This window comes from Streptomyces sp. CB02980 (assembly GCF_014451325.2).
In the GTDB taxonomy this organism is placed as follows: Bacteria; Actinomycetota; Actinomycetes; order Streptomycetales; family Streptomycetaceae; genus Streptomyces.
Genome location: NZ_JACSCH020000002.1, coordinates 230,686 through 286,718, shown reverse-complemented (window position 1 = coordinate 286,718; position 56,033 = coordinate 230,686). Strand labels below are relative to the sequence as shown.

At 73.4% G+C, this 56,033-nt stretch carries 55 protein-coding genes (2 of these 55 only partly in view); 37 read left to right on the top strand and 18 right to left on the bottom strand.

The window, feature by feature from the left end; genetic code table 11:
- Positions 1-1,175 carry the 5' portion of an FAD-dependent monooxygenase gene (locus E0F75_RS04905; RefSeq protein WP_229312505.1) on the bottom strand. 529 nt of this gene lie to the left of the window's left edge, so the window shows 1,175 of its 1,704 coding nt (coding positions 1-1,175); its start codon is at positions 1,173-1,175; its stop codon lies off the left edge, out of view.
- 271 nt (positions 1,176-1,446) lie between these two features.
- On the opposite strand from E0F75_RS04905, the gene E0F75_RS04900 reads away from it, so the two are divergent.
- Positions 1,447-1,929, top strand: a complete 483-nt coding sequence (locus E0F75_RS04900; RefSeq protein ID WP_187621222.1) for an SAM-dependent methyltransferase — start codon at positions 1,447-1,449, stop codon at positions 1,927-1,929.
- A 176-nt stretch (positions 1,930-2,105) separates the two neighbouring features.
- On the opposite strand, the gene E0F75_RS04895 is transcribed toward E0F75_RS04900, so the two are convergent.
- Both E0F75_RS04895 and E0F75_RS04890 read right to left on the bottom strand, forming a co-directional pair.
- Positions 2,106-3,446 (bottom strand): carboxyl transferase domain-containing protein, encoded by a 1,341-nt coding sequence (locus tag E0F75_RS04895; RefSeq protein WP_187621221.1) that lies wholly within the window; start codon positions 3,444-3,446, stop codon positions 2,106-2,108.
- Between the two features lie 192 nt (positions 3,447-3,638).
- On the bottom strand, positions 3,639-4,097 hold the full coding sequence (locus tag E0F75_RS04890) for a Crp/Fnr family transcriptional regulator (protein ID WP_187621220.1): 459 nt from the start codon (positions 4,095-4,097) through the stop codon (positions 3,639-3,641).
- Between the two features lie 272 nt (positions 4,098-4,369).
- Between E0F75_RS04890 and E0F75_RS04885 the strand changes: the two genes are divergently transcribed.
- The 5 genes from E0F75_RS04885 to E0F75_RS04865 all read left to right on the top strand — a co-directional run bounded on the left by E0F75_RS04885 (position 4,370) and on the right by E0F75_RS04865 (position 8,540).
- Positions 4,370-5,065 (top strand): alpha/beta hydrolase, encoded by a 696-nt coding sequence (locus E0F75_RS04885; protein ID WP_187621219.1) that lies wholly within the window; start codon positions 4,370-4,372, stop codon positions 5,063-5,065.
- 183 nt (positions 5,066-5,248) lie between these two features.
- Entirely contained in the window at positions 5,249-6,019 is a 771-nt protein-coding gene (locus E0F75_RS04880) for an amino acid ABC transporter ATP-binding protein (RefSeq protein ID WP_187621218.1), read from the top strand.
- Between the two features lie 64 nt (positions 6,020-6,083).
- Positions 6,084-6,953, top strand: a complete 870-nt coding sequence (locus tag E0F75_RS04875) for a glutamate ABC transporter substrate-binding protein (protein ID WP_187621217.1) — start codon at positions 6,084-6,086, stop codon at positions 6,951-6,953.
- Between the two features lie 10 nt (positions 6,954-6,963).
- Entirely contained in the window at positions 6,964-7,629 is a 666-nt protein-coding gene (locus tag E0F75_RS04870; RefSeq protein ID WP_187621216.1) for an amino acid ABC transporter permease, read from the top strand.
- Positions 7,626-8,540, top strand: a complete 915-nt coding sequence (locus E0F75_RS04865) for an amino acid ABC transporter permease (RefSeq protein ID WP_187621215.1) — start codon at positions 7,626-7,628, stop codon at positions 8,538-8,540. Before E0F75_RS04870 ends, E0F75_RS04865 begins: the two co-directional genes overlap by 4 nt.
- Before the next feature lie 89 nt (positions 8,541-8,629).
- On the opposite strand, the gene E0F75_RS04860 is transcribed toward E0F75_RS04865, so the two are convergent.
- Together E0F75_RS04860 and E0F75_RS04855 are read right to left on the bottom strand one after the other, a co-directional pair.
- The gene (locus E0F75_RS04860) at positions 8,630-9,376 is read right to left on the bottom strand and encodes an anti-sigma factor domain-containing protein (protein ID WP_187621214.1); all 747 of its coding nucleotides are present in this window, start codon (positions 9,374-9,376) and stop codon (positions 8,630-8,632) included.
- Positions 9,373-9,957 (bottom strand): sigma-70 family RNA polymerase sigma factor, encoded by a 585-nt coding sequence (locus tag E0F75_RS04855; protein WP_308189546.1) that lies wholly within the window; start codon positions 9,955-9,957, stop codon positions 9,373-9,375. Before E0F75_RS04855 ends, E0F75_RS04860 begins: the two co-directional genes overlap by 4 nt.
- Before the next feature lie 222 nt (positions 9,958-10,179).
- On the opposite strand from E0F75_RS04855, the gene E0F75_RS04850 reads away from it, so the two are divergent.
- Complete coding sequence (locus E0F75_RS04850) at positions 10,180-10,803, top strand: fasciclin domain-containing protein (protein WP_187621212.1); 624 nt, start codon at positions 10,180-10,182, stop codon at positions 10,801-10,803.
- Here the strand turns inward: E0F75_RS04850 and E0F75_RS04845 are convergent.
- Together E0F75_RS04845 and E0F75_RS04840 are read right to left on the bottom strand one after the other, a co-directional pair.
- The gene (locus E0F75_RS04845) at positions 10,796-12,925 is read right to left on the bottom strand and encodes an MMPL family transporter (RefSeq protein ID WP_187621211.1); all 2,130 of its coding nucleotides are present in this window, start codon (positions 12,923-12,925) and stop codon (positions 10,796-10,798) included. The two genes, E0F75_RS04850 and E0F75_RS04845, sit on opposite strands and share 8 nt — an antisense overlap.
- Positions 12,926-13,173: 248 nt before the next feature.
- The gene (locus tag E0F75_RS04840; protein ID WP_187621210.1) at positions 13,174-13,668 is read right to left on the bottom strand and encodes a MarR family winged helix-turn-helix transcriptional regulator; all 495 of its coding nucleotides are present in this window, start codon (positions 13,666-13,668) and stop codon (positions 13,174-13,176) included.
- Between the two features lie 132 nt (positions 13,669-13,800).
- Between E0F75_RS04840 and E0F75_RS04835 the strand changes: the two genes are divergently transcribed.
- Positions 13,801-15,465 carry an SDR family oxidoreductase gene (locus E0F75_RS04835; RefSeq protein WP_229312504.1) on the top strand — a complete coding sequence of 555 codons (1,665 nt, stop codon included), beginning with the start codon at positions 13,801-13,803 and terminating at the stop codon, positions 15,463-15,465.
- A 79-nt stretch (positions 15,466-15,544) separates the two neighbouring features.
- Positions 15,545-16,918 carry a deoxyribodipyrimidine photo-lyase gene (locus E0F75_RS04830; protein ID WP_187621209.1) on the top strand — a complete coding sequence of 458 codons (1,374 nt, stop codon included), beginning with the start codon at positions 15,545-15,547 and terminating at the stop codon, positions 16,916-16,918.
- Between the two features lie 115 nt (positions 16,919-17,033).
- On the opposite strand, the gene E0F75_RS04825 is transcribed toward E0F75_RS04830, so the two are convergent.
- On the bottom strand, positions 17,034-18,029 hold the full coding sequence (locus E0F75_RS04825; RefSeq protein ID WP_187621208.1) for a MerR family transcriptional regulator: 996 nt from the start codon (positions 18,027-18,029) through the stop codon (positions 17,034-17,036).
- Positions 18,030-18,162: 133 nt separating this feature from the next.
- Here E0F75_RS04825 and E0F75_RS04820 point away from each other — a divergent pair, with 133 nt between their 5' ends.
- The 13 genes from E0F75_RS04820 (at position 18,163) to E0F75_RS04760 (ending at position 32,916) form a co-directional block, all read left to right on the top strand.
- On the top strand, positions 18,163-18,816 hold the full coding sequence (locus tag E0F75_RS04820; protein ID WP_187621207.1) for a sigma-70 family RNA polymerase sigma factor: 654 nt from the start codon (positions 18,163-18,165) through the stop codon (positions 18,814-18,816).
- Positions 18,817-18,821: 5 nt separating this feature from the next.
- Complete coding sequence (locus tag E0F75_RS04815; RefSeq protein ID WP_187621206.1) at positions 18,822-20,402, top strand: molybdopterin-dependent oxidoreductase; 1,581 nt, start codon at positions 18,822-18,824, stop codon at positions 20,400-20,402.
- Between the two features lie 152 nt (positions 20,403-20,554).
- Positions 20,555-22,642 carry a regulator gene (locus E0F75_RS04810; RefSeq protein ID WP_187621205.1) on the top strand — a complete coding sequence of 696 codons (2,088 nt, stop codon included), beginning with the start codon at positions 20,555-20,557 and terminating at the stop codon, positions 22,640-22,642.
- A gap of 91 nt (positions 22,643-22,733) precedes the next feature.
- Positions 22,734-23,882 (top strand): sulfite oxidase, encoded by a 1,149-nt coding sequence (locus E0F75_RS04805; protein ID WP_187621204.1) that lies wholly within the window; start codon positions 22,734-22,736, stop codon positions 23,880-23,882.
- 301 nt (positions 23,883-24,183) lie between these two features.
- A complete protein-coding gene (nadE, locus tag E0F75_RS04800) occupies positions 24,184-25,014 on the top strand; it encodes an ammonia-dependent NAD(+) synthetase (RefSeq protein ID WP_187621203.1) in 831 nt (276 codons plus the stop codon).
- A 104-nt stretch (positions 25,015-25,118) separates the two neighbouring features.
- Complete coding sequence (locus tag E0F75_RS04795; protein ID WP_187621202.1) at positions 25,119-25,508, top strand: VOC family protein; 390 nt, start codon at positions 25,119-25,121, stop codon at positions 25,506-25,508.
- A 125-nt stretch (positions 25,509-25,633) separates the two neighbouring features.
- Positions 25,634-26,314: an ABC transporter permease gene (locus E0F75_RS04790; RefSeq protein WP_187621201.1), complete on the top strand. Its 681-nt coding sequence runs from the start codon at positions 25,634-25,636 to the stop codon at positions 26,312-26,314.
- Positions 26,315-26,407: 93 nt separating this feature from the next.
- On the top strand, positions 26,408-27,079 hold the full coding sequence (locus tag E0F75_RS04785; RefSeq protein WP_187621200.1) for an ABC transporter permease: 672 nt from the start codon (positions 26,408-26,410) through the stop codon (positions 27,077-27,079).
- Entirely contained in the window at positions 27,076-28,044 is a 969-nt protein-coding gene (locus E0F75_RS04780) for an ABC transporter substrate-binding protein (protein WP_187621199.1), read from the top strand. Before E0F75_RS04785 ends, E0F75_RS04780 begins: the two co-directional genes overlap by 4 nt.
- A gap of 177 nt (positions 28,045-28,221) precedes the next feature.
- The gene (locus E0F75_RS04775) at positions 28,222-29,706 is read left to right on the top strand and encodes a cellulase family glycosylhydrolase (RefSeq protein WP_187621198.1); all 1,485 of its coding nucleotides are present in this window, start codon (positions 28,222-28,224) and stop codon (positions 29,704-29,706) included.
- 76 nt (positions 29,707-29,782) lie between these two features.
- Positions 29,783-31,090, top strand: a complete 1,308-nt coding sequence (locus E0F75_RS04770; protein ID WP_187621197.1) for an alpha/beta fold hydrolase — start codon at positions 29,783-29,785, stop codon at positions 31,088-31,090.
- Between the two features lie 144 nt (positions 31,091-31,234).
- Positions 31,235-32,167, top strand: a complete 933-nt coding sequence (locus E0F75_RS04765; protein ID WP_187621196.1) for an SIS domain-containing protein — start codon at positions 31,235-31,237, stop codon at positions 32,165-32,167.
- Positions 32,164-32,916 (top strand): PIG-L deacetylase family protein, encoded by a 753-nt coding sequence (locus E0F75_RS04760; RefSeq protein ID WP_187621195.1) that lies wholly within the window; start codon positions 32,164-32,166, stop codon positions 32,914-32,916. The genes E0F75_RS04765 and E0F75_RS04760 overlap by 4 nt, the downstream gene beginning before the upstream one ends.
- Positions 32,917-32,954: 38 nt before the next feature.
- On the opposite strand, the gene E0F75_RS04755 is transcribed toward E0F75_RS04760, so the two are convergent.
- From E0F75_RS04755 to E0F75_RS04745, 3 genes are all read right to left on the bottom strand, one after another.
- Positions 32,955-33,455, bottom strand: coding sequence for a GNAT family N-acetyltransferase (locus E0F75_RS04755; protein ID WP_187621194.1), 501 nt, complete (start codon positions 33,453-33,455; stop codon positions 32,955-32,957).
- A 72-nt stretch (positions 33,456-33,527) separates the two neighbouring features.
- Complete coding sequence (locus tag E0F75_RS04750; protein ID WP_187621193.1) at positions 33,528-34,307, bottom strand: VOC family protein; 780 nt, start codon at positions 34,305-34,307, stop codon at positions 33,528-33,530.
- Between the two features lie 106 nt (positions 34,308-34,413).
- Positions 34,414-35,373 (bottom strand): NAD(P)/FAD-dependent oxidoreductase, encoded by a 960-nt coding sequence (locus tag E0F75_RS04745; RefSeq protein WP_187621192.1) that lies wholly within the window; start codon positions 35,371-35,373, stop codon positions 34,414-34,416.
- A gap of 66 nt (positions 35,374-35,439) precedes the next feature.
- Between E0F75_RS04745 and E0F75_RS04735 the strand changes: the two genes are divergently transcribed.
- The 12 genes from E0F75_RS04735 to E0F75_RS04680 all read left to right on the top strand — a co-directional run bounded on the left by E0F75_RS04735 (position 35,440) and on the right by E0F75_RS04680 (position 47,237).
- Positions 35,440-36,030 carry a helix-turn-helix domain-containing protein gene (locus tag E0F75_RS04735; protein WP_187621191.1) on the top strand — a complete coding sequence of 197 codons (591 nt, stop codon included), beginning with the start codon at positions 35,440-35,442 and terminating at the stop codon, positions 36,028-36,030.
- A gap of 68 nt (positions 36,031-36,098) precedes the next feature.
- Entirely contained in the window at positions 36,099-37,067 is a 969-nt protein-coding gene (locus tag E0F75_RS04730; protein WP_187621190.1) for an NADPH:quinone oxidoreductase family protein, read from the top strand.
- Positions 37,064-38,245, top strand: coding sequence for an acyl-CoA dehydrogenase family protein (locus E0F75_RS04725; protein WP_187621189.1), 1,182 nt, complete (start codon positions 37,064-37,066; stop codon positions 38,243-38,245). Before E0F75_RS04730 ends, E0F75_RS04725 begins: the two co-directional genes overlap by 4 nt.
- Positions 38,242-39,348 carry an acyl-CoA dehydrogenase family protein gene (locus E0F75_RS04720; RefSeq protein ID WP_187621188.1) on the top strand — a complete coding sequence of 369 codons (1,107 nt, stop codon included), beginning with the start codon at positions 38,242-38,244 and terminating at the stop codon, positions 39,346-39,348. The genes E0F75_RS04725 and E0F75_RS04720 overlap by 4 nt, the downstream gene beginning before the upstream one ends.
- 133 nt (positions 39,349-39,481) lie before the next feature.
- Complete coding sequence (locus E0F75_RS04715; protein WP_187621187.1) at positions 39,482-41,098, top strand: ABC transporter substrate-binding protein; 1,617 nt, start codon at positions 39,482-39,484, stop codon at positions 41,096-41,098.
- Positions 41,095-42,087: an ABC transporter permease gene (locus E0F75_RS04710; RefSeq protein ID WP_187621186.1), complete on the top strand. Its 993-nt coding sequence runs from the start codon at positions 41,095-41,097 to the stop codon at positions 42,085-42,087. The genes E0F75_RS04715 and E0F75_RS04710 overlap by 4 nt, the downstream gene beginning before the upstream one ends.
- Positions 42,080-42,916, top strand: a complete 837-nt coding sequence (locus E0F75_RS04705) for an ABC transporter permease (RefSeq protein ID WP_187621185.1) — start codon at positions 42,080-42,082, stop codon at positions 42,914-42,916. Before E0F75_RS04710 ends, E0F75_RS04705 begins: the two co-directional genes overlap by 8 nt.
- A complete protein-coding gene (locus E0F75_RS04700) occupies positions 42,913-43,926 on the top strand; it encodes an ABC transporter ATP-binding protein (protein WP_374115368.1) in 1,014 nt (337 codons plus the stop codon). Before E0F75_RS04705 ends, E0F75_RS04700 begins: the two co-directional genes overlap by 4 nt.
- Complete coding sequence (locus E0F75_RS04695) at positions 43,919-44,590, top strand: ABC transporter ATP-binding protein (RefSeq protein WP_187621184.1); 672 nt, start codon at positions 43,919-43,921, stop codon at positions 44,588-44,590. The genes E0F75_RS04700 and E0F75_RS04695 overlap by 8 nt, the downstream gene beginning before the upstream one ends.
- The gene (locus E0F75_RS04690; RefSeq protein WP_187621183.1) at positions 44,587-45,219 is read left to right on the top strand and encodes a hypothetical protein; all 633 of its coding nucleotides are present in this window, start codon (positions 44,587-44,589) and stop codon (positions 45,217-45,219) included. The genes E0F75_RS04695 and E0F75_RS04690 overlap by 4 nt, the downstream gene beginning before the upstream one ends.
- 119 nt (positions 45,220-45,338) lie before the next feature.
- The gene (locus E0F75_RS04685; RefSeq protein WP_015038168.1) at positions 45,339-45,533 is read left to right on the top strand and encodes a hypothetical protein; all 195 of its coding nucleotides are present in this window, start codon (positions 45,339-45,341) and stop codon (positions 45,531-45,533) included.
- Positions 45,534-45,716: 183 nt separating this feature from the next.
- Entirely contained in the window at positions 45,717-47,237 is a 1,521-nt protein-coding gene (locus tag E0F75_RS04680; protein ID WP_187621578.1) for a hypothetical protein, read from the top strand.
- A 60-nt stretch (positions 47,238-47,297) separates the two neighbouring features.
- Here E0F75_RS04680 and E0F75_RS04675 read toward each other — a convergent pair whose 3' ends face one another.
- Positions 47,298-48,095, bottom strand: a complete 798-nt coding sequence (locus E0F75_RS04675; RefSeq protein WP_187621182.1) for a VOC family protein — start codon at positions 48,093-48,095, stop codon at positions 47,298-47,300.
- Positions 48,096-48,213: 118 nt separating this feature from the next.
- Between E0F75_RS04675 and E0F75_RS04670 the strand changes: the two genes are divergently transcribed.
- Positions 48,214-48,903 carry an SUMF1/EgtB/PvdO family nonheme iron enzyme gene (locus tag E0F75_RS04670; RefSeq protein ID WP_187621181.1) on the top strand — a complete coding sequence of 230 codons (690 nt, stop codon included), beginning with the start codon at positions 48,214-48,216 and terminating at the stop codon, positions 48,901-48,903.
- Positions 48,904-48,918: 15 nt separating this feature from the next.
- Here the strand turns inward: E0F75_RS04670 and E0F75_RS04665 are convergent, their stop codons facing one another.
- The 3 genes from E0F75_RS04665 to E0F75_RS04655 all read right to left on the bottom strand — a co-directional run bounded on the left by E0F75_RS04665 (position 48,919) and on the right by E0F75_RS04655 (position 50,987).
- On the bottom strand, positions 48,919-49,419 hold the full coding sequence (locus tag E0F75_RS04665; protein ID WP_187621180.1) for an NUDIX hydrolase: 501 nt from the start codon (positions 49,417-49,419) through the stop codon (positions 48,919-48,921).
- 68 nt (positions 49,420-49,487) lie between these two features.
- Entirely contained in the window at positions 49,488-50,429 is a 942-nt protein-coding gene (locus tag E0F75_RS04660) for a universal stress protein (RefSeq protein WP_187621179.1), read from the bottom strand.
- Positions 50,430-50,585: 156 nt separating this feature from the next.
- Positions 50,586-50,987 (bottom strand): DUF5997 family protein, encoded by a 402-nt coding sequence (locus tag E0F75_RS04655; RefSeq protein ID WP_187621178.1) that lies wholly within the window; start codon positions 50,985-50,987, stop codon positions 50,586-50,588.
- 64 nt (positions 50,988-51,051) lie between these two features.
- Here E0F75_RS04655 and E0F75_RS04650 point away from each other — a divergent pair, with 64 nt between their 5' ends.
- Both E0F75_RS04650 and E0F75_RS04645 read left to right on the top strand, forming a co-directional pair.
- Entirely contained in the window at positions 51,052-51,891 is an 840-nt protein-coding gene (locus tag E0F75_RS04650) for a LysR family substrate-binding domain-containing protein (RefSeq protein ID WP_187621177.1), read from the top strand.
- Positions 51,892-52,008: 117 nt separating this feature from the next.
- Positions 52,009-52,587 (top strand): Type-2Aa cytolytic delta-endotoxin, encoded by a 579-nt coding sequence (locus E0F75_RS04645; protein WP_187621176.1) that lies wholly within the window; start codon positions 52,009-52,011, stop codon positions 52,585-52,587.
- A 95-nt stretch (positions 52,588-52,682) separates the two neighbouring features.
- Here E0F75_RS04645 and E0F75_RS04640 read toward each other — a convergent pair whose 3' ends face one another.
- From E0F75_RS04640 to E0F75_RS04630, 3 genes are all read right to left on the bottom strand, one after another.
- The gene (locus tag E0F75_RS04640; protein WP_187621175.1) at positions 52,683-54,341 is read right to left on the bottom strand and encodes an FAD-dependent oxidoreductase; all 1,659 of its coding nucleotides are present in this window, start codon (positions 54,339-54,341) and stop codon (positions 52,683-52,685) included.
- Positions 54,342-54,375: 34 nt separating this feature from the next.
- Positions 54,376-55,287, bottom strand: coding sequence for a diiron oxygenase (locus E0F75_RS04635; RefSeq protein WP_187621174.1), 912 nt, complete (start codon positions 55,285-55,287; stop codon positions 54,376-54,378).
- 205 nt (positions 55,288-55,492) lie between these two features.
- On the bottom strand, positions 55,493-56,033 hold the final stretch of the coding sequence (locus E0F75_RS04630) for a S8 family serine peptidase (protein ID WP_187621173.1). The gene runs 1,247 nt beyond the window's last position; 541 of the gene's 1,788 nt are visible here — the last part of the coding sequence; the start codon falls outside the window, past its right edge; its stop codon occupies positions 55,493-55,495.

Genomic DNA, 56,033 nt, shown 5'->3' with positions numbered 1-56,033 from the left:
GGGTCGCTCTCGATGCCCCGGGTGGCGTGCCGCACGGTACGGCCGACGACCTCCTCGCCCACCGGGCGGCGCTCGGCGTCGTAGCTGCCGAGCAGCGCGGGCCCGGCCTCGCCCTTCACCACGAGGGCGAGCTTCCAGGCCAGATTGGCGGCGTCCTGGATGCCGGTGTTCATGCCCTGGGCGCCGGTGGGCGGGTGGATGTGCGCGGCGTCGCCCGCGACGAAGACCCGCCCCTCGCCGTAACGGCCGACGATGCGGTGGCTGATGCGGAACACCGACGACCAGCGCAGATCGGAGAGCCGGGCCGGCCCCGGGGCCAGCCGGTCGACGACGGCCTGGAGACGGGACAGCTCGGGGCCGCGACCGCCCTGGAGACCGTGGGCGAGTCCGTCCGACGGGGAGCCGCTCCGGGGCGGTTGCGCCGCCGGCGCCGCATCGGCCGGTTCGGCCGGCTCGGGCGGCACCTTCATCGACATCCGGTAGCGGCCGGCGCCGGGCAGCGGAATGCAGACGAGGACGTCGTTGAGGGACCCGTCGGCGGCACGGTGCTCGCAGCGGAGCGCGTACCCCTCTGGCAGGTCCCAGTCGGACTCGGCCACGACGTCGCCGAGCATGTACGCCTCCGGGAACGCGCCGCCCTCGTACGACAGGCCCAGTGTCTTGCGGACGACGCTGTGGGCACCGTCGCAGCCGATCAGATAGGGGACCCGCAGCTCCTCGGTGAGCCCCGACGCGCTGCGCAGCAGTGCGGTGACCCCGTCCGGGTCCTGGACGAAAGAGACGATTTCGGTCCCGCGCTCGATGGACGTCCCCAGGCCGGCGACGTACTCCTCCAGGAGCCGCTCGGTCTCGTACTGCGGCAGCGCGGCGAAGCCGTACGGCACGTCGGGGGGCAGCTCCAGCGCGATCCGCGCCGCCACCGCGCCGTTGACGTACGTCAGTTGGCCGCGCATCGGGACGGCGGCCTCCAGGACGGCACGGATCAGGCCCATCCGGTCCCACAGCTCCAGGGTGCGCGGCTGGATCCCGACGGCCTTGGCGTACGGGAGTCTGGCCGGCAGCCGGTCGACGAGCCGGCAGCGCACCCCGTGCCTGCGGAGCTCGGCGGCGGCGCTCAGGCCGACCGGACCCGCGCCCACGATGAGTACGTCGGTGGTGGTGCCGGTGTGCGCCACGGGTGCCCTCCAGTGCCGGCCGGCTTCTCGCCAGGTCCCGTTCTCCATGGTCACCCGCGGCCGCTCGTTCGGCGAGCGCGGTGGCTCCGCCCGTGGACGGCGTTCCTGGTCTGCGCCGCCGCCGCGCTCGGCCTCTGGGGTGTCGCGGCGGTGTGGCATCCGCGCCAGGGGCCCGATCCGGGGCACGGGCCCGGCATCTGACGGCCCCGGGAGCAGCGATAGCGTGCCGGACGGGCATCCCTCCGGGGGCGTACGAAAGAACGAGGATTTCATGGCACAGGAACAGATCCGGCCGTCCGTCGTCTCCCATCCGGTGGGCCATGTCGTCGGGGGCCGCGAAGCGGTGCGCGACGACGAGTGGGGCGACGTCGAGTCGGTCATCCGCCTGGACGCGGAGGCCTTCGGCCCCGAGGCGCTCGCCGGCCTGGACGCGTTCTCGCACCTGGAGGTCGTCTACCACTTCGACCGCGTACGACCGGACGCCGTCGAGACGGGTGCCCGTCACCCGCGCGGCAACACGGAGTGGCCGCTGGTCGGGATCTTCGCCCAGCGCGGCAGGAACCGCCCCAACCGCCTCGGACTCTCCCGTTGCGTGCTGGTGCGCACGGACGGCCTGGACGTCCATGTGCGCGGCCTCGACGCGGTCGACGGCACGCCGGTCCTCGACATCAAGCCGTACATGGCCGAGTTCGCCCCGCAGGGCCCGACCGCCCAGCCGGCCTGGGCGGACGAGATCATGCGGAACTACTACTGAGCGGCTGAGGCCGGGGCCGGGCCGAGTCGGCGGCTGGGTGCGCCCGGGCCGCCGACCGGTTCGAGGACCCCCTGCCAGGTACGGCGGTAGCCCTCGCGGAGAGGGCCTTCCGCGAGCCGACTACGTGTGTGCGGCGGGGCCGACCATGGTCCGGCCGGACACGCGCACGGCGGGCCTCAGCTCTCCACGATGCCGCGGACGACGCCCAGGTCCAGGAGGTCCCGTGGGCGCAGGCGGAGTCGGTCCGCCGTCGCGGCGGATTCCTCCGGCGGGCGCTTGAGGATCGACGCGGCCGCCTCGGGGGCGATCACCGAGAAGTAGCTGTCGGGGGTGGCCCAGAGGTTGTCGGGGGCCGCGAGGGCGAGGGCGCCGCCCGAGCCGCCCTCGCCTATGAGGAGCGAGGTGACGGGGACGCGCGCGGTCGCGACGGCGGCGAACAGGTCGGCGATCGCCGGGCCCGCGCCGGCGCGTTCCGCCTCCGGGTCGTTGGCCGCCCCGGGAGTGTCGACGAGGGTGAGGACCGGGATCCCGAGCCGGTCGGCGAGCCGTACGAGCCGGGCGGCCGTACGGAAACCGGCCGGGCGGGTCGCGGTCCCGCACTGCGCCGCGTACGCCACCGTACGGCCGTCGGGGAGCCGCCCGAAGCCGCACCGCATCCCCGGGTCGACACCCCCGGCGCGGTCCCCCGAGATCTCCTCTCGGACGGAGAAGTGCGCGTCGAGGTACGCGGCCGCCCGGGGCCGCTCCGGGTGCCGGGCCCGGGCCACCGCCTCCCGGCCGCTCGCGGCGGGCGGCATGTCCGGGTCGCCGAGCGCGCGCGGCGGCGCCGCCGGCCCTTCGGCGGGACGGGTGAGCAGGGAGAGCCAGCGCCCGAGGGTGTCACCGAGCGCGTCGGGCGCCACGATCGCGTCGATGTGGCCGTGCTCGAACTGCGCCTCCGCGGTGTACGCGGCGGGGTCCGCGTCCGGCGGGCGGACCCGGGAACCGGCGAAGCCGACCTGCGCGCCGGGCAGCCCGAGCACCACATCCGATCCGGCGCCGAGCGTGGCCCAGCCGCCGCCCGTCGTCGGGTCCCGCAGGACGGCGATCTGCGGCAGACCGGCTGCGCGGGTGAGGGCCGACTCGCCCGCCAGGAGCTGGAGTTGGAGCAGCGCCCGCATGCCCTCGTGCATCCGGCTGCCGCCGGTCGCCGGCAGTACGACCACGGGCAGCCGTCGCGCGCGGGCCTGCGCGTGGGCCGCGGCGGCGCGCGCACCCGTCCGCTCTCCGAGGGATCCGCCGAGGAACCCGAACTCGAAGGAGATCAGGACCGCCCGCACCCCGCCGATCCCACCCGTGCCGCAGATCACCGACTCGGTCTCGCCGGTACGGGCGGCGGCGCGCGCGTGCGCGGCGGAGTAGCCGGGCCATCCCAGCGGTCCGTCGCCCGTCAAAGGCCCCTCCGCGAAGGGGAATTCGGTGAAGTCGTCGCCGGCGACGAGGGCGATCGCCTCGCGTGCCGTCGTCGGGTCGCTCATCCGGACCTCGCAGCTCGTCGACGGAGTGTGGGGGAGGGCCCGTCCGCCCCGCGGTGGCCGCCGGGGACCGGACCCGCCGGTGCACCGCCACCGTAGCGTCCGGCGGTCCGACGGCTCCGGCCCGCCCCCGTCCCTGCGCCTTCACCGGGCCGCGTCCCTGTAGCCCCCCGCCTCTGCGGTCCCCTTGGGATCTCAGGCCAGGATGCCGCTCCCGTGCGGCGCGTACAGGTCGAGGAGCCGGACCCTGGTCACGTGGAGGCGGTGGGCCAGGATCGCGCCCACCCAGAACATGACCGAGGCTCCGAACTCCGCGTCCGAGCGGCACATCGAGCGCACGGCCGGGGCGTCGAACTCCTGCGCCCGGACGGGGGTCATCGCCTCCGCCCCCGACTGGCACAGATACGGCGGGAACAGCCACGACAGGCCCACCAGCTCGCCGTGGTGCAGGGTCTCGATCACCGGCGCCCCGCGCCCCGGCACCCTCGCGTCGAGCGTCACCGCGCCCGTCTTCACGATCCAGAACCGGTCGGCGTGCTGCTGCTCCTCGAACAGCCGGTGACCGGACTCGAAGTACACGTCCTCGGCGAAGGCCATCAGGCGTTCCCGGTGCTCCGGCGGCAACGTGCTGACCTTGGGTGCGGCACTGCTCATGGCGGACCCTCCTCACGCACTCGGCTCCCACCCCCAGTGTCCGCCAGCCCGCCCCCACGCGCGCGTACGCGGGGCGCACGCCTGCCGAGCCCCGCCCGTACGCCCTCGCGCGCGTGCTCAGGCCGGAGCCCACGCGCGTGCCCCGGCCGGAGCACATGCGCGTGCCCAGGCCTGACGTGCGGGCCCACCGCCCCTCCCGTAGCGTGACGACGGGGGTACGGGGCGGGAGCAGGGGCGGGATCCCATTCCTCGCGCAGATCGGTACGGAACCCATGGCAGACACGCCCGCGATCGTCCTCGTCCACGGCTTCTGGGGCGGCGCCGCCCACTGGGCCAAGGTGATCACCGAACTCCACCGCCGCGGACACGGCCGGCTCCACGCCGTCGAGAACCCGCTCACCTCGCTCGCCGACGACGCCGAGCGCACCCGGAAGATGGTCCGGCAGGTCGACGGGCCCGTCCTGCTCGTCGGCCACTCCTACGGCGGCGCCGTCATCACCGAGGCGGGCGACCTGCCGAACGTGACCGGCCTCGTCTACATCGCGGCCTTCGCCCCGGACGCCGGCGAGAGCCCCGGACAGATCAGCCAGGAGAACCCGCCCGCCGCCTTCGAGAACATCGCCCCCGACTCCGACGGCTACCTCTGGATCAAGCAGGACAAGTTCCACGAGAGCTTCGCCCAGGACCTGACCCCGGAGGAGGCCCTGGTGATGGCCGTCACGCAGAAGGCTCCGCTCGGCTCCACCTTCGGCGACAACGTCACCGCACCGGCCTGGCGGGCCAAGCCGACGTATTACCAGGTCTCCACCGAGGACCGCATGATCCACCCCGACAACGAGCGCCGCATGGCCGCGCGCATGAACCCGCGCAAGACCGTCGAGCTCGACGCGAGCCACGCCTCGCTCGCCTCCCGGCCGGTCGAGGTCTGCGACCTGATCGAGCTGGCCGTCCGCGAGACCGCCTCCTGACCACTGCCTGACCGCCGTCCGACGGCTCAGGCTCCACGTGACCCCCCGGCCCGGGCGGGGGGTCACGTCTCGGCGTGCCCGCTCACCCTCCGTGCACCCCCTCCGGCGTGCGCGGGCCGGGTGGAGGGCGGAGCATGAACGTGAGAAGGAGCGGCAAGCGGGGGCGTGAGCCAGGAGGGTGACATGCCCGTCCCGGAAGGTGGCGTCCCGGAGGGAGGCGACGAGCTCGTCGTGCTCCGCGGGGTCGACAAGTACTTCGGCACCCTGCACGTCCTCCAGTCCATCGACCTCACGATCCACCGCGGCGAGGTCGTGGTCGTCATCGGGCCGTCGGGATCGGGGAAGTCGACGCTCTGCCGCGCGATCAACCGCCTGGAGACCATCGACGAGGGCCGGATCGTCGTCGACGGACGCCCCTTGCCGGCCGAAGGGCGCGAACTCGCGGCCCTGCGCGCCGACGTCGGGATGGTCTTCCAGTCCTTCAACCTCTTCGCGCACAAGACGGTGCTCGACAACGTCACCCTGGGCCAGATCAAGGTCCGCAAGAAGGACCGGAAGGCGGCCGAGCAGCGCGCCCGCGCCCTCCTCGACCGGGTCGGGGTCGCCTCGCAGGCGGAGAAGTACCCGGCCCAGCTCTCCGGCGGCCAGCAACAGCGCGTGGCGATCGCCCGCGCCCTCGCCATGGATCCGAAGGTGATGCTCTTCGACGAACCGACCTCCGCGCTCGACCCCGAGATGATCAACGAGGTCCTGGAGGTCATGCAGCAACTCGCCCGGGACGGCATGACGATGGTGGTCGTCACCCATGAGATGGGCTTCGCCCGATCCGCGGCCAACCGCGTGGTCTTCATGGCCGACGGCAGGATCGTCGAGGAGACGACCCCGGACGAGTTCTTCAACAATCCGCGCAGCGACCGCGCCAAGGACTTCCTGTCCAAGATCCTCCACCACTGACACCGCAGCACCGCACGACACGGCAGGGTCGCCGCCCGACCAGCAGCCCCCAGGGGTGATCCTCATGAACGCGACCAGGACCGGCAGGGCGACCGTCAGGACCGGCAGGGCCACCGTGGCCGTCGCCGCGGCCGTCGTCCTCTCCTTCACCTCCGCAGGATTCGCGAACGGCGCGACCGGCGCCGTCCCACGCGACCACGGCGGCGACGAGATCACCGTCGGCATCAAGTACGACCAGCCCGGCATCGGCCTGAAGACCCCGGACGGCACCTACACCGGCTTCGACGTCGACGTCGCCACGTACGTCGCGAAGGAACTCGGCCACGACCCGTCCGACATCGTGTGGAAGGAGGCCAAGAGCGCCGACCGGGAGACGATGCTCCAGCGCGGCGACGTGGACTTCATCGCGGCCTCCTACTCGATCAACGACAAGCGGGCGGAGAAGGTCGACTTCGCCGGCCCCTACCTCCTCGCCCACCAGGACGTGCTGATCCGGGCCGACGACGACTCGATCAAGCAGCCGTCCGACCTCAACAACAAGAAGCTCTGCTCGGTCACCGGCTCGACCTCCGCGCAGAACGTCAAGGACAAGATCGCCCCCGACGCCCAGCTCCAGGAGTTCGGCGGCTACTCGGAGTGCCTGACCGGACTCGAGAACGGTGTCATCGACGCCGTCACGACCGACGACTCGATCCTCGCCGGATACGCCTCGCAGAGCGAGTTCAAGGACAAGTTCAAGCTCGGCGGCTTCAAGATGAGCAACGAGAACTACGGCATCGGCGTCCAGAAGGGCAGCGACCTCAAGGGCAAGATCAACACCGCCCTGGAGAAGATGGTCGCCGACGGTTCCTGGGACGCGGCGGTGAAGAAGAACTTCGGCCCCGCGAACTACCAGAACGAACCCGCCCCCGAGATCGGCGTCATCGTGAAGTGAGCGGGCCGTCGTGTTCGACTTCCTCCAGGGGTACGACCTGCTCGGAGCCTTCTGGGTGACGGTGCAGCTCACCGTCTACTCGGCGATCGGCTCCCTCGTCTGGGGGACGCTGCTGGCGGCGATGCGCGTCAGCCCCGTCCCCCTCATGCGGGGCTTCGGCACCGTCTACGTCAACATCGTCCGCAACATCCCCCTCACCGTCATCATCGTCTTCACCTCGCTCGGCCTCTTCCAGACCCTCGGCGTCAACATGGGCGCCGACCGGTTCACCACGATCAACTTCCGGCTCGCCGTCCTCGGCCTCATCGCCTACACCAGCGCCTTCGTCTGCGAGGCGCTGCGCTCCGGCATCAACACCGTCCCCCTCGGCCAGGTCGAGGCCGCCCGCGCCATCGGACTCAGCTTCCCCCAGATCCTGCGCATCATCGTGCTCCCGCAGGCCTTCCGCTCCGTCGTCGGCCCCCTCGCCAACGTCCTCATCGCCCTCACCAAGAACACCACCGTGGCCGCCGCCATCGGCGTGGCCGAAGCCGCCCTGCTGATGCGGGAGATGATCGAGAACGAAGCCCAGCTCATCCTCATCTCCGCGATCTTCGCCGTCGGCTTCATCTGCCTGACCCTGCCCACCGGCCTCTTCCTCGGCTGGGTGGCCAAGAAGGTGGCGGTGAAACGGTGAAGACCAAGCCCACCGTCCTCTACGACGTCCCCGGCCCCCGCGCCCGGCGCCGCAACCTCCTCTGGACGGTGCTGTTCCTGCTCGCGCTCGCCGCCGTCGTGTGGTGGGTCGTGGCGAGCCTCGCCGACAAGAACCAGCTCGAATGGTCCAAGTGGGCCCCCTTCTTCACCGACGCCCGCGTCTGGGAGACGTACATCCTCCCCGCGCTCAAGAACACCGTGATCGCCGCCGGACTCGCCATGGTGATCGCCCTGCCCCTCGGCGCCCTCCTCGGCATCTCCCGCCTCTCCGACCACCGGGCCGTTCGCGGCGCGGCGGGCACGGTCGTCGAGTTCTTCCGCGCGATCCCCGTCCTGATCCTCATGCTCTTCGCCAACGCGGCCTTGTCCGAGTTCACCGACATCAGCCCGGAGACCCGTCCGCTGTACGCCGTCGTCACCGGCCTCGTCCTCTACAACGCCTCCGTGCTCGCCGAGGTCGTCCGGGCCGGCATCCTCGCCCTCCCCGCGGGCCAGACCGACGCGGCGAAGGCCATCGGCATGCGCAAGGGCCAGACCATGACGTACGTGCTCCTCCCGCAGTCGGTCACGGCCATGCTGCCCGCGCTCGTCAGCCAGCTCGTCGTCATCGTCAAGGACACCGCGCTCGGCGGCGCGATGCTCGGCTTCTCCGAACTCCTCGCCTCCGTCCGCCCGATGAGCGCCAACTACGGAGCGAACACGATCGCCTGCTTCACCGTCGTCGCCGTGCTCTTCGTCGTCCTCAACTTCGCGCTCACCACCTTCGCCTCCTGGCTCGAAGGGCGGCTGCGGCGCGGCAAGAGGTCCACGGGCGCGGTCGTCGGAGCGGACGCGGTGGAGGAACTGGCCACACCGGGCGAACACGCGGGCCCGACCGACGGGACCAAGTGATCCTCGGGGCGGGGCCGCGCAGGGCCGGGCAGCGTAGGACGGGGGCACGCGTGCGCGTGTGCGCGTGCGCCCGCGCGCGTGCCCCCGAGTCAGGCCCGGGGGAAGGCGAGCACCGCCACCGGCGCGGAGGTCGGACTCGGCGAGCCGCCGGCCGGTTCGACGGTGACCCCCACCCCGGACGCCTGGTTCACGGGACCGTCGAGGAGGGTCGCCTCGGCGGTGGCTCCCGGGTCCATCAGCCCCGCGGACCGCATGGTGCCCCCGTCGTCGTACCAGAGCTGATAGACCTTGCCGGCCGGTGGCGGCGCCATGCCCGAGGCTGCGAACACCGCCCGGTCGAGCGAGGCCGAGACGACGACCGTGCCCACGGCGCCGCCTTCGAGCCGGCTGGTGGAGACCCGGGCGTCCGGGGCCGCGAGGACCTCGGCGACGGCGTCGTTCGCCGCCTGTGCGCGGGCCGTCTCCTTCCGGGCGTCCTCGGCCAGCCCGTGCTGCCAGGCTGCGACCCCGCCGAGTCCGACGGCCCCGGCGAGACAGGCCGCCAGTGCCCACTGCGACCACCGGCGCAGGCCGCGCGGGGTCCGCGCCGCCCTCGGCGTCGCCGGCGGCTCCTGGCGTACGGTCGCGATCCGCTCCAGGACGCCCGTCCGCAGCGTGGCGGTCGGCGTCACCGCGACGGCGAGACCCAGCCGGACGGCGGTCTCGGAGAACTCCCGGACCTCCTCGGTGCACGACGGACACACCGCCAGGTGACGCCGTACGGCCTCCTGCTCCTCGGGGTCCAGTGCGTCGAGCGCGTACGCGCCGGTCATCGTGTGCGGATCCACGGCGTTCACACGCCCACCCCCAGACAGTCCCGGAGCCGGATGAGTCCGTCGCGCATCCGCGCCTTGACGGTGCCCAGCGGCACGGCCAGCAGTTCCGCGACCTCGCGATAGGTGAGGCCCCGGTAGTACGCCAGGTTCACCGACTGGCGCTGCAGCTCGGTGAGGCCCCGCAGGCAGCGCCGGACCTGTTCCCGCTCCAGCCGGTCCTCCACCTGCTCCACCACCTCGTCGTAGGCGGCCGTGTGTTCCAGCAGGGCCACCCGCTTCTCCCGGTTCGACGCCGCCTGCTCGGACCGCACCCGGTCGACCGCCCTGCGGTGCGCCAGCGTCATGACCCAGGCCAGGACCGACCCCCGGGCGGGCTCGTAGCGGGCCGCGGTCCGCCACACCTCGACCAGCACCTCCTGGGCGACCTCCTCCGACTGGGCGGGGTCCCGCAGCACGGTGCGGACGAGGCCGAGCACCGGCCCGGACACCGCCTCGAAGACGGCCGTGAAGGCCTGCTGGTCGCCGAGTGCCACGCGCTCCATCAGCTCGGGAAGGTCCGGAGCCGCGGGTCGGACGTCGCCGATCCACACGTTCTCTCTCACCGGCGGTCTCCTCCAGGAATCACTCGAGTACAGGAGGTGTTCGGAGCCGGCGGCCCGGTGGACGGGTCGCGCCGGAGACTTTTCCGCACAGCTCAGCGGGCCGAGGCACGGCAGCCGATCCTCATCACTCATTCGGGTGAGGGGAGCCATCCGGACGCAGCCGCGCACCGAATGACTGGTGACGGGCCCCCGACCGGTGGACCCGAAGCACCAGGAGTGATCATGAACACCCAGACCTTCCGTCGCGCCTCCGTCGCCGTGACCGCCGCCGTGCTGCTGCCGCTGGGCCTGACCGCCTGTTCGGCCGAGGCGAGCGGTGACGGAGCGGCGGCCCCCGCCGCGGCCTCGACGAAGGCGACCGCCATGACGGCCGACGGCCCCTTCGGCCCCGGGTGCGCGTCGGTGCCGAAGGACGGCGCCGGTTCCTTCGACGGCATGGCCAAGGCCCCGGTCGCCACGGCCGCCTCGAACAACCCCGAGCTGTCGACGCTGGTGACCGCCGTCAAGCAGGCGGGTCTCGTCGACACGCTGAACAACGCCGAGAACATCACGGTGTTCGCGCCGACCAACGCCGCCTTCGCCAAGATCCCGAAGGCCGATCTGGACAAGGTGCTCGCCGACAAGGCGATGCTGACGGACATCCTCACGTACCACGTCGTGGGCCAGAAGCTGACCCCGAAGCAGCTGGAGAACGGCTCCTTCGAGACCCTCCAGAAGGGCAGGCTGACCACCCAGGGCTCCGGCGAGTCCTTCACGGTCAACGAGTCCGCGAAGGTGGTCTGCGGCAACGTCCCCACCGCCAACGCCACCGTCTACGTCATCGACACGGTGCTGATGCCTAAGTAGCGGAGGCGTTCTTCCCCGGGTCACCGCCCTCCGGCCTCGTCGCCTCCCGGCTGAGCCTGCCGGGCCACCATGCGACGGGGCCGAGGTCCCGTACGAGCGCGGGCACGAGCAGCGAGCGGACGACGAGTGTGTCCAGGAGGACGCCGAACGCGACGATGAAGGCGATCTGCACCAGGAAGGCGAGCGGAATGACGCCCAGCGCCGCGAACGTGGCGGCCAGCACCACACCGGCGGACGTGATGACTCCGCCGGTCGCGGTCAGTCCGCGCAGGACGCCCTCGCGGACCCCGTGCCGCAGCGACTCCTCCCGCACCCGGGACATCAGGAAGATGTTGTAGTCCACGCCGAGCGCGACCAGGAACACGAACCCGTAGAGCGGGACCGAGGAGTCCGTGCCGCTGAAGCCGAAGACGTACCGGAAGACCAGGGCCGAGACCCCGAGGGTGGCGAAGAAGTTCAGGGCCACCGTGGCCACGAGCAGCAGCGGCATCAGGACGGAGCGGAGGAGGCCCACGAGGATGGCCAGGATGACGGCGAGCACCACCGGCACGATCAGCATCCGGTCGCGCTCGGCGGTCCGCCGGGTGTCGTACCGCTGCGCCGTGTAGCCGCCGACGAGGGCGTCCGCCCCCGGCACCGCGTGCACGGACGCCCGGAGCCGGGCGACCGCCGCCCCGGCCGCGTCGCTGTCGGCGGCATCGGTCAGGGTGACGTCGATCCGGACCCGCCCGTCGACGACCAGCGGTGCTCCGGCGCCCGGCCGGCCGGAGGCGGTGACGGCCGCGGCCGAGTCCACTCCCTCGACCCGCTCGGCCGCCGAGGTCACCCGGGCCGCCGCGCCCGCGTCGGCGATCACGATCGCCGGGTTGCCCGCGCCGCCGGGAAAGTGCCGGCCGAGCGCCTCCTGCGCGGCGACGGAGGGGGCGTCGTCGACGAAGATCTCGTCGAGCGGAACCCCCTTGGACTCCAGGACCGGCGCGAACGCGGCGCAGGCGAGCAGCCCGGCGAGCGTCGCCGCCCACACCTTGCGGGGAGCACGGTCCACCAGCGCGGCCACGCGGCGCCAGATCCCGTGGCCGCCGCCCTCGGACTCGGCCGCGCGTGGCCGGGAGGGCCAGTACGCGGCGCGGCCGAGCAGGACCAGGACGGCGGGCAGGAAGGTCAGCGTGCTCAGCACGGCGCAGACGATGCCGATGGCGCCCACCGGGCCGAGGGCCCGGTTGTTCGTCAGATCGCTGAACAGCAGGGCGAGCAGGGCGAGCGCCACGGTGGCCGCGCTGGCCGTGATGGGACCGGCGGACCGGCGCAGCGCCGCACGCATGGCCGGGACACGCTCGCCGTCGCGGCGGGCGAGTTCCTCGCGGTAGCGGGCGGCGAGGAGCAGGGCGTAGTCGGTGGCGGCGCCGATGACCAGGATCGACAGGATGCCCTGGACCTGTCCGTCGACCCGGACGAGGTCGTGGTCGGCGAGCACGTACACCACGGCGCAGGCCAGGGCGAGCGCGAGCACCGCGCCGACGATGATGATCAGGGGCAGCAGCACGCTGCGGTACACGAGCAGCAGGATGAGCAGCACCGTGACCAGGGCGACCGCGAGCAGCAGTCCGTCGATGCCGGCGAAGGCGTCCGACAGATCGGCCTGTGTGGCGGCGGGACCGGCGAGCCACACGGTCGTCCCGGGCACGGCGGAGGCCGCCCGGTCGATCTCCGCGAGGGTGGGTGCGAGCTCCGCGCCGAGGTCGGGGCGGAGCTGTACGACTCCCCGCAGTGCCTCCCCGTCCTCGGAGGGGAGCGCAGGGGTCGGGGTGCCGACGACCCCCGGCCGCCCCGTGAGCGTGGCCAGCGCGCGCGTGGCCGCGGACCGTGTCTCCGGGCCGAGCGGCGCGCCGCCGGGTGCGGTCCAGACGACGAGCGCGGGGAGCGTCTCGTCCTGGCGGAAGGCCCGCTGGGCCTCGATCACCCGGGTGGACTCGGCGCTGCGGGGGAGGAAGGCGGCCTGGTCGTTGGTGGCCACCTCACCGAGCTTTCCCGCGTACGGGCCGAGCCCGCCGCCGACGGCGAGCCAGAGGACGAGCAGGACGAGGGGCAGCAGACGGGCGGCCCATCGTGCGGGGCGGGGCATGCGGACTCCAGGGCAGGGGTCTCTCGACACGGAGGAAGTCTCTCAAGGAAAAAGAATCTCAATGATTGAGAGAGATTGAAGCACGGAGAGGCCGGGGGAGGGGGCAGGGGGGGCCGGGGCTCGCCGGGAGGGGCAGCAGCCGTACCCGACCAGGGCTCGCTGAGGAGGCCGCGAGCCGTACGGCACCAGGGCCGGCAGGCCCGCGAGCCGTACGGCACCAGGGTGCGCCCGTGTCCCGGACGGCTCGGTCAGCGGCGCGGGACGTGCAGGCCGCCGAGTTCCTCGTTCAACGCGTCCAGGAAGCGCACGGCCACGGCCAGCTCCTCCGCGTCGAACCGCAGTCGGGCCCGCTCCGCCGCCTGCGCCAAGGGCATGAAGTAACTGCGTGCGGCGGCCTTCGCCCCCTCCACGTAATGCACGTGGACGACCCTGCGATCGGCGCTCTCCCGGGAGCGGCGGATGTGCCCGGCCCGTTCGAGCCGGTCGAGGCAGGCCGTGACCGCCCCCGAGGTCAACCCCAGGTGTTCCCTCAGACGCCCCGGCGTCAGCGGCTCCGGGCTGTCCAGGACGACCGAGAGGGCCTGCACGTCCGTGGGATGCAGTCCTTGCGCGAGCGCGAAACCATGGACCAGTCGATTGATCTCACCGTTCGTCCGCCGCAGCGCGCGGGCGAAGCCCTGCGCATCACCCGGCACGCGCGCGGGCGCGGTCCCACCGGTCTCGGGTTCCTCTGTACTGGCCACACGATCAGCCTATAGAAACCGGCCGGTGCATCCGCGGCGGCCGCCCCTTCGGAAGAGAGACAGGAGGAAGCCGAGCCCCCGGCCGGTGGGGGAGCGCGGCGAACCTCCCGGACAGCGGAACGGAGCAGATCCATGAGCGACGCGTCAGGGCACGAGACCCCGGGACCGCTGTGCCTGGTCACCGGCGCCAGCGGCTACATCGGCGGCCGTCTCGTCCCCGAACTCCTGGAGGCCGGATTCCGGGTGCGGTGTCTGGCCCGTACCCCCGCGAAACTGCGCGACCACCCCTGGGCCGGCGAGGTGGAGATCGTCCGCGGCGACGTCACCGACGCCGAGACCCTCGCTCCCGCCTTCCGCGACGTCGACGTGGCGTACTACCTGGTGCACGCGCTGGGCGCCGGGCGCGGCTTCGAGCGCACCGACCGCACGGCGGCCCTGAACTTCGCCCGACAGGCCCGCGCCGCCGGTGTCGGCCGCATCGTCTACCTCGGCGGCCTCACCCCACGCGGCGTGCCCGACCGGGAGCTCTCGCCGCATCTGCGCTCCCGCGCCGAGGTGGGCCGGATCCTCCTGGAATCCGGGGTTCCCACCACGGTGCTCCGCGCCGCCGTCATCATCGGCTCCGGCTCGGCCTCGTTCGAGATGCTCCGCTACCTCACCGAACGCCTGCCCGTGATGGTCACCCCGAGCTGGGTCCGCACCAGGATCCAGCCGATCGCCGTCCGCGACGTCCTGCGCTATCTGGTCGGCAGCGCGCGGATGCCCGCGGAGGTCAGCCGGACCTTCGACATCGGCGGCCCCGACGTCCTCACGTACCTCGGCATGATGCGCCGTTACGCCGCCGTCGCCGGACTTCCCCGGCGGCTCGTCTTCCCCGTGCCGGTCCTCACCCCCCGGCTGTCCAGCCACTGGATCGGCCTTGTCACCCCGGTGCCCCGGTCCATCGCCCGCCCGCTCGCGGAGTCGCTCCGCTACGAGGTCGTCTGCGACGAGCACGACATCGCCGACCGGGTGCCGGACCCGCCCGACGCCCCGCTCGCCTTCGACCGGGCTCTCGCCCTCGCCCTCCAGCGGGTCCGCGAGGCGAGGACGACGACCCGCTGGTCCTCCGCTTCGGTGCCCGGTGCGCCGAGCGATCCCCTGCCCACCGACCCCGACTGGGCGGGCGGCAGCCTCTACACCGACGAGCGCGAACTCACCGTCGGTGCGTCACCACAGGCGCTGTGGCGGGTCGTCGAGGGCGTCGGCGGGGAGAACGGCTGGTACTCCTTCCCCCTCGCCTGGGCCGTCCGCGGCTGGCTCGACCGGCTCGTCGGCGGCGTCGGTCTGCGCCGGGGCCGGCGCGACGCCCTGCACCTGAGAGCCGGCGACTCACTGGACTTCTGGCGGGTGGAGGAGATCGAACGGGGCCAGCTGCTGCGGCTGCGCGCCGAGATGAGGCTCCCCGGCCTCGCCTGGCTGGAGATGTACGCCGAGCGCGACGGAAGCGGGGCGACCCGCTACCGGCAGCGGGCCCTGTTCCACCCCCACGGCCTGGCCGGCCACGCCTACTGGTGGAGCGTCGCGCCGTTCCACGCCGTGGTCTTCGGCGGCATGGCCCGCAACATCGCGCTGACGGCGGAGGCGAGCGAGGCGGCGGGGACCGCCGGCCCGTCGTCCGGGTCCGGCTCGCCACCTGCGTCCGGCCCGTCACCCGCATCCGGCTCGTCACCTGCATCCGGGTCGTCACCCGTGCCCGGCTCGTCGTCCCCATCCGCCCAGGCACCCGCATCCGGATCGCCCCCGCAGGGCGAATGACCTCCGCACGTCAGTACAGCGACCCACCGGTCAGGCGCCTCGCCGAGCCGGTCGGTGACCCCATGCCAGGAGCGGTGCCATGAACGTCTCGGTCGTCCTGTTCACCTCGGACCTCCGCGTCCACGACCATCCGCCGCTGCGGGCCGCGCTGGGCCGGGGGAACGAGGTCGTCCCCCTGTTCGTACGGGATCCGGCCGTGGCCCGCGCGGGCCACGCGGCGCCGAACCGGGACGCGTTCCTCGCGGACTGCCTCACCGCCCTCGACACCGGACTGCGCGAGCGCGGCGGCCGGCTCGTGGTGCGCTCGGGCGACCCGGTCGCCGAGGTGTGCGCCGTCGTCCGGGCGGCCGACGCCGACGACGTCCACATGGCGGCCGGCTGCAGCGGCTTCGCCCGGCACCGCGAGGACCGGCTCCGCCGCGCCCTTGAGGCGGACGGGAGGCGCCTGTACGTCCACGACGCCGTCGTCACCGCGCTGCCCACGGGCGCCGTGACACCGGACGGCTCGGACCACTACGCGGTCTTCACCCCCTACTTCCGCCGCTGGTCGCGCGAGCGGCTGCGCGAGCCGCTCGCGGCACCGCGGGTGGTCCGGACGCCCCGCGGCATCCGCTCCGAGGAACTTCCGGCCCGCGCGGACGTCCCGACCGTCTCCGAGGGCCTCGCCACCGGCGGTGAGCAGGAGGGCAGGAAGCGGCTCTCCGCCTGGCTGGCACGGGGCGTCGACACGTACGAGGAAGGCCACGACGACCTCGCGGGCGACGCGACGTCCCGCCTCTCGCCGTACCTCCACTTCGGCGCCGTCTCGGCGACCGAGGCGGTCCACCGGGCCCGGTCGCGCGGCGGGTCGGGCGCCGAGGCGTTCGTACGCCAGCTCTGCTGGCGCGACTTCCACCACCAGGTCCTCGCCGCGCGCCCCGACGCCGCCGCCGACGACTACCGCACGCGTCACGACCACTGGCGGCACGGGAAGGACGCGGACGCCGACCTCCGGGCCTGGCGTGAGGGCCGCACCGGCTACCCCGTCGTCGACGCCGCGATGCGACAGCTCGCCCACGAGGGCTGGATGCACAACCGGGGGCGGCTGCTCACCGCCTCGTTCCTGGCCAAAACCCTTTACATCGACTGGCGCGAGGGAGCGCGGCACTTCCTGGACCTGCTGGTCGACGGCGATGTCGCCAACAACCAGCTCAACTGGCAGTGGATGGCCGGCACGGGCACCGACAGCCGCCCCAACCGGGTGCTCAACCCGGTGATCCAGGGCAAGCGGTACGACCCGGACGGCGCGTACGTACGGCGATGGGTGCCGGAACTCGCCGGGCTGGAAGGCCCCGCGGTCCACGAGCCGTGGAAGCTGCCCGGGCTCGAACGGGCCCGGTACGACTACCCGGACCCGGTGGTCGAACTCGCCGACGGCCTCGCCCGCTTCCGGCACGCCCGGGGCCGGGACTAGGGCCTGTCCGGCGGTGTCCTGCCGATCAGGCCGGGTCGACCCCGATCCGCCGGACAGGCTCTAGAGGGCTCGCCCCGGGCGCCGGGGCCTTGGGAACGTGCCGGACGGCGTCCGCTCACGAGCCTCCCGAAGCGGCGGTGGCCCCCTCGCCGTCCCGTGCGGCGGCGCACAGACCCCGCAGCAGCGACAGGGCCTCCCGCAGACCCGTGGGACGCAGCATCCCCGGCCCGGGCGTCCGGCCCGCCCAGCCGGGACCCGCGAGGAGGACCGCCGTCCGGGACCGGGCGCCCCTGACGCCCCACGAGGTGTCGGCGACGTGGCGGGCCAGGGGGTGGTCCGCCGTCGAACGCGCCTGGGCCCACAGCGCGACCGCGGCGGGCCCCGTCCTCCGTACCGCCTGGTCGAGCGCCTCCGGTGGCACGGCCGCCCCGAACATCAGGGTGGGGACCCCGAGTTCGGCCAGTCCCGCGGCGAGCGCCTCCAGCGGGAGGGTGTGCTGCTCGTGCGGCACGCAGGCGAGCAGGACCGGCGGAGTGCCCGCCTCCGGGGTCCTGGCACGGCCCGCCGAGCCGACCCTGCGCAGCGCCGTCGAGACGTGCCAGGACAACAGGTGCTCCACCTCGACGTAGCGGTCCTCCGAGGTCTCCCACTTGCGGCCCACGGCGTGCAGTGCGGGCGCCAGTACCTCCTCCCACGCGGTGACCAGACCGTGCCGCGCGATCGCGGACCCCAGCAGCTCGTCCATGGCCCCCGAGTCCAGCCTGACGGCCGCGCGGCCCAGACCCCGCAGCTCCCGTCGAACGTCGCCGAGGGCCGGTCCCGGTCCGCGGGCGGCGGGCCGGGCAGGTGCCTCCCCGGGGGCGGCCGCGGCCGGTGCGGCTCCGGACCGGGCGGCCCGGGCCGCCTCCGCGGGAGGAACGCCGGAGGCCGTCAGCCGGCACATCTCCTGGAGGACGGCGATGTCGTCCGGGCTCCACCGCCGGTGCCGGCCGCTCTCATGGGCGGCGGGACCGATGCCGTAGCGCCGGTCCCAGGAGCGCAGGGTGGTGGGCGCGACACCCAGGCGGCGCGCGACCGCGCCGCTGGTGAGACCCGGCGAGGGTTCGGTCATGAGGCCCACGATACGACGCACGACCGTTGCGAATGGTGCGGTCGCCGTGCCGGGACGGAGCCTTGGGGTGCCCCGTGAGGGGACCCCGCCCGCCGACCGGTCTCCGCCGGTCCCGGCCTGAGGAGCAGTCGCCATGACCGCACCGAGCGTCGACGCCCGGCCCCCGCTCCGGAGCGAGCCGCGGCCCCTGTCCGACCGCGAGGTCGCCGACGGGTTCGTCAGCGGCGACGAGACCTGTCTGGCCGTCGCCCACGCCCGGTGGCACGGCCTCGTGCACGCCCTCGCCGCCCGCACCCTCGGCGACGCCAGGGAGGCGGAGGACGTCGGCCAGCAGGTCTTCCTCGCGGCCTGGCGGGGCCGGGCCGGGTACCGGCCGGAGCGCGGTCCGTTCCCCGGCTGGCTGGTCGGCATCACCCGGCGGAAGATCGCCGACGCCCTCGCGGCGCGCACCCGGCGCCGGGACCTGGTGGTCGCGGTGGGCGAGCGGCTGTCCCCCGACGGGGTGTCCGTCCCGGACCACGACCGGGTCGTCGACCGGCTCGTGGTCACCGGCGAGCTGGCGAAGCTGCCCGCCGCGCAACGCGAGGTGCTCGCCATGGCCTTCTACGGTGACCTCACGCAGGTCCAGATCGCCGAGCGCACGGGAATGCCGCTCGGCACCGTGAAGAGCCACGCGCGGCGCGGCCTCGACCGGATGCGCCGTTCGCTGAGCGCGGCGCCGGGACTCCCACCGCTGTCCACCTTCCAGGTGAATCGGCCCATCCCGAGCGCCGCCGATGCCGAATGAGGAGCATGACCCTCTCCGAGCCCCCGGGCGAGCCCACCCGCACGGACCGACTCCTCGCGTCCGTCGGCGGCCTGATCGCCGGATACGTCTCCCTCGCCGTCGCGGACCTCGCCGCCTTCTGGGTACGGCCCGAGGCGAGTCCCGTGACCGCCGTCGGCGGCGTCGTCGTCGACCAGACACCCGCGGCCGTCAAGGAGTGGGCGATCCGTGAGTTCGGCGAGAGCGACAAGGCCGTTCTCCAGCTCGGCATCCTGATCATCCTGGGGATCCTCGCCGTCGGGATCGGGCTCCTCGCACTGCGCCACCGGCTGCTCGGCTCGGCGGCGGTCGGTGCCTTCGGCGTCCTCGGCGCCCTGGCGGCCGTCACGCGGCCCGATTCGGACTCCGCGCTCGACGCCGTGCCCTCCCTGGTGGGCGCCGCCGTCGGCGCGGCCCTGCTGTACGCCCTGACCGGCATCCTCACCCGGAGAGCCGGGACGGGATCGGCGGCCGCCCGCGCCGACCGCCGGACGTTCCTGGTCGTCGCCGCCTCCGCCGGCCTCGCGGCGACCGGCGCCGCCGCCCTCGCCAGAGCGGCCGGCAGCCCCTTCGAGGAGAACGCCGCCGCCTCCCGCGCGGCCCTGCGCCTGCCACGACCGGCGTCCCCCGCGCCGGCCGTGCCCGCCGGAGCCCAGCTCCGGGTCCCCGGCATCAGCCCCTTCGTCACCCCGAACCGCGACTTCTACCGCGTCGACACCGCACTCGTCGTCCCCCGGGTCAACGCCGACCACTGGCGGCTGCGCGTCCACGGCACGGGCGTCCGCGAGGAGCTCACCGTCACCCTGCGGGAGCTCATGACCCGGCGGATCGTGGAGCGGGACATCACCCTCGCCTGCGTCTCGAACGAGGTCGGCGGCCCGTACGTCGGCAACGCCCGCTGGCTCGGCGTGTCCCTCGCCGACCTCCTGCGCGAGGCAGGCGTCCGGCCGCCGTCCGAAGGCGGCCCCGCCGACCAGCTGGTGGCCCGCTCCGTCGACGGCATGACCATCGGCACCCCGGTCGAGCAGGTCATGGACGGCCGCGACGCCCTCCTCGCCTTCGGCATGAACGGCGAACCCCTGCCCTTCACCCACGGCTTCCCCGTCCGCATGGTCGTCCCCGGCCTCTACGGGTACGTCTCCGCCTGCAAGTGGATCGAGTCGATCGAACTCACCACCTTCGCCGCCTACGACGCCTACTGGGTCCCGCGCGGCTGGGCCGCCCAGGCCCCCGTCAAGACCCAGTCCCGCATCGACACCCCCCGCGCCTTCGCCCGGCCCGCCGCCGGCACCGTCATGGTCGCCGGGGTCGCCTGGGCCCAGCACCGGGGCATCCGCCGGGTCCAGGTACGGATCGACGACGGCCCCTGGCACGAGGCCCGGCTCGCCGCCGAGGACAGCAGCGACACCTGGCGGCAGTGGCTGTACCCGTGGCAGGCGACCCCGGGCCGGCACACCCTCACCGTCCGCGCCACCGACGGCACCGGCGCCACCCAGCCCGAAGAGCGCACCGGCACCATGCCCGACGGCGCCCAGGGCCTGCACTCCGTCGTCGTGACGGTCGAGTAGGGACAGCCGTCCCGCCCGAAGTGAAGGAGCCGTGACGGTGGAAGGGGGTAGCCGTGACGGTCGGGGTGCGGCATCGTGACGGTCGGGAGGGTGGCGACGCTCCGGTCCGGGCAGCGTAACGAACCGGTGCCGACCACCCGTTCGTCGCTCTCATGAGGGAGACTGCTCCCGTGCGTGGACATCTGCCGGACGAGAACCCCGGTTTCGTGGGACGCCGCACGGAACTGGAGCGGATATCCGCCGCGTTGGCGGAGCACCGCCTCGTCACCGTGACCGGCGTCGGGGGAGTCGGGAAGACCCGGCTCGCGCTGCGCGCCGCGCACCGCGCCGCCGACCGGTACCCCGACGGTGCCTGGTGGACCGACCTCACCCCGCTCGACGGTGACCGGCTCCTCGTCGCCCTCGTCGCCGACTCGGTCGACCTCTCCGACCACACCCCCGGCATGGCGACCACCGGACTCTGCCGCCGGCTCGCCGACGACCGGCTGCTGCTCGTCCTCGACTCCTGCGAACACCTCGCCGAACCCTGCGCACGGCTCGTCGCCGAACTCCTCGCCGCCGCCCCGGGACTCACCGTCCTGGCCACCGGCCGGCGCCCCCTCGGCGTCGAGGGGGAGCGGGTCGTCGCCCTCGACCCGCTGCCGCCCGCCGGGGGCGACGCCCTGGAGCTGCTCCGCCGGGCTGCGGGCGAGGAGTTCACCGCCGCGGGCCCGGCCGGCGAGATCTGCGTACGCCTCGAAGGCATCCCGCTCGCCCTGGAACTGGCCGCCGCCCAGATCCGCCTCCAGGGCGCCGAAGCCGTCCGGGACCAGCTCGGCACCCGCTTCGACGCCCCGCCCTCCGCCCGCTTCGACCTGCTCGCGCACACCGAGCGGGTATGGCCGAGCCGCCATCAGACCCTGCGGGCCGCCATCGGCTGGAGCCACGAGCTGAGTGCTCCGCTCGAACGCCTCCTCTGGGCCCGGCTCTCCGTCTTCCGCGGCCCCTTCGACCTGGCGTCGGCGACCGCCGTGTGCATCGGCGGCCCGCTGAACCGGGCGACCCTGCCGGGGGCCCTCGACGGGCTCGTCCGCGCCTCCGTGGTCCGCCCGCCGGACGCGGGCGGCCGACTGCGGATGCTCGACACGATCCGCGCGTACGGGGCGACCTGGCTGGATCGGACCGGCGAGACCGGGACGGTCGCCGACCGGCACGCCGCCCACTTCCGGGGGCTCGCGCGCCGGGGCGAGACCGAATGGCACGGCGCGCGCCAGCTCCGCTGGTACCGGACCGTCGACGCCCACCACACCGACCTGCGCACCGCCCTCGACCGGCTGCTGCGGACCGACCCCGACGCCGCCCTCGACCTCATCGGCTCGGTCGCCTTCGCCTGGTCCTGCCGTGGCCGTCTCCGCGAGGCCCGCGACGGCCTCGAACAGGCCCTGCTGCTGAGCGGCGCGCGCGGCCGCACCCGGGCCCGCGCGCTGTGGGCGCTGGGCGTCACCCTCGTACTCCAGGGGGAGTCCGGTCCCGCGCAGGAGGTGAGCGAGCGCTGCGCCCGGGAGGCCCGGTACACGGAGTACACGGAGGACGCCGAGCGCGCCGGCCACCCCGGTGACCTGACCCTCGACGCCGCCGCCCTGGCCGGCCTCCTCGCTCTGACCACGGGCCGTCCGATGGCCGCTCACGTCGTCGTGGGCCATGTCCTCGACGCCGCCCGGGGCGGCCCCGCCGACTCCGCCGCCCGGCTCCGCTGCCACCTCGTCCGCGTGTTCGCGCTGACGGGCCTCGGCCGGCTCGGCGAGGCCCGCGACCGGGCGCTGGCCCTGCGGACCCTGTGCGTGGAGCTGGACGAGCACTGGACCCGGACGGCCCTGGAGTACCAGCTCGCCCTCACGGGTCTCCTGGAGGGCGACCCGGCGACGGCGGCCGGGCACGCGCGCGCGATGCTCGAAGGCACGCGAGGACTCGGCGCGAGCCTGGGGGTGGCGCTCGGGCTCGACGTCCTGGCCACGGCGCTCGCGGCAGCCGGTGACGGCGAGCGGGCGGCCGACGTCTCGGGCACGGGAGAGGCGTACTGGCGCTCCACGGGCCAGCCACGTCGCGGCCTGCCGGGCCTGCGGGCGCTGCACGAGAAGTACACGGACACCGCCCGCGCGACGATCGGCGAACCGGCCTACGAGGAGATCTTCGTACGCGCCCTCACCGGGCTTCCCCAGGACGGCCTGGACCGAGCCCTGCGAGGCCCCCGCCAGACCTGAGGCGGCACTACAGGGACAGCCCGTCCGAGCCCCGTCCGAGACCCCTCCGCGCCGAGGTGCCGGGCCCCGGGCCGCGGCGCACCATGAGGGCATGGACGGATCCCTGAGTGGTCTGAGCGACATCAGCACACCGGGACGCGTGGCCGGGCCCGACGAGGGACTCTCCCTGCAGGAGCTGGCCCTCGCCGCCCGCAATCACGGGCTGCCCCTGGAAGCGCTGCGGTACGACGTCACGCCGCCCGGGCTGCACTACGTCCTCGTCCACTACGACATCCCCGACACCGCCGCCGACGGCTGGCGGCTCACCGTCGGCGGCCGCGTGCTGCGGACCCTCGACCTCGACGTGGACGAGCTCCGCTCCCGGCCCTCCGTCACCCGCCGGGTCACCCTGGAGTGCGCAGGGAACGGACGGGCCCGGCTGTCGCCCCGGCCGGTCAGCCAGCCCTGGCTCGTCGAGGCCGTCGGAACCGCGGACTGGACCGGTGTCCCCCTCGCCGCGCTCCTCGCCGAGGCGGGTGTCGCGGAGGACGCCGTCGAGGCGGTCTTCACCGGCGCCGACCACGGGGTGGAGCGGGGCGTCGAGCAGGACTACCGGCGGAGTCTCCCCCTGACGACGGCCGCCGACCCGGACCGGGACGTCCTCGTCGCGTACGCCATGAACGGGGCGCCCCTGCCCCCGCAGCACGGCAGCCCGCTCCGGCTCGTCGTCCCCGGCTGGTACGGCATGGCCCAGGTGAAGTGGCTCCACGACATCACGCTCACCGACACCCCGTACACCGGCTTCCAGCAGGCCGTGGCCTATCGCGTACGGCAGGCGCCCGAGGAGCCGGGGGCGCCCGTCACCCTCATCGCGCCCCGGGCCCTGATGGTGCCGCCCGGATTCCCCGACTTCATGTCCAGGACCCGCGTGGTCCGCCCCGGCCCCGTCCCGCTCACCGGCCGCGCCTGGTCGGGCCACGGGCCGATCACCCGCGTCGAGGTGAGCGAGGACGGCGGGGCGGCCTGGACCGAGGCGGAACTCGTACCGGATCCCGCGCATCCCTGGGCCTGGTCCGCCTGGCGCACCACCTGGACGGCGACCCCGGGCCTGCGCCATCTGACCGTGCGGGCCACCGACGCCGGGGGCAACGTCCAGCCGGTCGTCGAGCCCTGGAACCGCGGCGGATTCGCCAACAACCTCGTCCAGCGGGTCGAGGTCCTCTGCACCCCGGACGCGACGCCGGACACGACCGGGGTCTGACGACGCCGGACACGACCGGGGTCTGACGACGCCGGCCACGACCGGGGCCTGACGACGCCCGACACGACCGGGGCCTGACGGCGGACGCGACCCCGCACGCGACGCCGGCCCCGGCCCCGGACGCGACCGGGGTCTGACGGCGTCGGGCCACGCGGCGCGAGGGGCCCGCGACCCGTCTCCGCGTGGCCCCTCGTGCCGGCCGGTACCGAGCGAGGCGGCGGGGCCGGGGCGGGACGACGCGCCGCCGCCCCGGTGCGTAAAGTCGACTCCCGCAGCCCCTGAACCCGACGAGGAGACTCCCGTGACCGACCCGGCGTCCACCGCCCTCCAGCAGCAGATCGCCCGGGACCTCCAGGTGGCCGAGACCTTCGACCCGCGGGCCGAGATCGAGCGCCGCGTGGCCTTCCTGACCGAGCGCCTCACCTCCACCGGTCTGCGCTCCCTCGTCCTCGGCATCAGCGGCGGCGTCGACTCCACCACCGCCGGACGCCTCTGCCAGCTCGCCGTGGAGCGGGCCCGCGCCGCCGGCCACGAGGCCACCTTCTACGCGATGCGGCTGCCGTACGGCGTGCAGGCCGACGAGAAGGACGCGCAGACCGCGCTCGGCTTCATCCGCGCCGACGAGGTCCTCACCGTCGACGTCAAGGCCGCGAGCGACGCGGCCCTGGAGGCCGCCCTCGCCGGTGGTGTCGCCTTCCGCGACGCCCACCACCAGGACTTCGTGCAGGGCAACATCAAGGCCCGGCAGCGGATGATCGCCCAGTACGCGGTCGCCGGAGCCAACGACGGCCTCGTCGTCGGCACCGACCACGCGGCCGAGGCCGTCTCCGGCTTCTTCACCAAGTTCGGCGACGGCGCCGCCGACCTCGTCCCGCTCACCGGACTGACCAAGCGCCGCGTCCGCGCGGTCGCGGCCGAGCTCGGTGCCCCGGCCGAGCTGGTCTGGAAGACCCCCACGGCCGACCTGGAGACGCTGGACCCGGGCAAGCCCGACGAGGACGCCCTCGGTGTCACGTACGACGACATCGACGACTTCCTGGAGGGCAAGCCGGTCGCCGAGGCCGCCTCCGCCACGATCGTGCGCCGCTACGAGCTCACCGAGCACAAGCGGCAGCTGCCGATCGCCCCCTGAGCGACCCGCGCGCCGGCCTGAGCGCCGGGCTGAGCGGCGGGCGGCGGACACTCGGCGGATCCTGGAAGGGGTGCCCGGATCGGGCCCCCGGAAAGGAGCACGCCATGTTCGGCGAAACCCCGGCATTCAGCGGTTTCTCGGTCGACGACCTGGGCGCAGCCCGGCGCTTCTACGGCGAGACCCTCGGTCTGGAGGTGGGCGAGGAGGGGGAGGGCGACATGCGGGTGCTCTTCCTCACCCTGGCGGGCGGGGCCCGGGTCTTCGTCTATCCGAAGGACAACCACACCCCCGCCACCTTCACGATCCTCAACTTCGCGGTCGACGACATCGACCGGGCCGTGGACGATCTGACGGGGCGCGGAGTGACCCTGGAGCGCTACGAGGGCTTCGAGGCCGACGCGAAGGGCATCGTGCGGGTCGACGGCGGACCGGCCATCGCGTGGTTCACGGACCCGGCGGGCAACGTCCTGTCGGTGCTCCAGGAGAACCGCTGACCGGAGTCACCCGGGCGTCGGCGTAGCCGTCCGGCACCGTCCCCGCCTCCGTCCCCGCCCCCGCTCCTGCCCCCGAACGGACCGGCCCGCGTGCGCGGCGGCCCCGTACCGCCTCGAATGGGAGGGTGATCGCGCCGCCCGACGACTGCCTCGCCCGCAACGAGTGGATCTGCGGCGCCTATCTCTCCACCCGGAGCGAGATCCTCACCGACGCCGTCGTCCAGCACGTCCAGCTGACGGCCGTCTCCGTCGCCCTCGGCCTGGTGCTCGCCCTTCCCCTCGCGATCGCCGCCCGTCGGTGGCGCTGGGCGGCCGGGCCGATCCTCGGGGTCACCACACTCCTGTACACGGTTCCGGCTCTCGCGATGTTCTCGCTGCTCCTGCCCGTGTACGGGCTGTCCGCCGCCCTGGTCGTGGCCGGCCTCGTCCTGTACTCCCTCACGCTCCTCGTCCGGAACATCCTGGCCGGGCTCCGCGCCGTTCCCGAGGAGACCCGCCAGGCCGCCCGCGGCCTCGGATACGGACCGGTCCGGCTGCTGCTCGCCGTCGAGCTGCCGCTCGCCGTGCCCGCCGCCATGGCCGGGCTCCGGATCGCGACCGTCTCGGCCGTCTCCCTCGTCACGATCGGCGCGATCGTCGGCCACGGGGGACTCGGCAACCTCATCTACTCGGGCATGAACACCTTCTTCAAGGCCCAGGTGCTCACCGCCTCCGTGCTCTGCGTCGTGATCGCGGTCGCCGCCGACCTGCTCCTCCTCGGCGCGCAACGGCTGCTCACCCCCTGGACCCGCGGGCAGGCCGCATGACGGCCCCCCGGGACCGGCGGGCAGGCCGTACGACCGACTCCCCGCCCCGCAGGCAGGCCGTATGACCGCCTTCCCGACCCGCAGGCGGGTCGCGTGACCACCCTCGCCGACGCCTGGTCCTGGCTCACCACCTCCGCGCACTGGTCCGGCGAGAACGGCATCTGGCACCGGCTCGCCGAGCACCTCCTCCTCACCGTCGTCTGCCTCGCCATCAGCTGTGCGATCGCCCTGCCCGTCGCGCTCGTCCTCGGGCACCTCGGCAAGGGCGGCGCGCTCGCCGTGAACCTCTCCAACGTCGGCCGGGCCGTTCCCACCTTCGCCGTCCTCGTCCTGCTCCTCCTCAGCCCGATCGGCTCGTACGGCCAGTGGCCGACGATCATCGCGCTCGTCCTGTTCGCCGTGCCCCCGCTGCTGACCAACGCGTACGTGGGGATGCGCGGCGTCGACCGCGACGTCGTACGGGCCGCCCGCGGCATGGGCATGACGGGCCGCCAGACCCTGACCCTGGTCGAAGTGCCGCTCGCGCTGCCGCTGATCCTGACCGGCGTGCGGATCGCCGCCGTCCAGCTCGTCGCCACCGCCACCGTGGCCGCGCTGGCCGGCGGCGGCGGGCTCGGCCGGATCATCACGGCCGGGTTCAACCTCGCCTCCACCCCGCAGGTCGTCGCCGGTGCGTGCCTCGTCGCCGTCCTCGCGCTGCTCGTGGAAGGGGTCTTCGAGGCAGTCCGGCGCCTCGCCCCCGCCGGCGTACGGAACGGCCCGTGAGCGGACCGATCCGGCCGCCCCGGGCCGCCGCCCCCGGTCTCCTCCTGGCGGCCTGCGCTCTCCTCGGCGGCTGCGCGACGGGACCCGCCCTGGAGGCCCAGGGCGAGGTCACGGCACCACCGGGCGACAGCCGCCGGCTGACCGTCGGCTCGGCCGGCTTCACCGAGAGCGACCTGCTGGCCCAGATGTACGCCCTGCTCCTCGAGGACGCCGGGTACGGTACGAAGATCCTCTCCGTCACCAACCGCGAGCTGTACGAACCGGCCCTGGAGCGCGGTCGGATCGACGTCGTGGCGGAGTACGCGGCGACCTTCGCCGACTGGCTGAACGCCAAGGTCAACGGGGCCGACGCAGCGACCGTCGGCTCGCCCGACCTGGACGCCACTATGAAGGCCCTCCGTGGGCTGGCCGCACCCCGCGGGCTCACCGTCCTCGACGCGGGCCGGGCCGTCGACCAGAACGCCTTCGCCGTCACCGCCGAGTTCGCCGCCGCACACCGGCTGAAGACCCTCAGCGACCTCGGCGCCACCGGCCTCCCGATCCGTCTCGCGGCGGGTGACGAATGCGTCCGGCGGCCGTACTGCGCCCCCGGTCTGAGGAAGGTCTACGGCATCGACATCACCGCCGTCGACCCCAAGGGCGTCGGCACCACCCCGTCCAAACAGGCCGTCCAGAACGGCCAGGACCAGCTGGTGCTCACCACGACCACCGATGCCACACTCGACGAGTTCGGGCTCGTCCTGCTCGTGGACGACAAGCACCTGCAGAACGCCGACCACGTCGTCCCCGTCGTCAACCGCGCCCGTGCCGGCGGCGAGCGCGTCACCCGGGCGCTCTCCCGTCTCAACACGGTCCTGACCACGGCCGATCTGGCGCGGCTCAACGAACAGGTGGACAGCTGGCGGCGCCTCCCGGAGGACGTGGCGCGGAACTACCTCGTGGCGAAGGGGCTCGTCCCGCGCTGAGTTCGGGGGCCCGTCTCCGTCAGCCCGCTGAACTGCGTCTCTTGTCATGACCCTTGCGAGGCGGTTCGGGACCCTGCTATTCATCCGTTAGGAAAGTTTCCTTCCAGTCCAACGGCGCTTTCGCCCGCATCCCTCGGCCTTCCCCAAGGCCTCGTTCGTCGTTCCGTGGAGACCCCCATGACTTCGGCACGATCCGCTCGACTCCGCACCCGCATCGGCCATCGGCCCGGCGTCCGACGCCTCGGCGTCGCCGGAACCGCCCTCGGCGCGCTGCTCCTCGGCCTCGCCGTCACCCCGCCCACCGCGACCGCCGCCCCCGTCACCTACGAGGCGGAGACGGCCACCGTCTCCCAGGGCGCCGTCGAGTCCAACCACACCGGATTCACCGGCAACGGATTCGTCAACTACGACAACGCCACCGGCAGTTACGTCCAATGGAACGTCAACGCCGACCAGGCGGGGCCCGCGACCCTCACCCTGCGCTACGCCAACGGCACCACCACCAACCGCCCCATGGACATCGCCGTCAACGGCGCCGTCGCCGCCTCCGGCAAGTCCTTCGCCGGCACCGGCGCCTGGACCACCTGGGCGACCACCACCGTCACCACCACCCTCAAGGCCGGCGCCAACACCATCCGCGCCACCGCCACCACCGCCAACGGCGGCCCCAACGTCGACCACATCAAGGTCGACGGCACCACCACCCAGCCGCCCACCGGCACCACCCCCGCCGCCGTCAACGGCCAGCTCAAGGTCTGCGGCACCAAGCTCTGCAACACCTACGACAAGCCGATCCAGCTGCGCGGCATGTCCAGCCACGGCACCCAGTGGTACAGCCAGTGTCTGACCGGGGGCTCGCTCGACGCCCTCGCCAAGGACTGGAACGCCGATGTCCTGCGCGTCTCCACATACGTCCAGGAGGAGGGCTACGAGACCGACCCGCGCAAGTACACCGACCTCGCCCACTCCCTCATCGAGCAGGCCACCGCGCGCGGCATGTACGTGATCGTCGACTGGCACATGCTCGACCCGGGCGACCCGCACTACAACCTCGCCCGTGCCAAGACCTTCTTCACCGAGATCGCCCAGCGCCACGGCTCCAAGACCAACCTGCTGTACGAGATCGCCAACGAGCCCAACGGCGTCGCCTGGTCCCGCATCAAGAGCTACGCCGAGCAGCTCATCCCGGTCATCCGCGCCAAGGACGCCGAGACCCCGATCCTCGTCGGCACGCGCGCGTGGTCCTCGTTCGGCGTCTCCGACGGCGCGAACGAGTCCGAGGTCGTGTCCAACCCCGTGAACGCGACCAACATCATGTACACCTTCCACTTCTACGCGTTCTCGCACCGCGACGAGTACCTGAACACCCTCTCCCGCGCCGCCGACAAGCTGCCCGTCTTCGTCACCGAGTTCGGCACCCAGAACTACGCCGGTGAGGGCAGCAACGACTTCGCGATGTCGCAGCGGTTCCTCGACCTCATGGCCTCCAAGAAGATCAGCTGGGTCAACTGGAACTTCTCCGACGACGAGCGCAGCGGCGCCGTCTTCAAGACCGGCACCTGCGACTCCGGCGGCCCCTGGGCGGGCACCGGCTCGCTTAAGCCCGCCGGCGTCTGGATCCGCGACCGCATCAGGACGGCGGACGACTTCCCGACCTCCTGACGCCCCTCCTCCGGTACGCCCCCGCCATGTGATCCACTGTCCTGGCGGGGGCGTACCGAACAGGAGCAGGAACAGCGTGACCACCTACCGGCAGCCGGGACTCGTCCTCACCGACCACCGCTTCCCCGTCCCCCTCGACCACGCCCGCCCCGACGGCGAGCGGATCGAGGTCTTCGGCCGTGAGGTCGTCGCGAGCGGCAACGCCGGCCCCGGCCGCGAGCAGCTCCCCTGGCTGGTCTACCTGGAGGGCGGTCCCGGCTTCGGCGCCCGCCGGTTCATCGGTCCGCAGGCCTGGCTCGGCCGGGCGGTCCAGGAGTTCCGCGTCCTCCTCCTCGACCAGCGGGGCACCGGCCGCTCGACCCCCGCCAACCGCCAGACCCTGCCGCTCCGCGGCACCCCCGCCGAGCAGGCCGACTACCTCGCCCACTTCCGCGCCGACTCGATCGTCAGGGACTGCGAGCTCATCCGGCGCCGGCTCACCGGCGGCGCCCCCTGGACCGTCCTCGGCCAGAGCTTCGGCGGCTTCTGCGCCACCCACTACCTCTCGACCGCGCCCCAGGGCCTGGAACGGGTCATGATCACCGGCGGTCTGCCCTCCCTGTACGCCACCGCCGACGAGGTCTACCGCGCCGCCTACCCCCGTATCCGGAGCAAGAACGAGGCCCACTACGCCCGCTATCCGCAGGACGCCGAACGGGCCCGCGCCGTCGTCACCCACCTCCTCGACCACGAGGTCTCCCTGCCCGGCGGCGGCCGGCTCACCCCCGAGGCCTTCCAGTCCCTCGGCATCCTCCTCGGCTCCGGCGAGGGCACCCACCAGCTGCATCTGCTCCTGGAGGGCGCGTTCGTCCCCACTCCCGGCGGGCCCGCCCTCGCCGACGCCTTCCTGGAGCAGGTCCAGGCCCATCTGTCGTACGCCGGACACCCGCTGTACGCCGTGCTCCACGAGGCCATCTACGCCCAGGGGAAGGGCCCCACCGACTGGGCGGCCGAGCGGGTCCGCGCCGAGTACCCCGAGTTCGACGCCCGCGCCGCGCTCGCCGAGGGACGGCCGCCGCTCTTCACCGGCGAGACCGTCCACCCCTGGCACTTCACCACCGACCCCGCCCTGCGCCCGCTCCGCGAGACGGCGGAACTCCTCGCCGCCCGCACCGACTGGACCCCGCTGTACGACCCCGAGCGCCTCGCCGCCAACCAGGTCCCGGTCGCCGCGGCCGTCTACCACGACGACATGTACGTGGACACCGGCCACTCCCTCGACACCGCGCGCACGATCCGCGGCCTGCGCACCTGGGTGACGGACGAGTTCGAGCACGACGGGGTACGGGCCGGGGGACCGCGCGTCCTGGACCGGCTGCTCGCGCTCTCCCGCGACGAGATCTGACCGCCGGGGGACGGGTGACGTGCGGCCGGCGGCGCGCAAAAGTCCAAGGGGTGGGCCGCCCCTGCTCATGGAGTGCACCGGACGGATGCCGGTAGAACTCGGTCCGGGCCCCGTGCGGGGGCCTTCCGAGGAGAGGACCCGGACATGAGCACCCACGTCAGCGCGGAGATCGCCGGCCAGCCCGACTGCTGGCGCCGCGCCGCCGAGATCGCCGACCGCGACGCCGACCTGCTGCCGGCCCGCGGCGAGCGGGTGGCGGTGGTCGGCTGCGGCACCTCGTACTTCATCGCCCGCGCCTACGCGGCGCTGCGCGAGTCCCTCGGCGCGGGCGAGACCGACGCGTTCCCCGCCTCCGACTCCACGCCGCTCGGGCGCGGTTACGACCGCATCGTGGCCCTCACCCGCTCCGGCACCACCACGGAGGTCGTCCAGCTCCTCGCCGGCGCGGCGGGGCGCATCCCGGCCCTCGTCCTCACCGGAGTGCCCGACAGCCCCGCCGGACAGCTCGCCGACCGGGTCATCGACCTCGGGTTCGCCGACGAACGCTCCGTCGTCCAGACCCGGTTCGCGACCACGGCACTCCAACTCCTGCGCGCGGGGCTCGGAGTGGACCTGGGGCCGGCCGTCGCCGACGCCGAACTCGTCCTCTACGAGCGGCTGCCCGCCGCGTGGGAGCGGCGCGGCCAGTTCACCTTCCTCGGCACCGGATGGACCGTCGGACTCGCCGACGAGGCCGCCCTCAAACTGCGCGAGGTGGCCCGCGTCTGGACGGAGTCGTACGCGGCGATGGAGTACCGCCACGGCCCGATCAGCATCAGCGACCGGTCCAGTCTCGTGTGGTGCCTCGGCCCCGCCCCCTCGGGGCTGAAGGACGAAGTGGAGTCCACCGGCGCCCTGTTCGCGGCCGACGCGATCGACCCGGTCGCCGCGCTCGTCCGCGCCCAGCGGCTCGCGGTCGCGCTCGCGGTGCGCCGCGGACTCAACCCCGACCGGCCCAGGAACGTCTCGCGTTCGGTGATCCTCTCCGGAGCGTTCCGCCCGACCGCGTCGGAGGCCGCCCGTATCCTGCGGTCATGACCGGAACCGATGTCACGGACCTCGCGGAGATGCCCGGCGACTGGCAGCGCGCCCTCGCCGTCGTCGCCCACCCCGACGACCTGGAGTACGGCTGCGCGGCGGCCGTCGCCGCCTGGACGGACGCCGGGAAGGAGGTGGCCTACGTCCTCGCGACCCGCGGTGAGGCCGGTATCGACACGATCGCCCCGGACACCTGCGGCCCGCTGCGCGAGCGGGAGCAGCGGGACAGCGCCGCGGTCGTCGGCGTGGACACGGTGGAGTTCCTCGATCACCGCGACGGTGTGATCGAGTACGGGCTCGGGCTGCGCCGCGACATCGCGGCGGCGATCCGCAGGCACCGCCCGGAGCTCGTCATCACCCTCAACCACCGTGACACCTGGGGCGGGAGCCCCGGCGCCCCCTGGAACACCCCCGACCACGTGGCCGTGGGCCGGGCCACGCTCGACGCGGCGGGGGACGCGGGCAACCGCTGGATCTTCCCCGAGCTCGCCGACCAGGGACTGGAGCCCTGGAACGGGGTGCGCTGGGTGGCGGTCGCGGCGTCCAGCACCCCGACCCACGCGGTGGACGCGGCCCCGGGCCTGGACCGTGCGATCCGCTCGCTGCTCTGTCACCGCGCCTACATCGAGGTCCTGACGGACGAGGACCCGGAGCAGTACGTCCGGTCCTTCCTCACCGCGGCGACGAGCCAGGCGTCCGCCCGCTTCGGCGGACGCCCGGCGGTGGCCTTCGAGCTCTTCGGGCGCTGACGGAACGGAGCCGGGGGGCGTGGCTCGGGGGCCGGGCGTCAGGGACGACGGGTCAGCACGCGGGTGGTGCTGCCGTCGTCCTCGGTGATGTCCCGGACGTGCTCGAACCCGATCCTGCCGAGCAGCTTCAGCGAAGCGGTGTTGGGCTCGGCCACGGTGGCGTGCACCGCGGCCAGGCCGAGCGTGCCGAACCCGTAGCCCACGAGGGCCTCGGCCACCTCCGTACCGAGCCCCGAACCCCAGGCCGCCGGCGCCAGCGCGTACACGATCTCGTGCCCGCCGACGTCCTCGGACGGCTTGATCTCGGCATGCCCGACCAGCACCCCGTCCCGGCGCACGGCCCAGACGGCGAACAGCTCCTGGGCGTAGACCTTCGTGAAGATCCGTCCGAACAGGGCCCGGTCGTCCTCCTCGGACACCGGGCCGTCACCCATCCACGCCGACACCCTCGGATCCTGGAAGAGGGCCATGAAGGCCTCCTCGTCCGAGGGGACGTACGGCTCGAACAGAAGGCGCTCGGTGCGCAGCGAAGGGAGCATGAACCCGGACGCTACGTACCGTGCACCGCCCGGGCAATCGACTTTCGCCGGCGGGGGAGCGGTGCTGTCCGGTCAGCCCATCGGAGCCGGCTTCAGGACCGCGAAGGCCGCGCCGAAGGGGTCGGCGAGCCAGGCGATGCGGCCGACGTCGGGGATGTCGGCCGCGGGCATCAGGACCGAACCGCCGTTGCCCTGGGCCGCCGTGACGATCGCGTCCGCGTCCTCGACGTCGAAGTACACGATCCAGCGTGGGCCCTCGATCGTGTCCTGGAGTTCGGCCGCGCCGCCGAAGGAGGCGTCCTGCTGGTCGCCGTCGGCGGTCGAGACGACCCGGTACTCCATGCCGGGCGCGTCCATCTCCGCCGACCGCCAGCCGAACAGCGTCCGGTAGAAGGCCAGGGTGCCCTCCGGGTCCGACGTGTGCAGCTCCACCCAGACGAGGGTGTTCGTCGACGACGTGCGGTCGAGACCCTTGGTCGTGCCGGGCTGCCAGATCGCGAACCGTGCGCCGCCCGGGTCGGTGAGGGCGGCCATCCGGCCCGCCTCCATGACGTCGAGCGGCGCGAGGCGTACGGCTCCGCCCGCCGACTCGGCGTCCTTCGCCGTGGCGTCCGCGTCCGGGGTCTGGAAGTACACGGTCCAGGCGCTGGACGCGCCCTCCTCGGTGAGCGGTCCGAGCGCGGCCACCGTCCTGCCGTCCTGCTGGAAGAAGCCGTATCCGCCGGCCTCGGGACCCGCCGAGCGGAACTCCCAGCCGAAGACGGCGGTGTAGAAGGCCGCCGCCGCCTCCGTGTCCGGGCTGCCGAGGTCGATCCAACAGGGAGAGCCCTTGGTGAACTGCGTACCGAGCATGGGAGGTGTCCCGTCCTTCCGTGAACCGTCGTCCGTTTGCCGTTTCCGGCCACCGTGACCGATCCTCGCCCCTCTGCCCATGCGGCGCAGCCTCAACCGCCGCGGTTCATCCGACCGGCCGACCGGCCGCCTTCTCCTCCAGGTCGCCGAAGACCAGCTCGCTGTTGAGCGCGGCCGCGGCCCGGTAGCCCCGGCTCACCGCGTTGACCACCTGTTCCTGCGGACCCGTCACGTTCCCGGCCGCCCACACGCCCGGCACGCTCGTCCGCCCCACCTCGTCCACCACCACGAACTCCCCGAACGGGGTCTCGCGCAGCTCCGCGCCCAGCTGCCGCAGCACCCCGTCGCGGGCCGCCAGGCGGGTGGCCGCCGCGAAGACCACCGAGCGGGCCACGGTCCGCCCGTCGGCGAGCCGCACCCCGGTCAGCCGGTCGTCCTCCACCGCGAACCCGACCACCTCACCCCGCTCGACCCGGACGCCCGCCGCGTCCAGGAGCGTCGCCTCGTGCTCCGACGGCTCGGCCGAGGTGTGCAGGAACAGGGTCACGTCCTTCGACCAGTGCGCCACCATCAGCGCCTGGTGCGCCGGCATCGTGGGGTGCGCGATCACCCCGAAGGCCTCGTCACGGACCTCCCAGCCGTGGCAGTACGGGCAGTGCAGCACGTCCCGTCCCCACCGCTCGGCCAGTCCTTCGATCACCGGGAGCTCGTCGACGAGCCCCGTGGTGACGACGAGCCGCCGCGCGCCGACCGTCTCCCCGTCGGCCAGGGTGAGGACGAACCCGCCGTTCCCGTCCGGTGTCGCGCCCGTCACCTCACCGGTCCTCAGCTCGACCCCGTACCCGGCGATCTCGGCCCGGCCGGCCGCGAGGTAGTCGGCCGGGCTCATGCCGTCCCGGGACAGGACGCCCTGCATGTGCGCGGTGGGCGCGTTCCGCGGCTCGCCGGCGTCGACGACCAGCGTCCGGCGCCGCGACCGGCCCAGGACCAGGGCGGCGCTGAGTCCCGCCGCGCCCCCGCCGACCACCACTGCCTCGTACGTGTCGTTCTCCAGATGTGCGTTCATGGGCCGAGCGTCACCCGGGTCCACGAGATGAGCAAGCGAGCTTGCCGTTTCTGCAAAACTGGACGTATGACCGAAGACGATCGCATCGACGCCGTGCTCACCGAGGTCGGCCCCCGCCTCCGCCGGGTCCGCCGCGACCGCGGGGTGACCCTGGCCGAGCTCTCCGCGGACACCGGAATCTCCGTGAGCACCCTCTCCCGGCTGGAGTCCGGGCAGCGCAGGCCCAGCCTCGAACTGCTCCTGCCGCTCGCCCGCGCCCATCAGGTCGCGCTCGACGAACTGGTCGGCGCCCCGGCGACGGGCGACCCCCGGATCCGGTCCAGACCGATCGTGCGGTACGGCCGCACGATGTACCCGCTGACCCGGCAGCCCGGCGGCCTCCAGGCGTACAAGGTCGTCCAGGAGAAGCCGCAGCAGGAGGAGCCGGAGCCGCGCGTCCACGAGGGCTACGAATGGCTGTACGTGCTCTCCGGGAGGCTCCGGCTCGTCCTCGGGGAGCACGACGTCGTCCTCGGCCCCGGCGAGGCGGCCGAGTTCGACACCCGCGTCCCGCACTGGTTCGGCCCGACGCCCGACGGCCCGGTGGAGTTCCTGAGCCTGTACGGGCCGCAGGGGGAGCGGATGCACGTCCGCGCCCGCCCGAAGAAGTCCGGCTGAGTGGTTCCCCTCGGATCAAGCGACCGCTTAGTATGCGACCGACCGCTCGGTACGGAGGAGGCTTCCGGATGCAGGCATGGCGTGTGTACGAGAACGGGGAACCGCGCGCGGTGATGCGCCGCGAGGAGGTGGCACCGCCCACGCCAGGCGACGGCCAGGTCCTCCTCAAGGTCCGCGCCGCGAACGTCAACTTCCCCGACGCGCTGCTCTGCCGCGGCCACTACCAGATCCGCCCCCCGCTGCCCTTCACGCCCGGCGTGGAGGTCTGCGCCGAGACCGAGGACGGCCGCAGGGTCATCACCACCGCCGCCCTTCCGCACGGCGGCTTCGCCGACCACGTCCTCGCCGACGCCGCCGGGCTGCTCCCCGCCCCCGAGTCGCTCGACGACGCCGAGGCCGCCGCGCTTCACATCGGCTACCAGACCGGCTGGTTCGGCCTGCACCGCCGCGCCGCCCTCCAGGAGGGCGAGACCCTCCTGGTGCACGCGGCGGCCGGCGGTGTCGGCAGCGCCGCCGTCCAGCTCGGCAAGGCCGCCGGCGCCACCGTCATCGGGGTCGTCGGCGGACCGGAGAAGGCCGCCGTCGCCCGCGCGCTCGGCTGCGACGTGGTGATCGACCGGCGCTCCGAGGACGTCGTCGCCGCCGTCAAGGCCGCGACCGGCGGCCGCGGCGCCGACGTGATCTACGACCCCGTCGGCGGCGAGGCCTACCAGCAGTCCGCGAAGTGCGTCGCCTTCGAGGGCCGGATCGTGATCGTCGGCTTCGCGAGCGGTACGGTCCCGGCGCCCGCCCTCAACCACGCCCTGGTGAAGAACTACTCGGTCCTCGGCCTCCACTGGGGCCTCTACGCGGCGAAGGACCCGGCCTCGATCGGCCGCTGCCACGAGACCCTCACGGCCTACGCGGCCAAGGGCCTCATCAAGCCCCTCATCGGCGAACGCGTCCCCTTCGCGGGCGCGGCGGACGCCGTCCAGCGCGTCGCCGACGGCACCACCACCGGCCGCCTGGTCGTCCTCCCGGAAGGAGCCCACGCATGACCGACGCCGAGGAACTCCTCGTCCGCACCAGGAAGCTGCTGGACGAGCACCCGCCCGCCACCACCGACCGCACCGACTTCCTGCGCGCCCGCTTCGACGCCGGCCTCGCCTGGGTGCACTACCCCGTCGGACTCGGCGGACTCGACGCCCCCCGCGCGCTCCAGGCCGTCGTCGACGCCGAACTCGCCGCCGCCGGAGCCCCCGACAACGACCCGCGCAAGATCGGCATCGGCCTCGGCATGGCGGCCCCCACCGTCCTCGCCCACGGCACCGACGAGGTCAAGCGGCGCTTCCTCCGTCCGCTGTGGGCCGGCGAGGAGGTCTGGTGCCAGCTGTTCAGCGAGCCCGGTGCCGGATCCGACCTCGCCGCGCTCGCCACCAGGGCGGTCCGCGACGGCGAGGACTGGGTGGTGGACGGGCAGAAGGTGTGGACCTCCAGCGCCCACACGGCACGCTGGGCCATCCTCATCGCCCGCACCGACCCGGACGCACCCAAGCACCGGGGCATCACCTACTTCGTCTGCGACATGACCGACCCCGGCGTCGAGGTCCGGCCGCTGCGCCAGATCACCGGCGAGGCCGAGTTCAACGAGGTCTTCCTCACCGGCGTCCGCATCCCCGACGCCCACCGCCTCGGCGACGTCGGTGACGGCTGGCGGGTCGCCCAGACCACCCTCATGAACGAGCGGGTCTCCATCGGCGGAGCCCGTATCCCCCGCGAGGGCGGCATGATCGGGAAGGTCGCCACGACCTGGCGCGAGCGCCCCGAGCTGCGCACCCACGACCTGCACCGGCGCCTCCTCGACCACTGGGTCGACGCCGAGGTCGCCCGGCTCGCCGGGGAGCGGCTCCGCCAGCAGCTCGTCGCGGGCCGCCCCGGCCCCGAGGGCAGCGCCATGAAGCTCGCGTTCGCCCGCCTCAACCAGGCCATCAGCGGCCTGGAGGTCGAACTGCTCGGCGACGAGGGCCTGTTGTACGGGGAGTGGGAGATGCGCCGCCCCGACCTCGTCGACTTCACCGGCCGCGACGCCGGGTACCGCTATCTGCGGTCCAAGGGCAACTCGATCGAGGGCGGCACCAGCGAGGTGCTGCTCAACATCGTCGCCGAGCGGGTCCTGGGCCTGCCGCCCGAGCCCCGCAACGACAAGGACGTCGCCTGGAAGGACCTCGCCCGATGACGGAATCGTCAGAACCGACGGAACAGCCGCTCGACCTCCTCTACTCCGAGACCGAGGACGACCTGCGGGCCGCCGTCCGCGCCCTGCTCGCCGACCGGGCCGGCCACCAGACCCTCCTCGGCCGGATCGAGACGGACAGCCCCTACGTCCCCGGCCTGTGGAAGTCCCTCGCGGGCGACATCGGCGTCGCCGGACTCCTCGTCCCGGAGAAGCTCGGCGGCCAGGGCGCGAGCCACCGCGAGGCCGCCGTCGTCCTGGAGGAGCTGGGCCGCGCGGTGACCCCGCTGCCCTACCTCACGAGCGCGGTGGTGGCCACCGAGACCCTGCTCGCCCTGGAGGGCGAGAGCGACGCGGCGGCCGGACTCCTCGCGGAGCTGGCGGGCGGCCGCACGGTCGCGGCCCTCGCCGTGCCGCTGTCGACGGCGCCCGACGCCGAGCTCCCGCTCGACGGGCCGGTCGCGGCCGTCGCCGACGCCGGCGCCGCCGACGTGTTCCTCGTCCTGCGGGCCGACGGTCTGTACGCCGTACCCGCCGACGAGGCGACCGTCGAGCCGCAGACCCCGCTCGACCTCACGCGCCCCCTGGGCACGGTCACCCCCGGCGCCGGGAGCGGCGCCCGGCTCGCCGGCCCCGACGCGGCCCGCGCGGCCGTCCGGCGCGGGCTGCTCGCCGGGGCCGGACTCCTCGCCTCGGAGCAGCTCGGCCTCGCCGAGTGGTGCCTGGAGGAGACCGTCCGGTACACCCGCGAGCGCCACCAGTTCAACCGGCCGGTCGGCTCCTTCCAGGCCCTCAAGCACCGCATGGCCCAGCTCTGGCTGGACCTGGTCGGGGCCCGCGCGGCGGCCCGCGCCGCCGCCGACGCCCTCGCCACCGGCAGCGCGGACGCCCCGCTGATCGTGGCCGTGGCGCAGGCGTACTGCTCCAAGGTCGCCGTCAGGGCGGCCGAGGAGTGCGTACAGCTGCACGGCGGCATCGGGATGACCTGGGAGCACCCGGCGCACCTGGCGCTCAAGCGGGCCAAGTCGGACCAGATCGCGCTCGGTTCCACGGGCCGGCACCAGGACGCGATCGCCGCCCTGGTCGGCCTGGCGGCGCCGTCCTAGCCGACACGGTGCCGCCCTCCCGGCCGGCCTGATGGCCCCTTGTAAGGGGCCGCCGCGTCCACACCCCTTTACATACTGTTTAATTGCAAGCCGTTCGCAATAACAGTTGATCTCCAAAAGGGGTGTGGACACGATGACCGCCCGATTCCTCCGCGGCACGGCCGCCGCGACGCTCGCGGGGGCCACGGCCCTCACCGCGGCGGCCTGCACGAACCCCGGTTCCACCACCGGGGCCTCCGGCGGACCCAAGGATTCCGCGGTCGTCGGCATCGCCTACGAGCCCGAGACCCTCAGCCCCCTCCTCGGCTACGGCAAGGACGGCAACTCCAAGATCTTCGACGGGCTCCTCGCCTTCGACGCCGACATGAAGCTGAAGCCGGCGCTCGCCACCAAGCTGCCGGACATCGCCGACGGCGGGCTCACCTACACGTACGCCCTCCGCGACGGGGTCACCTTCAGCGACGGCGCCCCGTTCACGGCCAAGGACGTCGTCTTCACCTACCGGACGATCCTCGACCCGAAGACGAACAACGCCTCGCGCACCGAGCTCGACGCCCTCAAGAGCGTCGAGGCGGTCGGCGACGACACCGTCGTCTTCCACCTGAAGTACCCCTACGCGCCCTTCGCCGAGCGCACCGTCCACGCCATCGCCCCCGAGCACGTCGCGGCGAAGCAGGACGTCAACACCGGCGCCTTCACCACCAAGCCGATCGGCACCGGCCCGTACGTCCTCACCGGCTGGTCCAAGGGCGAGAAGCTCAGCTTCAAGGCCAACCCGACCTACTGGAACGGCGCGCCCGCGGTGAAGAAGTTCACCATGGCGATCATCAAGGACGACGACGTCCGCGCCACCCGGCTCCGCGCCGGCGACCTCGACGGCGCCGTCCTGCCGCCGAACCTCGCCGCCGGATTCAAGGGCGACAAGGCGAAGAGGACCTGGCAGGCGAAGACGTACGACTACCGCACGGTCACCCTGCCCACCCACAACAAGGTCGCCGGCGACACCGACGTCCGCCGTGCCCTCGACATCGCCGTCGACCGCCAGGTCATGGTCGACAAGATCCTCGAAGGAGCCGGAAAGCCCGCCTACGGGCCCGTCCCCACCGACAGCCCCTGGTTCGCGAAGGGCACCGAGCGCCGCCACGACCTCGCCGGCGCGCAGAAGATCCTCGACGAGGCGGGCTGGAAGCCCGGCGCCGACGGCATCCGCGTCAAGAACGGCGTTCGCGCCGCCTTCCCGCTCTGGTACCTCTCCGGCGACAAGCTCCGCCAGGACCACGCCCTCGCGTACGTCTCCGACGCCAAGAAGGCCGGCATCGACATCGCCGCCCAGGCCGGCACCTGGGAGGTCATCGAGCCCCGGATGAAGACCGACGCCGTCCTCGCGGGCGGCGGTGCGCCCGGCGACCCCGACTTCGACCAGTACCTGCTCCTGAAGTCGAGCCTCGCCGGCGACGGCTTCAACAACATGGCCTGGTACGACAACGAGGCCGTCGACCGCGCCCTCGACGAGGGCCGCCGCACGAACGACCTCACCAAGCGCCGCGCCGCGTACGACACCGTCCAGCGCGAACTGGTGAAGAACCCCGGCTACACCTTCCTCACCCACATCGACCACCTCTACGTCGTCAACGACGACTGGGACGGGCCGAGCACCCAGACCGAGCCGCACGACCACGGTCTCGCCTCCGGCCCGTGGTGGAACGTCGAGAGCTGGAAGCCGAAGAACGCCGGAGCGACGAAGAAGTGAAGCGCCGCCTCCCCTGGGGGCCCATGGCGCGGATGACGGGACGGCGCGCCCTGGCCGCCGTCCCCGTCCTCCTCGCCGTCACCTTCGCGGTGTTCGCCGTCGCCGAAGCCTCCCCGTTCGACCCCGTCAAGGCCTACGCCGGCACCGCCGGACTCACCGCCTCGCAGGAGAACCTCGACCAGCTCCGCGCCAACCTCGGCGTCGACCGGCCCCTCCTCACCCGCTGGTGGGAGTGGCTCACCTCCGCCCTCACCGGCGACCTCGGCGACTCCGCCGTCATGCGCAGGCCCGTGGCCGAGGTCATCGGCGAACGCCTCGGCTGGTCCGTCCTCCTCGCCGTCACCGCGTTCCTCGTGGCCATCGCCCTCGGCACCCTCCTCGGCGTCCTCGCCGGGCGCCGCCGCGGCGGCCTGATCGACCGGGCCGTCAGCTCCGTCGCGTACACCCTGGAAGCCGCACCGGCCTTCTGGCTCGGCCTCCTCGCCATCTGGTTCTTCGCGCTCAAGCTCGGCGCGCTGCCCGCAGGCGGACTCACCGACACCGCGAGCGACACCGTCACCGCCGACCAGGTCGCCCGCCACCTGGTGCTGCCCGCGCTCGTCCTCGGCATCTCCCAGCTGCCCTGGTTCTTCCTGTACGTCCGCCAGGGCGTCGGCGACGCCCTGGACGAGGACCCCGTACGCGGCGCCCGCGCCCGCGGCCTGCGCGAACGCACCGTCCTCACCGGCCACGCCCTCCGCTCCGGAATGCTGCCCATGCTCACCCTCATCGGCTCCCGCGTGCCCGAGCTGATCACCGGAGCCCTGCTCGTGGAGACCGTCTTCAGCTGGCCCGGCATCGCCGCCGCCACCGTCCAGGCCGCGACCTCCGTGGACTTCCCGCTGCTCGCCGCGCTCACGGTCCTGGCCACGGCCGCCGTCCTCCTCGGCAATCTGCTCTCCGACCTCCTCTACGGACTCGCCGACCCGAGGGTGGGCTTCGATGGCTGACCCGCGCACCCACCGCCTGCGGCTCTGGAGCTCCGCCCTCGTCGTGGGCGTCGTCCTCCTCGCGGTCCTGGTCGTGCCGCCGCTCGTCCAGCTCGACGAACAGGCCGTCGACCTCTCGCGGAAGCTCCTCCCGCCGTCCTGGGAGCACCCCTTCGGCACCGACGACCTCGGCCGCGACCTGCTCCTGCGCTGCGTCTACGGCCTGCGGATCTCGCTGCTCGTCGGCCTGGTCGCCGCGCTCGTGGCCACCGTCGTCGGCACCGCCGTCGGCGCGGCCGCCGGGGCGCTCGGCGGCTGGACCGACCGCACCCTCATGCGGCTCGTCGACGCCTTCTCCTCCGTGCCGCACCTGCTGCTCGGCATCTTCGTGGTCGCCCTCTTCCGGCCCGGCGTCTGGCCGGTGATCGCCTCCGTGGCCGTCACCCACTGGCTCTCCACCGCCCGGATCGTGCGCTCCGAGGTCCTCTCCCTGCGCACCCGGCCCTTCGTCGAAGCCGCGATATCCGGCGGCGCCACACGGTGGCGCGTCGGCGTCCGCCATCTGCTCCCCGCCGTCCTGCCGCAGGCGGGCCTCGCGGCCGTACTGATGGTCCCGCACGCCATGTGGCACGAGTCCGCGCTGTCGTTCCTCGGCCTCGGCCTCCCGAGCCACCGGGCGAGCCTCGGCAACCTCGTCCAGAACGCCCGCTCCTCGCTCCTCGCCGGACACGGCTGGCCCACCCTCTTCCCCGGCCTGCTGCTCATCGTCCCGACCCTCGCCCTCGCCGGCCTCGCCGGCGTCTGGCGCGACCGCCTCAACCCGCGCCGCCGATCGGAGCTCATGCTGTGACCGCCGAGAACGTGCTCCGCGCCCTCGACGCCGTCTCCGCCGGGCGGGCGGAGGACGCGGTCCTCAGCGTCCGCGATCTGAGCGTCCGGTTCCGGCTGCGCGGCGGGCGGACCGTCGAAGCCGTCAGCGACGCCGGCTTCGACCTCGGCGCGGGGGAGTGCCTCGCCCTCGTCGGCGAGAGCGGCTGCGGCAAGTCCGTGCTGGCCTCCGCCCTCCTCGGGCTGCTCCCCGGCAATGCCGAGACGTCCGGTACGGCCCTGCTCGCGGGCTCCGAGGGCGCCGAAGCGACCGACCTGCTCACGGCCGACGAGAGGACCCTCGCCCGCACCGTGCGGGGCCGCCGCGTCGGGCTCGTACCGCAGAGCCCCGCCGCCCACCTCACCCCCGTCCGCACCGTACGGTCCCAGCTGGAGGAGACCGTCCGCGCGCTCACCGGCACCTCCCGCCGGGCCCGCCGCAAGGCCGCCGAGGACGCCGCGGAGCGGGCCGCGTTCCCGGCCGGGCACCTCGACCGGTACCCCCACGAGCTGTCCGGCGGCCTCGCCCAGCGCGCCGCCACCGCCCTCGCTCTCATCGGCGACGCACGGCTGCTGCTCGCCGACGAACCGACCACCGGCCTCGACCGCGACCTCGTCGACCGCACCGTCGACGAACTGCGCCGCCACGCCGACGACGGCCGCGCCCTGCTCCTCATCACCCACGACCTGGCCGCCGCCGCGCGCATCGCCGACCGCGTCGCCGTCATGTACGCGGGCCGCATCGTCGAGATCGCCCCCGCCCACCGCTTCTTCGGCCCCACCGGCCCCCGCCATCCCTACGCCCGGGGTCTGCTCGACGCGCTGCCCGACCGGGCGTTCACCCCGATCCCCGGCATGCCGCCGGAGCTCTCCGCCCTGCCGGAGGGCTGCGCCTTCGCCCCGCGCTGCCCGCTGGCCACCGAACTCTGCTCCACCCGACCGGAGTTCACGGCCAACCTGGCCTGTCACCACCCGGAGCACCCGCGTGCTTGAACTCGACACCGTCACCGCCGGATACGACCGCCGCGCCCCCGTCTTCCGGGGCGCCTCGCTCACCGTCGCCCCCGGCGAGTCCGTCGGACTCCTCGGCCCCAGCGGCTGCGGCAAGTCGACCCTCGCCCGGGTCGCGGCCCTCCTCCACCGCCCGGACGCGGGCCGGCTGGTCCTCGACGGCACCGAGGTCACGGCCTGGCGCCATCGCGCGCCGCGCGAACTCCGCACCGCCGTCGGCGTCGTGTTCCAGCAGCCCCGCACCGCCGCCGACCCCCGGCTCACCCTCGCCGACCTCCTCGTCGAACCCCTCCGGGCCACCGGCCGGCGAGCCGAGACGGAGGCCCGCCTCGCCGAACTCGCCCCGGCCGTCGGCCTCACCCCCGACCTGCTCGGCCGCCGCCCGCACGAGGTCAGCGACGGCCAGCTCCAACGCGCCTGCCTGGGCCGGGCCCTGGCGCTGCGCCCCCGCTGGCTGGTCTGCGACGAGATGACCGCGATGCTCGACGCCTCCACCACGGCCGCCCTGGTCGCCGCCGTGGAGACCTACCGGGAGGAGACCGGCGCGGGCCTCCTCGCCGTCGGCCACGACCGGGTCCTGCTGCACCGCTGGTGCGACCGCACGGTGGAGTGGAAGGACTGCCTGCCCGCCGAGGAGAGCCCGTGACCGTGGAGTCCCCGTGGACGCCGGCCGCCGAGGACGACCCCCTGGACGGTCTGCGCGCCGCCCTCACCGCCGCCCCCTGCGGCTACGAGCCGCGTTCGGGGTACCAGGACGCCTGCTGGATTCTCCACCCCGTGCACGACGAGGGCGTACGGCTCCGCTGGGACCAGGTCCTGGCCCGGGAGGGCCGACGGCTCGCCGACTGGCCGGGCACCCTGTCGCACCTGGTCTTCGAGGGCGTGACGGGCGCGGACGACCTGGACGGGCCCGATCCGGCGGAGCTGGACCGCGCCACCCTCGCCCGGCTCGTCGGGCATCTGGCCAGGAGCGGGCCGTCGGGGCCCGACACCCCGTGCGGCGCGGCCCAGGCCCCCGTGGCGCACCGTCCGGGTGAGGAGTCGGCCGCCCGGCGGGGCCGGCTCGGTGACGCGCTCGCCCACCACGACACCATGCCCGAGTTCCGGTTCCCCGCCACCTGGTGGGCGGCCGACGGGAGTTGGCTCGTCCTCAGCGACGTGGACCTGAGCGCGACCGAGGTCTTCGGGACCACCGCGCTGATCGAGGGGCTGCTCGCCGATCCGGAGCTCGACGCCGTCCGCCGGCCGGGCATCGCCGAGACCCTCGGCGGCTGACACCGGCCGAATCTCACCCGTATGGCCGCCCCGCCATACGCCCGGACGGACCGCCCATTCCGTCACACTGTCCGCCGAACGCCGCAATTCCGGTGCGGCGACGGAGGGACGTGAACGCGATGGCCGTTTCCATTTCTGTCGTGGTGCTGCTGCTGGTGCTGGCCGTGATCTTCCTGCGCAACGGTGGACTCAAGGTCACCCATGCGCTCGTCTGTGCCCTGCTGGGCTTCTTCCTCGCCGGCACCAGCATGGCGCCGACCATCCACAACGGGGTCGCGGCCACCGCCAACGTGGTCTCCAGCCTCAAACCGTGATCGTTGCCCGATCATGAACTGCCTGTGAAACACGGGGCAGTTGCATGTACATCTCACGGACTCGGGCCTAGCGTCGGCCGCCGGCGCGACAGTTTGTCAGCAACCCGAGGAGCCGCATTGGCCACGCACCCGCCCCGAAGACGAGCCCGCGCGCTCACGCTGATCGCGCTCGCCGCCGCCGTCATGGTGGGGTCCGCCCCCGTCGCCCAGGCCCAGGAGATCCCCCTCGGCCTCGGCCACCGCCTGGTGGAGCACTACGAGGGCGCCCCCGCCACCGCACAGCCCGTACCGGGCAGGGGAACCGACCAGCACCCGTACCTCGCCCCCAACGGGCGCAGCGGCATGCACGCCGACGGCGCGGGCAGCGGCACCCACCCCTACCCGGGGCCGCTCGGCCGCGACCCGCGCGTGGACAGCGAGAAGATCGCCCCCGTGGGCGGCGAGTGCGCCACCGTCACCTTCGACTCCGGCGGCCGGCTCGTCACCGTGTGCGGCACCTTCAGCGGCTTCCTGCTGAAGCTGCTCGACCCGCGCACCCTGGACACCCTCGCCGAGTACAAGCTGCCGCAGCGCTCCTCGACCGTCGAGGCCATCACCCGCCTCGATTTCGAGAAGATCTTCAAGGACACCTCCGGCGGCGCCTACTTCTACCTCGACAACCAGGACCGCGTCGTCCTCGCCGACTCCCGGCAGCACATCCAGCGCATAGCGCACCGTCAGAAGGCGGACGGTGCCTGGGAGTTCGTCGTCGAGAACGACTGGGACCTCACCTCCCTCGTCCCGCACGACTGCGTCACCTGGACCAACCTCTTCCCCAGCGGCGTCTGCGACCCCGTCACCTCCGTCATGCCGGACTGGGACGGCCGCATCTGGTGGGTCACCCGCCTCGGCCGCGTCGGCACCGTCGACCCGGCGACGGGCGCACTGCGCGCGATCCGCCTCGACGGCGAGGAGATCCAGAACTCCTTCTCCGTCGCCGAGGACGGCGTCTCCCTCGTCACCGACCACGCCCTGTACAGCTTCGACGCCGACGCGGACGGCGTCCCGCGCGTGCGCTGGCGCGAGACGTACGACCGGGGGACCGGCACCAAGCCCGGCTCGGTGAACCAGGGTTCGGGCACCACCCCCGACCTCTTCGGCCTGCACGACGAGTACGTCGCCATCACCGACAACGCCGACGACCGGATGAACGTCCTCGTCTACCGGCGGGGATCCGGCGTCCCCGCCGCCGAGCGCCTCGTCTGCAAGGTGCCGGTCTTCCGCTCGGGGGCGTCCACCACCGACAACTCCCTGATCAGCTGGGGCAACAGCCTCGTCGTCGAGAACAACTACGGCTACGAGAACCCGAGTACGCTCCTCCTCGGCCGCAGCGTCGTCGGCGGCGCGACCCGGATCGACGTCCGCGCCGACGGCAGCGGCTGCGACACCGTCTGGGAGAGCGACGTCCGCTCGCCCTCGACCGTGCCCAAGCTCTCCACCGCCAACGGACTGCTCTACTTCTACGAGAAGCGTCCCAACTCCTGGGGCATCGACGCCTGGTACCTCACGGCCGTCGACTTCCGCACCGGAGCCCGGGTCTTCAGCCGCTTCACCGGCACCGGCCTCGCGTACGACAACAACTGGGCCCCGATCACCCTCGGCCCCGACGGCACCGCGTACATCGGTGTCTTCAACGGCATCGTCGCGGTCCGCGACAGCGCCTGACGCGCAAGGAGCCGCCCCCGGGACCGAAGTCCGGCGGCGGCTCCGCTCTTCCCGTACCGGTCAGACCATCTCGGGCATCTCGCCGACGGTGGTCCTGACATCGATCACGGCGAACGCGGCACCCTGCGTGTCCAGGATCGCCGCGAATCGGCCGAAGGGGCTGTCCATCGGCCCGAACAGCTTCTTCCCGCCGAGGCGTTCGGCCGCCTCGGCGGCCTTGTCGCAGTTGTCGACGGCGAAGTAGATCTGGATGTACGAGGGGATCTCCGGCGGGAAGTCCTCCGCCGTCATCACCATGCGTCCGAGCACCGGGTCGGCGCCGAGGTCGAAGACCCGGTAGTCCATGTGCTCGTCCTTCATCTTCTTCGAGTGGTAGCCGAAGACGGCGGTGTAGAAGGGGTCGGCCTTCGCCGGCTCGCGGGTGAAGACCTCGGCCCAGACGTACGCGCCGCTCTCACCCTCCAGCTCGAATCCCTCGTGCTGCCCCGCCTGCCAGATGCCGAACGCGGCGCCCGTCGGGTCCTGCGCGATGCACATCGACCCGAAGTCCCCGACCTGCATCGGCTCCATCAGGACGGTGCCGCCCGCGGCCTTGATCTTCTCCGCCGTGGCGGCGGCGTCGGGCGAGGCGAAGTACAGACACCAGGCCGACTTCGTCTCACCGTCCTGCCCCGGCATCGGCGGGACGACCGCCGCGACCGCCTTCCCGTTCTTGTACGCCTGCGTGTAGTTGCCATATTCCGTGGAGGACTCGCCGAAGGTCCAGCCGAGCACGTCGCCGTAGAACGTCTTGGCAACCTCGACGTCCTTGAACATCGCGTCGGCCCAGACAGGCGTGCCCTCAGGTCGTACGGCCATGACGGTGACTCCCACTTCCGATTCGATGATGTGTTCCTGTGAGCCACGCTAGTCACGCTCGCCCCCGCTCGCTCGGTGACACGACGCGACCGTTGCGAATGCTGCGACCATCGGGGCCATGAGGACACAGGGGGACCACGCGATGATCGAGGTACCGGCGGGCCGGGTCACTCTCTCGGACCGGCGTACGGAGCGGAGCTGGGCGGTCGACGTCGGCGCGTTCGTCCTGGGCGCCGTCCCCGTCACGCGGGGACTGTACGAGCAGGTCATGGGCGCGTGGCCGAGCACCGCGCACGGCGACCGGCTCCCGGTCGAAGGGGTGTCCTGGGGCGATGCCGTCCGCTTCTGCGACGCACTGTCCGTACGCGAGGGGCTCCGCCCCGCCTACCGCGTCCCCACGGACGACGCCGACGCCGACGCCGACGCACCGGACTGGGACCGGACCGCCGACGGCTACCGCCTCCCCACCGAGGCCGAATGGGAACACGCCTGCCGCGCCGGGACCACGGAGGCCCGCTACGGTCCGCTCGACGAGATCGCCTGGCACCGCGGCAACTCCGGCGAAAGCCTCCACGAGGTCGGCGGCCGGCGGCCCAACGACTGGGGTCTCCACGACATGCTCGGCAACGTCTGGGAGTGGTGCTGGGACGTGTACGACCCCGAGGTCTACGGCAGCTACCGGGTGCTGCGCGGCGGTGGCTGGTTCGACGAGCACTGGAGCTGCCGCGCCTCGGTCCGCCGCCGCAGCCACCCGACCCTGCGGATCGACGACGTGGGCTTCCGGCTCGCCCGCACCCTCCCGGGCTGACCGAGCCGGAGCGGGTCAGCCCGGCAGCCGGCCGAGCGTGTAGCGGTGGAACGGTCCGTCCGGCAGCGGCAGCTCAGGACGCCACATCCGCAGCACCTGGGCGGACGGCAGGAACAGCGCCTCCGGCAGGCGGTCGGGGTCCGTCCACTCCCAGCGCTCGATCTTGTCCGGCTCCGCCACGGCGGGCACGCCCCGGAAGCCCCGCACCGCCGTCGCGGCGGTCATCCGGGTCATCCGGGCGGAGGTGATCGAGTCCAGGACCAGCCCGATGACCTCCACGTCCGCGGCGTCCGCGACGAGCGTCGTCTCCTCGGCCAGCTCGCGGACCGCCGCGTCCTCCACGGACTCGCCCGGCTCGACCTGCCCGCCCGGCAGCTCCCACACCCCGGAGCGATGCAGCCCCAGCAGCACCCGGCCGGCCTCGTCGGTCACCACGACCCCCGCGCCGAGCGAGGCCTGGGCGGGCGGCGGCTGGACATTGCGCTGGGCGGCTGCGGCCCCTTCGGCGATACTCATGGCACCCCTTCTACCAGCAGCGTTCCCCGCGCCACAACGGCGTCACGGACCCGGCGGAGACGGGCCCGTCAGGCCGGGGGCACGGGCGGAACCACCGCGACCGGGCAGTGCGCGTGGTGCAGTACGGCATGGGCGACCGAGCCGATCAGCAGCGAGCCGAACCGATGCCGGTGGTGCCGGCCCACGACCACCAGACCGGCGTCCCGCGAGCCCTCCACCAGGAGGCCCGCCGCATCCGCCGGCACCACCGTCGGGACCAGCTCGACCTTCGGCCAGCGGGCGACGAAGGGCCGCAGCCGTTCCTCCTGCTCCCGCTCCGCCTCCCGTACGAACGCCTCCGCGTCGTCCGCGAGGGGCAGCGGCGGGGGCACCTGGAGCGCCGGGGCGGGGGCCACGACGAGACTGGCCGGCTGAGGCGGCAGCCGGAAGGCCGTCACGGCCTCCAGCGGTACGCCCCGGTGGTGCGCCGCCTCGAACGCGAAGGTCACCACCTCGTCCGGAGTCTCCTCCGGGTGCAGCCCGAGCAGCACCCGGCCCGCCTCCGCCCCGCCCTCCAGGGCGGCCGCACGCGCCTCGTGCGGGACGACGACGAGCGGACAGGGCGCCGTCGCGGCGAGCGTACGGCTGGTCGAGCCGAGCAGCAGGCTCGCGAAGCCGCCGCGCCCGCGGGAGCCGGTCACCAGGAGCCGCGCGCCCCGTGCCGCCGCCGGCAGGGCGTCGGTCACGGAGCCGTCGAGCGACTCGTACTGCACGGGCATGCCGTGCCCGCGCTCCTCGACGACCGTCCGTACGGCCGCCATGACCGCGTCCGGAAGCTCGGGGGACGGACCGAGGGAGGCGATGCGGGCGGCGCCGAGCTGGAGGGCGTCCGAGCGCACATGGGCCACGACCAGCGGCGCTCCCAGGTGCTCGGCGGCGCTCAGGGCCCATGCGAGGCCCCGGAGACTGTGCTCGGACCCGTCCACGCCGACGACGACCGGCGGCTCGGACGCGGTGTTCGTGTCACTCATGAGGGAATGACTCCCGCGGCCGGGCGTGCGCCACACCGGTCGGGGCCGGTCACGTCCGGCCCGGTGGGGAAACGGCACCGGACCGGTCCCGACGGCGAAACCATCGGGACCGGTCCGGCGGTGAACGATCAAGTGCCCTGTCGGGCGGTGAAGCGATCAGGCGCCCTGCTGGTGGCGCGCCGCGCGCTCCGCGTCGCGCTCCTTGATGCGGACGGTCTCCTTGCGGACGTCCGCCTGGGTGGCGCGCTCCTTCTGCAGCCACTCGGGGAGCTCCTGCCGGAGCTCCTCGATCTGCTCGGTGGTGAGCGGGTCGGTGATGCCGCCGCGGGCGAGACCGGCGATGGAGATGCCGAGCCGCTGCGCGACCACGGGGCGGGGGTGCGGACCGTTCTTCCGGAGCTCCTGGAGCCAGGCCGGGGGATTGGCCTGGAGCTCGTTCAGCTCGGTGCGCGAGACGACACCCTCCTGGAACTCTGCGGGGGTGGCCTCGAGGTACACACCCAGCTTCTTCGCCGCGGTGGCGGGCTTCATCGTCTGGGTGCTCTGGTGCGACGTCATGGTGTCAAGGGTATCGAGCGTGCGGGCGACTTCCGACCACGGCAGCTACCGGTAACCTGGCGGGGTGACAGGCTCGGACGCTTCCCCCGCGGATTCCCCCTCTTCTCCCTCCTCCTCCCCTTCCTCCTTCAGGCTCGCCTACGTGCCCGGAGTGACGCCCTCGAAGTGGGTGCGGGTCTGGAACGAGCGCCTGCCCGACGTACCCCTGACGCTGCTCGCCCTGACGCCCGCCGAGGCCTTCGGCGCCCTCAGGGAGGGCGCGGCCGACGCCGGTCTGGTCCGGCTTCCCGTCGACCGGGACGATCTGAGCGCCATTCCGCTCTACACGGAGACGACGGTCGTCGTCATCCCCAAGGACCACCTGCTCGCGGCGGCGGAGGAGGTCACGGTCGAGGACCTCGCCGAGGAGCTCGTCCTGCACCCGCTCGACGACACCCTCGGCTGGGAGCAGCCGCCCGGCCTCCCGGCGAACGAGCGCCCCGCGACGACCGACGACGCGATCGAGCTGGTCGCGGCGGGCGTCGGCGTGCTCGCCGTGCCGCAGTCGATCGCCCGGCTGCACCACCGCAAGGACCTCACCTACCGGACGCTGACCGAGGTCCCGCAGTCACGGGTGGCCCTGTCGTGGCACGCCGCGGACGAGGCCCCCGACCTGGTGGAGGAGTTCATCGGCATCGTGCGCGGCCGCACGGTGAACAGCACCCGGGGCCGCCGCGCCGAGGCCCAGAAGGGCCAGAAGCAGCCGAAGGACCAGAAGGAGCGGAAGTCCGGTGCCAAGCCCGCCCGGTCCGGGAAGCCGGGTGCCGGTTCGCGTACGGCGGGCAAGTCCACGGCCCGCAAGCCCGGCGGCGCCGGAGGCTCCGGCCGGGGCAGGACCGGCGGGAAGCCCCGCAAGCGGTCCTGAGCCCCTTCTGCCGGTGGTCCCGAGCCGCCCGTCCGTACGGCGGACGCGGCCCGCTCCGACGGGCGGGTGCTCGGCATACTGACCCCTCCTGATCATCGAGATCACGCAGGAGGAGCTTTGGCCGCCAGTTTCAGGACCGTCGTCGAGGTGGGACCGGACCATCTCGCGCAGGCCCGGTCCATCGACCGGGTGTTCCAGGAGGCGATCGCGCCGGCGACCGTCAACTTCGACTTCGAGGCGATACGGGAGGCCGCCGCGGCCGTCCCGGACAGCACCGTGGTGAAGATGGTGCGGGGCTGGGGGCTCCAGGAGTACGCCCCCGTCCTGGTCATGGTCCTCTCCCTCAAGGAGGCCGTCCGGCAGGCGCTTCCGCCGGAGTGCGCGGAGGCCGGGTTCTGGGCCACCGTCGAGCGGGAGCTCGTCCAGGCCTTCACCGGCCTCGCCGCGCAGGAGGGACAGCCCGGTCTCTCCTTCTACGAGGAGTCGGGGGAGCGGACCCGGTTCTACCGGGACCTGTTCTTCGCCCTGCAGGACGAGGAGACCGGGGAGCACATGTACGCCCTGGCCTTCTGCGTCGACGTGACCGTCGAGCTGCCGAAGGCGCGGGCCGTCGCCCTGGAGCTGACGGACATCGTGCCGTTCGCCGTCCGGCTCAACGCGATCGTGGTCCGTCAGGCCCTGCACCTCGTGGCCTGACGTCCCACGTCGCGGTGGATCGCCGGCCCGCCGTCCCGGGCCGGACCCTCGGATCCTCCATTCCCACAGACCCCAGACCCCAGGTCCCCAGGCCTTCAGACTTTGAGGCGCAGGCGGCCGCCCCGCGCCGCCGCGAGGAGCTCCGGCACCGTGGCGAGTTTGACCCGCGGGCGACCCGCGTCCCGCCCCTTCGCCCGCTCGGTCCGGTCGATGGCCGCGAGACCGCGCGCGTCGACGAGATGGCGGCTGCGCCTCCGCGCCAGCCGGCGGAACTCCTGTGCCGTGCCCGTCGGCTTCGGCAGTGCGCCGGCGACCGCGTCCGCCAGCAGCGTCCCGACGGTCTCCGCCGCGCAGGCCCGGTTGGCCCCGATGCCGCCGGTGGGCCCGCGCTTGATCCAGCCGACGACATAGCAGCCGGGCAGCCCGGCCACCCGCCCCGCCTCGTGCGACACCGTGCCGGTCGCCTCGTCGAAGGGCAGCCCCGCCAGCGGGACCCCCCGGTAGCCGATCGCCCGGACGAGGAGACCCGCCTCGATCTCCGTACCGGACGGCGATCCGTCCTCCGTGACCCGGACCGCGCGGACGGCGTCGGTGCCGACGGCCTCGACGGGGGCGGAGTGGAAGCGGAGCACGATCCGGCGCCGGTCCGGTGCCGGGGTCCGCGTCCAGTCCACCGTCTCCCGCGTCACGTCCCGCAGCAGCGCGGCCTTCTCCCCGTCCGCCGCCGCGTCCACGCTCGCGCCGGTGCGCGGGTCCCGGTCGTCGACGACCAGGTCCACGCCCGGGAGGTGCTTCAGGGCGAGCAGTTCGGGGCTGGTGTACGCCGCGTCCTCGGGGCCCCGGCGGCCGAGCAGCACCACCTCGCGCACGCGGGTGCCGCGCAGGGCGGCGAGTGCGTGGTCGGCGATGTCCGTGCCGGCGAGGGTGTCGGGGTCCGTGAGGAGGACCCGGGCGACGTCGAGCCCCACGTTGCCGTTGCCGACGACCACGACCCGCTCGGCGGTGAGCCGGACGGCGTCCGCGCCGGTCTCGGGATGCGCGTTGTACCAGGAGACGACGGAGGTGGCCGAGACACTGCCCGGCAGGTCCTCGCCGGGGATGCCGAGCCGCCGGTCGGAGGGCGCGCCCACCGCGTAGACCACCGCGTCGTGGTGCGCGGCGAGTTCCTCGGCGGTGACCTCCTTGCCGATCTCCACCCCGAGCCGCATTCGGACCCGGGGGTGGGTGTGGAAGCGGGCGAAGGTCTCCCCGGCCCCCTTGGTCGCCGGGTGGTCCGGCGCCACGCCGTACCGCAGGAGCCCGCCGGCCACCGGAAGCCGGTCGATCAGGGTGACCTCGGCGCTGGTGTGCAGAAGGAGGTCCTCGGCGGCGTACATGCCCGCGGGGCCGGTGCCGACGACCGCGATCCGCAGCGGGGCGAAGTCGGCTGGCAGGGAGCGGGGGAACGTGGGCTCGCCCCACGGGTGGAAGTTGGGCGAGGCGAGGGCCGGTTCGGGCGTCCGGTCCGCGTAGTACCCGGCGTTGACGGCCTCGTACTCCCGCAGCCGTCCGGTGAGCCGGTCCGCAGGGAAGATCGCGTCGACGGGGCAGGCGTCGGCGCAGGCCCCGCAGTCGATGCAGGCCCTCGGGTCGATGTACAGCATCTCCGTGGTGCCGAAGTCCGGCTCCTCGGGCGTCGGATGGATGCAGTTGACCGGGCAGACGGCGACGCAGGTGGCGTCGTTGCAGCAGGTCTGGGTGATCGCGTAGGTCATGTCGTCGGCTCTGCTCTGCTCGGCTCGGGAGGGGTCAGACGAGGTGGGCGCGCTGGTAGAAGAAGAGCGCGGGCCGGGTCAGCATCCCGACGTCGGCGAGGAACTCCATCAGTCCGGAGCAACTGGCGCGCAGTTGTGCCTTGTAGTGCTCGTTGGCGGCCGCCTCGCGGCGGGCCCGCTCGGGGTCGAGTCCGGCCCGCACGTACACCTCCGGGTTCACCAGGCTGGTGATGATGTAGTACGCGGCGATGGCGACGACGAGCGCCTGGAAGTGCCGGCGGGCCCTGCTCGCGCGGGCGAGGGCTCGGCGCGTCTCGTCCCGGGCGAACTTCATGTGCCGGGACTCCTCGACGACATGGATGTTGCTGATGGTGCGGACGAAGGGCACGACCCGCTCGTCGCGCATCCAGTCGCGCTGCATGACGTCGAGGACCTCCTCGGCGACGAGGATTCCGGCGTACGCGGCCTCGCCGAAGCCGACGGTCTTCATGAAGCGTCCGAGTTCGAGGACGGCCCGCCTGGGCCGGTACGCGGGCGCGCCGAGCTTCTGGGAGCCCCGGGCGAACATGATCGAGTGCCGGCACTCGTCGGCGATCTCGGTGAGGGCCCACTGGAACCGGGGGTCGGTGTGGTCCATGCGGTAGATGTCGCGGAGCACCATCTGCTGGAGGATCATCTCGAACCAGATGCCGGTGCTGGCGACCGAGGCGGTCTCCTGCCGGGTCAGCTCCTTGCGCTGGTCCTCGGTCATCTCGTTCCAGTAGGCCGTGCCGTAGAGGGAGTTCCACTCGGGGCTCTGGCCGTGGAAGTCCTTGTCGAGGGGCGTGTCCCAGTCGACCTCGACGGCGGGGTCGTACGACAGCTTCGCGGCCGACCGGAGCAGCCGCTCGGCCGTGGAGCTGTCGTACCGACCCTCGTTCTCCGGGCGAACGGTGCTGTGTGCCATGGTGCGGCTCCTTGGATCGCGCGATCGGCGGCTCGGGCTCTTATTAGACTGAGCGTCTAGCAAGCTTGTTAGACGGAACGTATAGCAAGGCTCCCGGGCAGGCCTACCCCCCGGTACGGACTTTTTCCCGCGGGCATGCGAACGGGGCCGGAACCCAGTGGGTTCCGGCCCCGTCGAGGGGTCACACTCAGTCAGAAGGCCTGGCTCAGAAGGTCAGGTTCCAGGCGTCGATCTTGCCCGTGTCCTGGCTCGCGTTGTCGTTCACCCGGAGCTTCCAGACCCCGTTCGCGACCTCCGCCGAGGCGTTGACCGTGAACGTCTGGACGATGTTGTCCGTGCCGCTGCCGGTCCGGTTGTGGACCGTGTAGACGGTGCCGTCCGGAGCCACCAGGTCGACCTTCAGGTCGCCGATGTAGGTGTGCTTGACGTCCACGCCCACCTTGAGCGTGGCCGGGGCGTTGCCCGTCACACCGCTGACCGTGATCGGGCTCTCGACCGTCGCGTTGTCGGCGATCGTCACGTCGGTGAGGTTCTCGAAGTACGCGCCGGGCGGCGGGGTGGTGCCCCCGACGGCCTTCAGGGCGTCGACAGCGCCCTCGCCGAAGAAGCCGTTCTTGGTCGTGGTGCCCTTGCAGCGGGTGTCCGAGGGGCACGCGCGGTCCGTGGCCTGGACGCCCAGCTGGTCCCGGATCTGCGCCGGGGTGAACGTCGGGTTGGTGCTCGCGATCAGCGCCGCGACACCCGCG

What these genes read in the sequence shown, in the direction of transcription:
- E0F75_RS04900 (WP_187621222.1), top strand. Translation starts at nt 1,447, where the DNA reads ATGGCACAGGAACAGATCCGGCCGTCCGTCGTCTCCCATCCGGTGGGC.
- E0F75_RS04880 (WP_187621218.1), top strand. Translation starts at nt 5,249, where the DNA reads ATGCCCGTCCCGGAAGGTGGCGTCCCGGAGGGAGGCGACGAGCTCGTC.
- E0F75_RS04735 (WP_187621191.1), top strand. Translation starts at nt 35,440, where the DNA reads ATGACCGAAGACGATCGCATCGACGCCGTGCTCACCGAGGTCGGCCCC.
- E0F75_RS04665 (WP_187621180.1), bottom strand. Translation starts at nt 49,419, where the DNA reads ATGAGTATCGCCGAAGGGGCCGCAGCCGCCCAGCGCAATGTCCAGCCG.
- E0F75_RS04680 (WP_187621578.1), top strand. Translation starts at nt 45,717, where the DNA reads ATGGTGGGGTCCGCCCCCGTCGCCCAGGCCCAGGAGATCCCCCTCGGC.
- E0F75_RS04760 (WP_187621195.1), top strand. Translation starts at nt 32,164, where the DNA reads ATGACCGGAACCGATGTCACGGACCTCGCGGAGATGCCCGGCGACTGG.
- E0F75_RS04660 (WP_187621179.1), bottom strand. Translation starts at nt 50,429, where the DNA reads ATGAGTGACACGAACACCGCGTCCGAGCCGCCGGTCGTCGTCGGCGTG.
- E0F75_RS04815 (WP_187621206.1), top strand. Translation starts at nt 18,822, where the DNA reads ATGACCCTCTCCGAGCCCCCGGGCGAGCCCACCCGCACGGACCGACTC.
- E0F75_RS04895 (WP_187621221.1), bottom strand. Translation starts at nt 3,446, where the DNA reads ATGAGCGACCCGACGACGGCACGCGAGGCGATCGCCCTCGTCGCCGGC.
- E0F75_RS04825 (WP_187621208.1), bottom strand. Translation starts at nt 18,029, where the DNA reads ATGACCGAACCCTCGCCGGGTCTCACCAGCGGCGCGGTCGCGCGCCGC.
- E0F75_RS04655 (WP_187621178.1), bottom strand. Translation starts at nt 50,987, where the DNA reads ATGACGTCGCACCAGAGCACCCAGACGATGAAGCCCGCCACCGCGGCG.
- E0F75_RS04640 (WP_187621175.1), bottom strand. Translation starts at nt 54,341, where the DNA reads ATGACCTACGCGATCACCCAGACCTGCTGCAACGACGCCACCTGCGTC.
- E0F75_RS04705 (WP_187621185.1), top strand. Translation starts at nt 42,080, where the DNA reads ATGGCTGACCCGCGCACCCACCGCCTGCGGCTCTGGAGCTCCGCCCTC.
- E0F75_RS04725 (WP_187621189.1), top strand. Translation starts at nt 37,064, where the DNA reads ATGACCGACGCCGAGGAACTCCTCGTCCGCACCAGGAAGCTGCTGGAC.
- E0F75_RS04875 (WP_187621217.1), top strand. Translation starts at nt 6,084, where the DNA reads ATGAACGCGACCAGGACCGGCAGGGCGACCGTCAGGACCGGCAGGGCC.
- E0F75_RS04765 (WP_187621196.1), top strand. Translation starts at nt 31,235, where the DNA reads ATGAGCACCCACGTCAGCGCGGAGATCGCCGGCCAGCCCGACTGCTGG.
- E0F75_RS04685 (WP_015038168.1), top strand. Translation starts at nt 45,339, where the DNA reads ATGGCCGTTTCCATTTCTGTCGTGGTGCTGCTGCTGGTGCTGGCCGTG.
- E0F75_RS04795 (WP_187621202.1), top strand. Translation starts at nt 25,119, where the DNA reads ATGTTCGGCGAAACCCCGGCATTCAGCGGTTTCTCGGTCGACGACCTG.
- E0F75_RS04890 (WP_187621220.1), bottom strand. Translation starts at nt 4,097, where the DNA reads ATGAGCAGTGCCGCACCCAAGGTCAGCACGTTGCCGCCGGAGCACCGG.
- E0F75_RS04885 (WP_187621219.1), top strand. Translation starts at nt 4,370, where the DNA reads ATGGCAGACACGCCCGCGATCGTCCTCGTCCACGGCTTCTGGGGCGGC.
- E0F75_RS04670 (WP_187621181.1), top strand. Translation starts at nt 48,214, where the DNA reads ATGAGGACACAGGGGGACCACGCGATGATCGAGGTACCGGCGGGCCGG.
- E0F75_RS04845 (WP_187621211.1), bottom strand. Translation starts at nt 12,925, where the DNA reads ATGCCCCGCCCCGCACGATGGGCCGCCCGTCTGCTGCCCCTCGTCCTG.
- E0F75_RS04755 (WP_187621194.1), bottom strand. Translation starts at nt 33,455, where the DNA reads ATGCTCCCTTCGCTGCGCACCGAGCGCCTTCTGTTCGAGCCGTACGTC.
- E0F75_RS04635 (WP_187621174.1), bottom strand. Translation starts at nt 55,287, where the DNA reads ATGGCACACAGCACCGTTCGCCCGGAGAACGAGGGTCGGTACGACAGC.
- E0F75_RS04675 (WP_187621182.1), bottom strand. Translation starts at nt 48,095, where the DNA reads ATGGCCGTACGACCTGAGGGCACGCCTGTCTGGGCCGACGCGATGTTC.
- E0F75_RS04745 (WP_187621192.1), bottom strand. Translation starts at nt 35,373, where the DNA reads ATGAACGCACATCTGGAGAACGACACGTACGAGGCAGTGGTGGTCGGC.
- E0F75_RS04805 (WP_187621204.1), top strand. Translation starts at nt 22,734, where the DNA reads ATGGACGGATCCCTGAGTGGTCTGAGCGACATCAGCACACCGGGACGC.
- E0F75_RS04810 (WP_187621205.1), top strand. Translation starts at nt 20,555, where the DNA reads ATGAGGGAGACTGCTCCCGTGCGTGGACATCTGCCGGACGAGAACCCC.
- E0F75_RS04715 (WP_187621187.1), top strand. Translation starts at nt 39,482, where the DNA reads ATGACCGCCCGATTCCTCCGCGGCACGGCCGCCGCGACGCTCGCGGGG.
- E0F75_RS04750 (WP_187621193.1), bottom strand. Translation starts at nt 34,307, where the DNA reads ATGCTCGGTACGCAGTTCACCAAGGGCTCTCCCTGTTGGATCGACCTC.
- E0F75_RS04850 (WP_187621212.1), top strand. Translation starts at nt 10,180, where the DNA reads ATGAACACCCAGACCTTCCGTCGCGCCTCCGTCGCCGTGACCGCCGCC.
- E0F75_RS04720 (WP_187621188.1), top strand. Translation starts at nt 38,242, where the DNA reads ATGACGGAATCGTCAGAACCGACGGAACAGCCGCTCGACCTCCTCTAC.
- E0F75_RS04820 (WP_187621207.1), top strand. Translation starts at nt 18,163, where the DNA reads ATGACCGCACCGAGCGTCGACGCCCGGCCCCCGCTCCGGAGCGAGCCG.
- E0F75_RS04730 (WP_187621190.1), top strand. Translation starts at nt 36,099, where the DNA reads ATGCAGGCATGGCGTGTGTACGAGAACGGGGAACCGCGCGCGGTGATG.
- E0F75_RS04835 (WP_229312504.1), top strand. Translation starts at nt 13,801, where the DNA reads ATGAGCGACGCGTCAGGGCACGAGACCCCGGGACCGCTGTGCCTGGTC.
- E0F75_RS04830 (WP_187621209.1), top strand. Translation starts at nt 15,545, where the DNA reads ATGAACGTCTCGGTCGTCCTGTTCACCTCGGACCTCCGCGTCCACGAC.
- E0F75_RS04775 (WP_187621198.1), top strand. Translation starts at nt 28,222, where the DNA reads ATGACTTCGGCACGATCCGCTCGACTCCGCACCCGCATCGGCCATCGG.